Source organism: Rhizobium sp. Root1203 (genome assembly GCF_001424945.1).
GTDB lineage: Bacteria > Pseudomonadota > Alphaproteobacteria > Rhizobiales > Rhizobiaceae > Rhizobium.
On record NZ_LMCW01000012.1, the window covers coordinates 836,630 to 892,715 of the forward strand.

The window sequence follows — 56,086 nt, forward strand, 5'->3', positions numbered from 1 at the left end:
TTCGCCGCCGTCAACGAGCAGCCGCAGCGCCTGCTCCAGAACGGCGTTCTGGCGCGGCGAAAATTCGCTTGGCTCCAAATTTTCGACAGACACGACGTAAGCTCCCATAAGTACCGTACGGTACGGTTCGCGTGCTTTATGCTGCAAAGTCCATGACGCGTCAAGCACAATATCTGGAATTTTTCGGTGGTTGTCGCTCATCTCCGACGGCCGCCTCCAGCCGGCGTACCGCTCGATCGGCCGCAATCTTACCACTTTGTAAAATCCTGGAGACGTTCCGGACAGCTTTTAGCTCCAGTATCTGCACTCCGCGATATCGCATCCAAAAGGAGAAGCATGATGAAGGCCGTTATTTTCGCTGCTGCAACCGCCGCTTTGATCGCGGGCAGCGCCCTCGCTGCACAAACCACAGGCACGATTAAGAGCATCAGCAAAGCGCGGGACACCATCACACTCACCAACGGGGAGAGGTTTCACCTGCCCGAGGGAATCGAGGTCGAAAGCCTGAGCGTCGGCGAGCATGTCAAGATTTCGTATGCCACCGGGAAGGGAAATGGGCGTCAGGTCTCAGACCTGCGCCAAGTTCAGTGAAGCTGAAAAGCGAACAGTTATCTCCGGTCCCATCCGCCGGCTGGCGAACGGGGCCGGAGACGATCAGTGACGCGGAAAAATCATATGCACGCCGAGTCCCGGATTGTTGTCCTTCAGCAAGAGCTCGACCGAATGAAGGTCGGCGATAGCACGAACCAAGCTCAATCCAAGGCCGCTTCCCTGACTGGTCCGACTTTTCTCCAGGCGATAGAGGCGCTGGAATACCTTCTCGCGTTCCGTGAAAGGAATGCCGGGGCCGTTGTCGGATACAAAAACCTCCGCCGCGCCTGTCTCAAGGGCGAGTGAGACGCTGATCGACGTCCCCTTGGGGCTGTGCGTGATTGCGTTTTCGATCAGGTTCACAAACATCTGTATCAGAAGGTCCCTATCACCCGTCACGCTTACTGATGCGTCGTCTGGCGTCGAGAGCTGAAGCGTCTGCCCTGCATCTTCGGCGACGCCGCCGTAGATCTCCGCGATCGATGCGAGGAGATCCGTCAAATCGACCGGCCGAAAGCGCGTCTTTCGCGCACCGGCTTCTATTTGCGATATTCGCAGGAGCGCGTCGAAGGTCGCGTTGATCTGGTCGCTTTCGGACAGGGCGTCGGCGATGTGAGCGCCGATCGGTTGACCGCGATCGTTCCTGTCGGCCGCGCCCTCCAGGGTCATCCTAAGGCGGTTGAGGGGCGTCTTGAGTTCATGCGCAATATCTGAGCTGACCTGCCGCATGCTTTCGACGAGACCCGACAACCGACCAAGCGCATCATTGATGCGCGCGGAAACGACATCGATATCATCTCCGTTTCCTCTGAGCGGTATGCGTGTCTCCAGCCGGCCGTTCGACACGTCGATCATTGTCTGCGCGACGGCGTCAAGCCGGCTCTGAGCCCTTGCAGCCAGGAAGAAACCGCCGAGAACAGCAGTCAAGACGATAAAACCTGCCGCCCACCCAAGGCTGACCAGGAGAATGTCGGCAAGTTGCTCCGTTTCGGTAAAGCTTTGACCGACCACGAGGCGATTGTCGCCAACGATGCCGACCCGGATCCGATAGACGCCTTGACCAGCGAGGCCTAGCGCAGACGCCTCCCGAGTGGTCAGTCCCAATGCGAGCGCCGGGGCCGCAAAGTTGCCGGCAAGCCGGTTCCCGGCCGCGTTCTCCAGAGAGAAAATGCTGTGGTCGACCGAACGCAGACGCGCATAGGTATTTACCGCGGCAACCAGATCTTCCACGTCATTTTGTGCATAGGTGGAAGCCACGACCGAATAGGTTTCGTTGACGGCCTCATCGAGCTGCCGTGCCAGTCCTCTGTCCAGCATCTGATAGGTAATAAGACCAGCGAGAAAGAACGCGACAACAAATGCCAGCCCAAAGGTAAGGGCCAATCGGAAGGGCGTGCTGCGAAGAAGTTTAGCGTGGCGCATGCAGGCTGTAGCCAGTGTTTCGAACCGTGTGGAGCAACTGTGTTTCGAACGGCTTGTCGATCTTGGCCCGCAATCGGCTGATATGCGTTTCGACCACGCTGGTTTTGGGATCGAAATGAAAATCCCATACGCGCTCCAATAGCATTGTCCGCGTCAAGACGCGCCCGTCGCCTCGCATGAGCACTTCGAGCAGTGTAAATTCACGAGGCTGCAAATCAATCGGCTGTCCGGAACGCATGACCTGCCGGCGGAGCAGGTCGAGTTCCAGATCGGCAACGCGGAGGACCGTTTTCTGCTCCTGGACTGGCGGCCGACGGGCCAGTGCGTTCACCCGTGCCAGAAGCTCGGAGAATGCAAATGGCTTGACCAGATAGTCGTCCGCACCGGCTTCCAATCCATCCACGCGATCGTCAACGCCACCAATGGAAGTCAGGAACAACGCCGGGGTGTCGACGCGAGCAGCCCTAAGCGCCTTGACCAACGACAATCCGTCGAGGCCCGGAAGCATCCTGTCAACGATTGCAACATCGTAGGTTTCGCCGGTTGCCTGACATAGCCCATCGCGTCCGTCTGCGACCAAATCGCAAACGTGACCCGCCTCCTCAAGCCCTTTCGCGATGTAGGCGGCGGTTTTTCGGTCGTCCTCGATCAGCAGTATGCGCATGCGCGTCCCGGCTCCACTCGCGGCAATACCATGCGGGCCGGCGTTTGCAGCAGCGCTCGCGTCCGCAGGTTATCTGATTTCGCCGCGGACGCTACCGGCTCCGCGCAACCTTACCAAAGCGTATGGTTTGAGCAAAACGCTCGTATGCCTCTTCGTCTAGGGTCTGGCCACGTCACGAGACGAATACGCGATGCGTGGCATCATAACAAAGGACCTGACCATGAGAACCATTGCAGCCGCCGGAATCATCAACAGCCTTCTTGCGCTTGTATTCTTCGCCGCCCCCTTCCAGGCGCACGCGACAGTCCCCTGTGAAGATGCGCTGAAACAGATGCGCGCCGCGAAGGTTTCCGCGACTTTGAGCGATGCGGATATGAAAAAAGTGAACGAGCTGGAGGTAAAGGCAGTCGAGCGATGCAACGCCGACGACGACGCACGAGCCGACAAATTCCTCGGCGACGCCATGACGATCATGGGAAAGTAAGGGGAACAGATAGCCATGCCACGACGAAACGTCTCCCTCACAGATCGGTCGAACCGCGTTCCCGACGTAACGGTTGACTTCTGGCTTATCAAATTGATGGCCGTGACCATGGGCGAAACAGCCGCAGACTATCTCGCCGTAAATCTCGGCTTGGGCTTGACCGTCACATCCTTGATCATGGCCGCAATCCTCGCGCTCGCCCTCGCGCTCCAATTCTCGACGAAGCGCTACGTCCCGTGGATCTACTGGATGGCAGTTGTGCTGATCAGTGTTGTCGGCACCCTCTTTACGGACAACCTCGTCGATAATTTCGGTGTTCCGCTGGAGGTGACGACCGCCCTCTGCATCATCGCCCTTGTCGCCACGTTCGTGATCTGGCAGCAGCTTGAGCGGACGCTGTCCATACACACGATCTACACGGATCGCCGCGAGGCTTTCTATTGGTCTGCCATCCTGTTTACCTTCGCGCTCGGTACCGCGGCCGGCGACCTGATCGCCGAGAAACTCGGTTTGGGCTACTTCACGACGGCAATGCTTTTCGCCGGCGTGATTGGATTGATCGCCATGGCCTACTACGCCGGACGGATGAACGCCATTCTCGCTTTCTGGCTGGCCTACATTTTCACCCGCCCGCTGGGCGCGTCCCTGGGCGACCTCTTGTCCCAACCGGCGGAATACGGCGGCCTTGGCTTCGGCACCATCTACACCAGCAGCATCTTCCTGTGCGCGATCGTTGGAATTGTCGCTTACATGACGGCCACCAGCGCGACCAAGGAGGATGCAAGCGCCGCAACGGACTAACGGTCGGCGTGGATGCGAGCATCGCCTCCACGCAACCACCCTACTCCGCCGCGATAGTTTCGCGGATCGTATCTAGGTCGCGCAGCGGCGACAGGCCGTAGAGACGACCGTATTCGCGACTGAATTGAGACGGGCTCTGGTAGCCGACGCGAAATCCCGCGGTCCCGACGTCGAGTCGTTCGACAAGCATCAAGCGCCGCGCCTCGTGCAGCCGAAGCTGCTTCTGGTATTGCACCGGCGTCATCGCCGTCACCGACTTGAAGTGATGATGGAACGAGGACACGCTCATATTGACGCGCTCGGCGAGCTCTTCGATACGAAGCGGCCTCGAGAAATTCTCGCGAAGCCAGCCGACGGCCCGCGCGATCTTGTTTCCCTGGCTTTCCGCCATCGCGATATTGAGAAGCCGGGGACCGTCCGGGCCCGTCAGAATGCGGTAAAGAATCTCCTCCTCGATCAGCGGCGCCATCGCGGCAATGTCGTCGGGACGATCGAGCAGCCGCAGCAGCCTGACGGCAGCGTCAAGCAGCTCGGGCGGCGCGGTATTGACCGCCATGCCGCGAAGACCCGTCTTGTCGGTGGCCTGCCGTGGAACCTCGACCCGCCTGAGCAGCGCCGACAGCTTCTCGGCATCGATCGCAAGTGCCAGGCAGAGATGCGGCAATTGCTCGCTGGCCTCCGTAACCCTCGACGCTACCGGCAGATCGAGCGACGTCAGCAGATAGTCGCCCGTCCCGTAACTCAGTGTCTCGGTGCCGAGGCGCAGGCTCTTCGCCCCCTGCAGCACGAGCGCAAAACACGGCCTGTAGGCAGTGTGCAGCGGCTCCGTCGGCCGCGATCGGCGGCTTACGAACAGATTGTCGACGGCGGTGGCGAACTCCCCGTCGCCAGGTGCAAAGCGCTCTGCAATGGAGGCTATTTCCACATAGGGACTGAAAGGCAAAGTCATGCGCGAAAATCCGTGTGTTGATGCAATGGGAGACGCCTTTATCTAAGCGAAACGAAGGCACCTTCAAGCAGTCGATACCCTGACATTTGCAGGATTGTGCAAAAAGCTAGGAGGATCGCTCTACCGCCTATGGCCGCCTTTGGCCCATAAGTCTCAGCGTCCGAACCACCCCACCAAGATATATGGAGTTTTCCAATGGCTATCGCAAAAGGCTATGCTGCAACAGACGCATCGAAGCCGCTGACGCCGTTCACCTTCGAGCGTCGCGAGCCCAATCCGGACGATGTCGTCATAGACATCAAGTTTGCTGGCATCTGCCATTCCGACATCCATACCGTACGCAACGAATGGAAGAATGCGGTCTACCCGATCGTTCCCGGCCACGAGATCGCCGGCATCGTGTCCGCTGTCGGCTCTGCGGTCACGAAATTCAAGGTTGGCGACCGTGTCGGCGTCGGCTGCTTCGTCGATTCCTGTGTCGGATGCGCCAACCGCGACCTCGACAACGAGCAGTACATGCCGGGCCTGGTTCAGACCTACAACGGCGTCGAAGCCGACGGCAAGACGGCGACGCAAGGTGGCTATTCCGACTCGATCGTCGTCAGGGAAGGCTATGTCCTGTCGATTCCGGAAAACCTTCCGCTCGACGCGTCAGCGCCCCTGCTTTGCGCCGGCATCACGCTTTACTCGCCGTTGCGCCACTGGAATGCCGGCCCCGGCAAGAAGGTTGCGATCGTCGGCATGGGCGGCCTCGGTCACATGGGCGTCAAGCTCGGTGCTGCGATGGGCGCCGATATCACCGTCCTCTCGCAAACGCTGTCGAAGAAGGAAGATGGACTGAAGCTCGGCGCCAAGGAATACTACGCCACAAGCGACGCATCGACCTTCGAAAAACTTGCCGGCACCTTCGATCTGATCATCTGCACCGCAGGCGTTGCAATCGACTGGAACGCCTACCTCGGCCTTCTCAAGGTCAACGGCTCGATGGTCATCGTCGGCGCCCCGGAGCACGCCATTCCGGTCCACGCCTTTTCGCTGATCCCCGGCCGCAAGAGCCTGTCCGGCTCGATGATCGGTTCGATCAAGGAAACGCAGGAAATGCTCGACTTCTGCGGCAAGCACAACATCGTGTCGGAGATCGAGAAGATCAATATCCAGCAGGTCAACGAAGCCTACGAGCGCGTGCTGAAAAGCGACGTGCGCTACCGCTTCGTCATCGATATCGCCTCGCTGGCATAACACGTCGGGCGGCTCTCCGGAGCCGCCTAACTTTCGTCCCGCATGGTTTCCTTCTGCGTGATCAGACGTGCGCTATGCTGGCCGCTCAGATAGATCCACAGCCAGCTCCACGCGACGGCAAAGCGCGAGCGCGTGCCGATGAGGAAATAGATGTGGGCGATGCCCCATATCCACCAGGCAATTCCCCCCTTCAGCTTGATCCTGCCGAAGTCGACGATAGCGGCGCTCTGGCCTATCGTCGCCAGACTGCCCTGATGCCGGTAGCGGAACGGCGACGGTGCTGCCCTGCCCGCAAGCCGCGCCCGGATGACCTTTGCCACATAAGAGCCCTGCTGCTTCGCTGCCGGCGCGATGCCGGGTACAGGCGTACCGTTTTCCTGCACGACAGACGCCGTATCTCCGATCACGAAAACCTCGGGCAATCCGGGCGCTGTCAGATCCTTGCCGACAACGGCGCGCCCCGCCCGGTCGGCAGCACCCGCCAGCCACGTCGCCGCCGGCGACGCCTGGACGCCGGCCGCCCAGACGATAGTTCTGCTCGCGATGAACTGCTCGCCGATCTTCACGCCCTCGGCCGAGCAGTTCGTCACGGGCTGTCCGAGACGGACATCGACGCCCAGGTCTTCGAGCACTTTTTGCGCATAGGCCGAGAGTTCCGGCGCGAAACTCGGAAGCACCCGTGGGCCGGCCTCTACCAGGATCACCTTCGTCGTGCGGGTATCGATGTTGCGGAATTCCCGCGGCAGCGTCTTGTGCGCCAGGTCGGCGATGATACCGGCGAGTTCGACGCCTGTCGGCCCTGCCCCGACGATGGTGAAGGTCAGGAGGGCATCGCGCGCAGCGGGATCCTTCGACGTCTCCGCACGCTCGAAAGCAAGCAGCAGGCGCCGGCGGATCGTCGTCGCATCCTCGAGCGTCTTCAGGCCGGGCGCCACGGGCTCCCACTCGTCGCGCCCGAAGTAGGCATGCGTGGCACCGGTGGCGAGAACGAGGGTGTCGTACCGCAAGGTCGTTCCGTCGCGCAATGCAAGCTCTTTCGCGGCAGTGTCCACGCCGGAAACGTCGCCGAGGAGCGTCGTGACCTCGGGTCGATCGCTATAGAGCCGGCGAATGGGCCAGGCGATCTCCGAGGTCGCAAGGATGGTGGTGGCGACCTGGTATAGCAACGGCTGGAAGAGATGATGATTGCGCCGATCGACCAGCGTGATGCGGACACCTGCGCCTTTCAGATCGTTCACCACCTGAAGGCCGCCGAATCCACCGCCGACAACGACGACGTGATGATCGCTCATGATCTGCCCTTTCGCTATCTGGCACAACGGGACCATGTCATTGATGCCGCACCGCTTTCAACAGTCGTTTGGGCATAGCTAGCCTGCACTAGCTGCGCGCGTGTCGATTGCGCCGGTCCCCGCCGAGGGCGATCTGCCGCACGGCCTCAGACGGCGTAGCCGACCGGGATCGAGCTGCCGCCTTTCAGCAGTTCCATGGAAATGGACGCCGAAACGTCGAAGAGCTCGATTTTGCGAACGATCTGCTTGTAGATGACGTCATAGTGCTCGACACGTGGCAGCACGATCTTCAGCACATAATCCTGATTGCCCGTCAAACGATGGGCCTCCACGATCTCCGGAATATCGGCAATGACCCTGCGGAACTTGTCGATCCATTCATCCGAATGATGGGCTGTCTTGATCAGCGCGAAGACTGTCGTCGGAACGCCCATTTTCTCGCGATCGAGAACGACGATCCGCCGCGCGATGTGCCCGCTTTCCTCAAGTCGTTGAATACGGCGGGAGCATGCGGAAACCGAAAGCGCCACACGCGTTGCGAGATCCGTCACCGAAATGCCGGCATCCGCCTGTAGAAACTCCAGAATTCGCCTGTCGCGTTCATCCAGCATCGCATTTCCTGTCGAGTGCGCCTGTTTATTGCACGATAATCCAGGATTACGCAAATATCCACCGCATCGCCTGCAAAAATGACAAACAACGCGAACCGTTTGCGTCAAATTCCAAGCATCATTGGCAAATCGGATGACCCATTGAGGAGGAACACGGAAATGCAGACAATCGGCTTGATCGGCGGCATGAGCTTCGAGAGCTCCGCGGTCTACTATCGCTTGATCAACGAGATGGTGCGCGAGCGCCTCGGCGGCCTCTCCTCGGCCGAGCTGGTGATGCATTCCGTCAATTTCGAGGAAATCGTGGCCTTGCAGAAAGCCGGCAACTGGGATGGCGCGGCCGCGCGCCTCGGCGACGCCGCACTGCGCCTGCAGATCGCTGGCGCACGCAGCGTTCTCATCTGCACCAACACGATGCACCTGATCGCCGACCAGGTTGCCGCGCGGATCTCCGTGCCGCTCATCCACATCATCGACGAAACAGCGGCCTCGCTGAAGGCCGCCGGCCGCAGGCGTCCGCTGCTCCTAGCGACTCGCTACACCATGGAGCACGGTTTTTATGCCGACCGCATGAAGGGCCTCGGCGTCGACATCGTGGTGCCCGACCCCGCCGACCGAACGACCGTCCACGACATCATCTTCAATGAACTGTGCGCCGGGAAAGTCCTCGACAGCTCTCGCCAGAAGCTGCTGCAGATCATCGAACGCGAGCGGGCAAAGGGTGCCGACAGCATCATTCTCGGCTGCACCGAAATCTGCCTGATCCTCGATCCGAACCGCCTCTCCCTTCCCGGCTTCGATACCACGGAGATCCATGCAAAAGCTGCTGTCGATTTCGCCCTCGGTCACGGATCGATGGCCGAAACGGTCGCGGCATAACGAGATAATTTAGTTGACTCAGTCAACTGAATTAAGGACAAAGTCTCCCGAAAGGGAGATTTTTCCATGTCCGATTCCGCCCTCATCGAGGCCGCTCGCGATTTCAATCGCTTCTACACCAACTTCCTCGGGGTCCTGAACAGGGCCTATCTCGACACGCCCTTCACATTGACCGATGCGCGCGTTCTGTTCGAGATCGGCTCGCACGACGGTATTGGAGCGGTAACGCTTGCACGCGACCTCCAGCTCGACCCGGCCTATCTCAGCCGTATCCTAAAGCGCTTCCGCGCGGAGGCTCTGATCGAGGCGAAGCCAGACCCCTCCGACCTGCGGAGCCAGATCATTTCTGTCACCGACCAGGGACGCGCGCAATTTCAGGACCTTGGCAGACGCTCCAGCGCGCAGATCGCCGAACGATTTGAAGGCCTCGCGCTTGGCGAGCCGCATAGCATTGTTTCCGCCATGACGACGATCCGCACATTGCTCGATCCGAACGCGGCGTCGGCGCCTGCGATCATCCGCGCCCATCGCCCAGGCGACATCGGCTGGATCGTCCAAAGCCAGGCAAAGGCCTACACGGATGAATATGGGTGGGATATGCGCTTCGAGGGCCTGGTTGCCGATGTCGCAGGCAAATTCCTCAACAATTTCGATCCTCAGCTGGAGTATTGCTGGATCGCCGAGCGCAACGGCATCAACGTCGGCTCTGTATTGATAGCCAATGGCGGCGACGGCGTTGCCAAACTGCGGCTTCTCTATGTCGACAAGGCTGCACGCGGGCTTGGCCTCGGCAAGACGCTGGTGGATGAGTGCATCCGCTTCGCCAGCGCCAAGAAGTATCGCCAGATATCGCTGTGGACCAACGACATCCTGCATGCGGCTCGAAGCATCTACGTCAAGACAGGCTTCCGCCTCATCTCCGAGGAGAAACACTGCATGTTCGGCCCGCAGGAGAATTGCCAGACCTGGGTCCTCGATCTCTGATCCTTGTTGCGTGGCAAAAGTTTCACTTGATTTGGAAACGATCATTCCCTAATTGGTTCGTCATGATCTCAACGGCGGCAGACGAAAAGACAAAGGCCCGCGGACGACCGCGGGAGTTCGACATGGACGCGGCGCTCGACAAGGCGCTGCGCGTCTTCTCCGAGCGCGGATATCACGCCGCCTCCATAACCGAACTGACCGACGCCATGGAGCTTGCGTCGGGGAGCGTTTACAAGGCTTTCAAGGACAAGCGCGGCATCTTCCTCGCGGCCTTCGATCGCTACCGTAAGGTTCGTCGCGATCTGCTTGACGCGCGGATGGCCAAAGCCGGGACAGGCCGCGAAAAAATCCGCGCCGTCCTGACGTCCTATGCCATTTCGTCCTATGGAGAATCCGGCAAGCGCGGCTGCCTCGTCGTCGGCAGCGCCAACGAACTGGCGATCCTCGACGCGGAAGCCGCCGCCCGGGTGGCTGCGGCCTTCCATGCCAACGAGAGGCTCATTCTCGATCTTCTACGCCTCGGTCAAAGCGATGGCTCGATTTCCAGCAACATCGACGTCGAGACGACAGCCCGGGCGCTGCTCTGCCTGACGAAGGGCATGCGCATCGTCGGAAAGACTGGACGCACGGAGGAGGACATGGCCGCCGTCGCCGAGGCAGCCATGAAACTCCTCGACTGACCCCATCCACACAGGAAGCGGCTGGCCGCTCCTGCAGACTGCATTGATCGCCCGATCGTCCCACCGGAGCCCAGCATGAGCCTCTCTGCCGCAACGCAAGAAACCGTCGCCCCACCGTCGATTTCGCCCCTGATGACATTCTTTTTCGCCGCCGCCTGCGGGCTTGTGGCTGCCAATCTCTATTACGGCCAACCGCTGGCCGGGCCGATCAGCGCCTCGCTTGGATTCAGCCCCACCGCCACCGGCCTGATCGTGACGCTGACGCAGATCGGCTATGGCCTCGGCTTGCTGCTGATCGTCCCGCTCGGCGATCTCCTTGAAAACCGCAAGCTCGTGCTGACGCTGATCTCCACCTCCGCCGTCGCCCTGGTCGGCGCGGCCCTGTCGTCGACACCGACGATGTTCCTGATCGCCTCGCTCTGCATCGGCCTCTCATCCGTCGCGGTGCAGGTGCTCGTTCCCTTTGCCGCCAACATGGCGCCGGACGCCACGCGCGGTCGCGTTGTCGGCAATGTCATGAGCGGCCTGCTCTGCGGCATCATGCTCGCCCGTCCGTTCGCCAGCTTCCTCGCCGAAGCCACCTCCTGGCATACGGTTTATTTCGTGACAGCGGCGATCATGGTCCTCCTGGTCGTCATCCTGCGCGCAAACCTGCCGGTTCGCGTTCCGCACACCAAATTGAGCTACCGCGAACTGCTGGCCTCCATGGCGCATCTGGCGCTGCATTCGCGCGTGCTGCAGCGCCGGGCACTCTACCAGGCTGGGATGTTTGCCGCTTTCAGCCTGTTCTGGACGACGACGCCGCTGCTGCTTGCGGGTCAGGAATTCGGCCTGACGCAGAACGGAATCGCGCTCTTTGCACTGGCGGGCGCCGCCGGCGCCATCGCCTCGCCCATCGCCGGGCGCCTTGCCGACCGCGGCCTGACCAGGATCGCCTCTGCCCTCGCGATGCTGCTTGGAATGGCGGCATTCCTCATCGGCCACTTTGCAGCGGACGGATCGATAACCGCCCTGCTGCTACTGACCGCCGCCGCAATCCTTCTCGATTTCGGCGTGACGACCAATCTGGTCGTCGGACAGCGGGCGATCTACGCAATCAGCGCCGAACACCGCAGCCGTCTTAACGGCCTCTATATGGCGACGTTTTTCGCAGGCGGCGCTTTTGGTTCCGCGATCGGCGGCTGGGCCTTTGCCACGGGCGGCTGGGCGATGACGGCGTGGATCGGCCTCTGCTTCCCCGCCTGTGCCTTCCTGCTCTTCCTGACGGAAGGCCGACGCCGCTGATCTCAGATCGAGGTTTGATCGAAACGAGCACGTGCGGCGCGAACCGCATCATGGTTCGCCTCCGCCCAATTCAGCAGCAGAGCAAGCGTGCCGTAAAGCGAGCGTCCGAGTTCCGTCATTCGGTACTCGACGCTCGGCGGCTTTGTCGGAAACACCTCGCGCTCGACGTAACCGTCGCGCTGCAGATCCCGCAACGTCTGTGTCAGCATGCGTTGCGAGATATCGGGAATCGTCCGCCTCAATTCACCGAAGCGATAGGGACGCTGCGACAGCGCTTCGAGCATCAGCGTCGCCCACTTGCCGCCGATCTGCTGCATCATGTCCCTGACCGGGCAATTGCCGAAATCGAGACTGCCGAGATCGATCTCACGCCGAATTCCGGGTGCTGCCTTGCTCTTCAGGTTGACGATGGCGCCACGCATGCGTTGGTTCCCTTTTGGTAACGTAGAGCCTAAAAACTGCCTCCTTTACAGCACCCCGTCAATTCCTATTTTAGTGCTAGTCTCTTTTTGAGACCACAATCGAACCCCTCGAGGCAAAGACATGAGCGACACGATTCTCATCACCGGTGCGGCGGGCCAACTCGGCCAGCGCGTCATCCACCACCTGCTCGAAACCTACGAGGTTCCAGCGGCCAACGTCATCGCCGCCACACGCGACCCCGCCAAACTCGCAGGCTTAGCTGCCAGAGGCGTCGCAACCCGAAAGGTCGACTTTGACGACGCCGCGACGCTCGCTGCAGCATTTGAGGGTGTCGATCGCCTGCTGATCATCAGCACGGACGCGCTCGCCGTTCCCGGACAGCGCCTCAAGCAGCACACCGCCGCCGTCGAAGCCGCAGTCCGAGCAGGCGTCAGGCATGTTGCCTACACATCCATGCCCTCGCCCGACAAGTCGCTCGTCACCTTCGCGCCGGATCATCTCGGCACCGAAAATGCCGTTAAGGCAAGCGGCCTTCCATACACGATCCTGCGCAACGCCTGGTACATGGACAACTACCTCCACGGTATGCCGCACAATCTGCAGGCCGGCAGCTGGTACACGGCATCAGGCGACGGCAAGGTGGCCAATATCTCGCGTGAAGACTGCGCGCTGGCGATCGCCGCCGCCCTCGCATCGGGCACGAGCGACAGTGCGACCTACACGCTGACCGGAAGCGAATCGTTGACCGCAGACCAGATCGCCGCCGTCACAGCGGACGCCGTCGGCAAGCCGCTGGTCGCCGTGAAGGTGACCGATGAACAACTGGGCAAAGGCCTGCGCGGTGCCGGCCTGCCGGACTTTGTCGCCGACATGCTGGTGTCTGCCGACGCAAACATTCGCGCCGGCAATTTCGACCTTGTCACCGGCGACTTCACGACGCTCACCGGCAAACACCAGGAAAAGCTCAGGGATTTCTTCGTAGCGCACAAGGCGGCACTCACCGCCTGATCCCGCACGAGCCCGCTCCGCATTTCGCCGGGCGGGCTTCTCGACAAGCGAAAATGCCTAGACCTTCTGCCCGCAAGCACGGCAGAACCGGCGAACGGTTTCGGCCATGCCGTATTCCAGCGCATCCGCGGTCAGACCGTGCCCGATGGAGACTTCCGCAAGCTTTGGGATACGCTTCACGAGCGGCGGCAGGTTGGCAACGGTGAGATCGTGGCCTGCATTGATGCCCAACCCGAGCGCCAGCGCAGCGTCCGCCGTCTTACCGAGCGCTTCGAGGATCGGCGCGGCCTTCTCCGGCGCGTCATAGCAGCCGCCATAGGGACCCGTGTAAAGCTCGATCCGATCGGCGCCCACCGCCTTGGCGATCGCCACGGCTTCCGCATCGCCATCGCCATCGGCAAACAGCGAGACGCGGGTACCCGTTGCCTTCAGACGTGCAATCACGGCCGTCAGGAAATCCCGGTTCTTGCGAAAATCCCACCCGTGATCCGATGTAGCCTGGATCGGATCGTCGGGCACCAGCGTCACCTGCTCGGGGGCAGCGTGCGCACAGATGTCCAGAAACTCATCCGTCGGGTAACCCTCGATGTTGAACTCCGCATGCGGAAACTCGTCGTCGATCAGATTGCGTATGACTGGAAGATCGGAAAAGCGAATATGCCGCTGGTCGGGCCGCGGGTGAACGGTCAATCCGCTCGCCCCTGCGGCCAGCGCAATTCGTCCCAGTCCCTCGACGCTCGGCCAGGGCAAATCGCGGCGATTGCGGAGCATTGCGACAGCATTGAGATTTACGGAAAGCGTAGTCGGCATGGCGAACTTCCATTGCGGCAAAGGCTGCAATGCTTTTAAGCCAAGGACCCGCCCGGAGCCAACGAGATTCGTGCATGAACGCATCTGAATTTCTGATGGGCGGCACAACTTCCGCACGCAGGACGAAAATAAGTAATTTCGCTTCTATTTCGCCTGATGAAACGATTAGACCGCAGAATTCTGGCTATTTCCGACCAAATAAACCAGCACTGGCGGCGACATTGCTCTATTATTTAAAAGTGATTATTTTTAACACTAACAAATCAGTTAGTCGGCGCATAACCTAACCGCAATGCATCGCCACAGCGCATCGGCCGTTGCTACAGAAACCAAAGGACCACTAGAGGAAACCCCGTTCGACCGCGCCCACATCTCCGCACTGCGCAAGCTGCACGATCTGCACAACAGGAGGGTTCATGGCCGATAGATACAAGCAAACGCTTTCGACAGGCGTTTCCGCGCAGGCACCGCCGGCACACAGATTTCTACCGACAGCCGCCCTGCCGCCGGATCTGCCCCATGGTAAAGTGCCGATCGCCGACATGGCCAATGCGTTTGGGGTAACGCACAGGACATTGCATTTCTACGAGGAAAAGGGACTGATCGCATCGAGCCGGATCGGTCTCATGCGCGTCTACAACTCCACGGATGTCATGCGAATGGCGGTTATCAACGTCTGCCGCGAAGCGGGCATGGCAGTGGCCGTGATCCAGGAGCTGATGAACGATCTCTGCAGCGCCACGTCGCAGGAAGCCGCCGACGCCGTATTTCGCTCCGCATTGACATCCCGCAAGCGTGAGCTTTGCGCCGAGATGTCCACGCTCCACCGTCAGCTCCAGCAGGTCAGCGAGCTCCTGGAAAACGGGAATGACAAGGGCGATCTGCCGCTTAACGACAATCAGTCGGAACACGCCTTGACCGACCACGAGCGCCGGTGTCTGATCCTGATGGCCGAGGGACTGTCGACACACCGTCTAGCCCGTGCGCTCGGCCTGAAAGAGGACGAAGCAAAGTCAATTGAGACTGCAATCATCGCCAAGCTCCAGGCTCACAACCGCTTTCAGGCGATCGCAAAGGCCGTGCTGCTCGGTATCGTCCAGGTTTGAACCCGGTCTTTTCCGAAGCAGCTCAGCGCACGATCGTCAGCGTTTCCGCCGCGCGCGTGATTGCCGTGTAGAGCCAGCGCTCCCGGGTATCGCGAAACGCCCAGCTTTCATCGAACAGCACCACATTGTTCCACTGCGAACCCTGCGCCTTGTGCACGGTCAGTGCATAGCCGAAATCGAACTCGTCGTAGCGCTTACGGGTGTTCCAGGGAATTTCTCCCTCGACATCCTCGAACGCCTGCTTCAGGAGCTTGATCTTGGCTGCGCCGCGATCCATGTCGTCGTCCTCGGGACGGATCAGCAGGTTGATACCGGGTTTGGTCGTCTCCTTCGAAGACGTCATTACCTGCCAGAGCGAACCATTGAGCAGTCCCTTGGCCGGGTCGTTGCGCAGGCACACAAGCTTGTCGCCCGTCTGCGGATATTCGGTCGTAAAGCCCTTCAGCTCGCGTAGCCGCTGATTGTACCGCCGGCGCGTGCGATTGGTGCCGACAAGCACCTGATCGGCATCCAGCACGAGCGATTGGTTGACTTCGTTCTTCGAGATCACCCGGGCGGCGCCATAGTCGCCATGCATGATCTCGTTGCCTTCGCGCACCTGCATCGCCAGCTTGATGATCGGATTGTCGCGCGCCTGCCGATGGATATCGGTCAGCAGGTAGTCCGGCTCCTGATTGGTGAAGTAGCCGCCGCCTGAAACGGGAGGCAGCTGGCCGGGATCGCCAAGGACGAGAATCGGCGTGCCGAAGCTCATCAGATCCTTGCCCAGCGCCTCGTCCACCATCGAGCATTCGTCGACGATGATGAGAGCAGCTTTCGCAACCGGGCTCTGCCGGTTGATGGAGAACATCGGCGCGATCGACGTCTTGCCGGTCTCCTCGTCCTCGACTGCCTCCTCGCCGCGCGGGCGGTAGATCAACGAGTGAAGGGTCCTCGCATTGCTCGCCCCGCGCGAACGCAGCACCTGCGCCGCCTTGCCGGTGAAGGCCGCAAACAGCACATCGCCGTCGACGTGCTCCGCGAAGTGCCGGGCAAGCGTCGTCTTGCCCGTGCCGGCATAGCCGAACAGGCGAAAAATCGGGGTCCGTCCCTCTTTCAGCCATTTTGAAACGGCCTTCAGGGCTTCATCTTGTTGCGGAGCAAATTGCATGGTCAATCGACTTGGCAGGATTCGCACGGGATAGGCAACCGCAAAAAATCTTGCGCCGCATCGGGAATAAATCCGCCGTCTGCCGTGTCTCATGTCAGGCAACGCAAAAAGCGCGCCCAACCTGAGGAGAGAGCTGATGAAATCCGTGAAGTTCATGATCGCAATGGCCGTTGCGTCGGCCGCAGCAACATCCGCCTTTGCAGCACCCCCGATCAAAACGGTCGAATCGGCCAAGGGTAAGGTGCTCGCGGGCGAAAACGGCATGTCCCTCTATACTTTCAAGAAAGACAAGGCAGGCGTATCCAACTGCTATGACGATTGCGCCAAGGCCTGGCCGCCGCTGATGGCGGATGGCAACGCCAAGGCTGAGGGAGCATACTCGGTTATCGACCGCAAGGATGGCACGAAACAGTGGGCCAAGGACGGGATGCCGCTCTATTACTGGGTCAAGGACACGAAGATGGGCGATATTTCAGGCGACGGCTTCAAGGATGTCTGGGATGTTGCAAAGCCGTAGGCGGCAGATGGGACAGCAGGCATGAAGCCACCCGCACCCGAAACCTTCGAGGGCCAGATCCTGGCCCTCCTCCCGTCTCTGAGACGCTACTCGCGAAGCCTGACGCGCTCCGATGCCGACGGCGAGGACCTGCTTCAGGACTGCGTCGAAAAGGTACTTGCCCGCCGCATGCAATGGCGCGGCCTCAACCTGCGCGGTTGGGTGCTGACCGTCATGACAAACCTCTATCGCAACCAGCGTCGCAGTACCGTCCGCGGCGGCCTTGTCGACCTCGACGGTGCCGTCGACCTGGCCGCGCCCGAGACGCATGATGACCCGCTGGAACGCTCGCGGCTTGAGATTGCGTTGAACGGCCTGTCCGAAGACCATCGCGCCGTCCTGATGCTTGTTGTCATCGAGGGCTACACCTACCAGGAGGTCGCGAGTGCCCTCGACCTCCCTATCGGCACAGTGATGTCGCGCCTGTCGCGCGCGCGACGGCAGATCGCAGACCGCATGAAAGCCGACAACATTATTACGCTTCGGAGACCGAAATGAACGAGATCAACCCCACCGTGACCGAAGCGGATCTTCATGCCTACGCCGACGGGCATCTGCCGGAAGCGGATCGAGTGAGGATCGAAGAGTGGCTGAGCGAACACCCGGACGATGCCGCGCAAGTGGCCGGATGGCAGGCCCAGAACGCCGAGATCCGGTCGCTTTTTGCCGGCCACGAGAAGAGCAGGGATACCGATAGCGACCTCGTCAGTCGGCCGGCTGCCGCATTCGCATGGCCAAGGCGCTCGGCTGTTGCTGCGGCACTCGCCGCATTTTTTGCACTCGGGGCGGTGGCCGGGCACTATGGGCCGCAATTCTTTGAAAGACCCGAACTGCAGCTCGCCGCATCCGACACGTTTCCCAGGGAAGCGCAAAACGCCTTCCTGGTCTACGCCGGCGAGGTTCGTCATCCGGTCGAGGTTTTCGCAAACGAGGAGGCTCACCTTGCGACCTGGCTCGGCAAGCGGCTGGCCATCGCGAACCTCAAGGTTCCCGATCTGCAGACCCTCGGCTTCCAGCTGGTAGGGGGCCGCCTCCTGCCGGTCGACGGCAGGCCGGGTGCGATGTTCATGTACGAGAACCAGGGTGGTGAACGCCTGACGGTGCTGGTCGGCCGAAACGCCGACAACCGCACGACGAGCTTCCGCTTTGCAGCCGCCGACAAGGTTGAAACCTTCTACTGGATCGACGGCGAACTCGGCTACGCCGTGACCGGCGAGATATCGCGCGGCATGCTGAGAAAGGTCGCCGAGGAATGCTACAGACAGTTCCCGTCCTGACGATCAGCGTTGTGGATCGTTCGCCAGTTCGATCGGCTTGCCGTGCGGCGTTGCTTCTGCCGCCCGCTGCCAGCTTTTCTGCAGGGCCAGAATCACGTCCGCATCGGCAATGCCAAGACTGACCAGAAGTCCCGAAAGCGCGGCCACCCAGCAATCGAAATAGTCGCTGCCGTCTTTGGCGCGGCCGGGCTTGTGCAATTCCGTCGAAAGGCATTGCGCCCATTCAGCCCATGTGAACAGGCCTCGCTCGTGCAGATGCACGGTCATCGCAAAGGCCGCGGCTGCCCAAGGCTCCGGAAACACCGGCTCCCCGTCGTCCGATGTCGGCAGTTGTGGCGACAGCGCAAGGGGCGATCGGGTGTCACGCCGGCTCAAGATAACTCTCCCAGGCATCGATCGACACGGTGAGCGAGGGGTCCGCCCCCTCGCCCCAGATCTCATCGCCGTCGAAGGCGACGGTATAGACCCATTGCGGGTTCTCGCCCCTGCCATGCGCATTGTCGTCGGGGAAGACGAAGGAGCCCTGCACCGCCTCGACGACACCGACCTTGGCGCGCGCATAGCGCGGCAGTCGTGTGTGGGTGGTCGGATTGAAATTCTTCGTCCGCACGACATCGCCGGCGGCAAAGCGTGCCGGGGCATCGGCCGGACGATCGCAAGGGCCACCCTTTGCCAGCACCCCCGCGACCATATCGGCCTTGAGGACACGCTTGGGCTTTGTCCCCTCGGTCTGCTTGTGACCGGTGTCGATCTCGCCTCCGCTCACAAAACCATGCCTCTGCAGCAAGGCCTCGAGTGCCCGCATCCATATTTCGTAATAGGTCGCAGAGAGATAATCGGCAGGCGGAATGTTCTCGCGCGCATGCCGGCTTTCATCGATATTCCACGCGCCGAGCGCGCCGCCTGACAAGGTCAGGCCCAGCGCTCGCTTCTCCCACTCCGCATGAAAATATGGCTCGTCTTTCTCGGGTGCGACCGGTCCGAAGCCCATTTGTCCGCCGAGGTCGTGCGGGCCGTTCATGCGACCGCTCCCGGAACTGCGGCAATACCGGTGCCGATCATCGCATCGCGGCTGACGAGGTCTGCAAGCTGCTCCTCGCTCCACCCCTCGGTTGCCTCGGGCCGCTCTGGGACGACGAGATAACGCAGTTCCGCCGTCGAATCCCAGACGCGGATTTTCTTGCCCTCCGGCAAGGTCACGCCGAACTCGGCAAGTATGCCGCGTGGATCGATGACCGCCCGCGAACGATAGGCTGGCGCCTTGTACCATACCGGCGGAAGGCCGAGAACGGACCACGGATAACAGGAGCAGAGGGTGCAGACGACGAGATTGTGGGTATCGGCTGTATTGAAAACAGCGCGCATGTGCTCGCCCTGCCTGCCGGTATAGCCGAGGCTCGAAATCGCCTCGGTTGCGTCCCGCTTCAGCCACTCCGCGAATTCAGGATCGCTCCAGGCCCTGGCGACGACGCGCGCACCGTTTCGCGGACCGATCTTCGTTTCGTAGGTGTCGACGATGGCATCGATCGCCGCCGGATCGATCAGCCCTTTCTCCGTCAACACCGTTTCAAGCGCCTTCACCCGCGCCTGCATGTCGGAATAGTGGTTGTCGTGATGATGATCGTGATCGTCGTGCAAGAGAGAGCCCTCCGCGAATGCGATCCTACTATTAAGCACTAGAATATACCGCGCCAAGCCCTTCTATGCACATGCAACTTTTCGACTAAGCTCAGCGGCATGAACATCCTGATTCTCGGCGCCACGGGCTTCATCGGCTCAGCCATCGCCAATCGCATGCTGAGCGACGGTCACGCGGTTACCGGCCTTGGACGCAACCCCGGCCGCGCCCGGCTGAAGCAGCCGGGCATGCGTTGGATAGGCGCTGACCTCTCACGCATGACGTCGGCAGCGGACTGGATCGAAATCATCCTGGGCCAGGATGTGGTCATCAACTGCGCAGGCGCGTTGCAGGATGGCCTGTCCGACGACCTTGCGGCAACCCAGGCAAACTCGATGCTCGCCCTCTACGAAGCGGCAGGACGCTCGTCGCAACAACGCATTGTCCAGATATCTGCGCGCACCGCCGGTGCGGCGGGCAACCTGCCGTTTCTCGCCACCAAGCGCAAGGCGGACGAAGCGCTTGCCGCAAGCGGTCTGCCCCACGTCATCCTGCGTCCGGCGCTTGTGCTCGGCCGCAATGCGTATGGCGGCTCGGCACTGCTGCGCGCGCTCGCGTCCTTCCCCTTCTGTCTGCCGCTGGTCCATGCCGGAAGCGCTGCTCAGGCAGTTGCGCTCGACGATGTGGTGACCGCCGTCAGCGACGCGGCTTGCGGGCGGCTGACCTCCGGCACCGACCTCGATCTTGCAGCCGGCGAGACGATGACGCTTGGAGATCTGGTTCTGCTGCACCGGCAATGGCTTGGCCTTCCGCCGGCGCCCGTCATTGCCCTTCACGAGAGCGCCGCGAAGCCTGTCGCCTGGCTTGCCGATTTTGCCGGTCGCCTCGGATGGCGATCGCCGCTGCGCTCTACGGCAATGACCGTCATGTCCGAAGGCGTGCACACACGGACCACGAACGGCGGGACACGAGCGACGCGGCCGTTATCCGCGGCCTTGTTATCCACCCCTTCGGGCATCCAGGATCTCTGGTTCGCTCGGCTTTATCTCCTGAAACCCTTGATGATCGGCTGCCTGTCGCTCTTCTGGCTGCTCTCGGGCGTCATTCCGCTCTTTGGGCTCGAACGCGCCAGCGATCGCTTCCTGCCAATCATGCCACCCGGCGCAGCCGTCGCGCTGACCCTGCTGACCTGTTTCATCGACATGCTGCTGGGCGCGGCAGTCCTCGTCAGGCCGCTTTCCCGCTTCGCCCTTACCGGGATGCTTGCCGTCTCGCTCGCCTACCTCGCGGGCGCCTGCATTCTCGAACCTTCGCTCTGGCTCGATCCACTGGGACCGCTCGTCAAGGTGCTTCCATCGCTCCTGCTGACGCTCGCCTGCCTTGCCATTCTGGACGAACGCTGATGCTGGAACAGCTGCTCCTGCTCGCCCACGTGGTCGGCGCGACGGTGCTGTTCGGTACCGGCGCAGGCATCGCCTTTTTCATGGTGATGGCACACAGGACGCGTGATCCCCAGCTGATCGCGCATGTCGCTGGAACGGTCGTCATCGCCGACACTATTTTCACCGCGACCGCGGCAATTCTCCAGCCGGTGACAGGATTTTTCTTGGCGAGGCTCGTCGGCTGGCCGCTGAGCGAGGGCTGGATCGCCCTGTCGCTGCTACTCTACGTCGTCGTGGGGATTTTCTGGCTGCCGGTGGTCTGGATCCAGATCCGCCTTCGCAATCTAGCAAGGAGCGCGGCGTGCGCGCAAACGTCGCTGCCGACGGCCTATTTCCGCCTTTACCGCGTCTGGTTCGCCTTCGGCTACCCCGCCTTCTTTGCCGTTATCGGCATTCTCTGGCTGATGCTGACGAAGCCACCGATCGCACTATATTAGCATCGGCCAGAGGCTGAGGACGAGGAGAGCGGCCATTGTGATGTTGAACCATTTCAGCCGCACCGGATCCGACAGCCACTCGCGAAGCGCCGAGCCGAAACCGGCCCAGGTGGAAACGCTCGGCACGTTGACGGCAGCAAAGGCCAGGCCGACAATGAGCACGCTGACGAGATAGATGTCCTGGATCGTGTAGGTCGCCATCGCAGTCACGGCCATCACCCATGCCTTCGGATTGACCCACTGGAAGGCGGCCGCCGAAAGGAAAGACATCGGCTTCACAGCGCCCTTGCCTTCGCCGAGAGACCGCGAACTGGCGATCTTCCAGGCAATCCAGACAAGATAGGCGCCACCGGCGAACTTCAAGACGGTATAGACAACAGGCAGCGTATGCAGCAGCGCTCCAAGCCCCAGGCCGACGCCGAGCAACAGCGAAAAGAATCCGGCACCGATGCCGAGCATATGCGGGATCGTCCGCCGGAAGCCGAAATTCACCCCGGATGCAAACAGCATCATGTTGTTCGGGCCCGGTGTGATCGATGTCGTAAAGGCAAACAGGATGAGTGCCAGAAACGTGTCCAGTGGCATGGGACCTCCCGACCCGCTATTGACGAACGCGGATCTCGCTAGTTTAGGTCAGGATAGTTGACCTAAACCCGAGATTCCATGCCTGGATTGTGATGGTGACAGGATTACGGGGGGGCGTCCACGGTCTCGAGCCCGAGAAGCCTGCCGACATAGCTTCGGACTTCTTGAAGGAACTCTTCGACTTTGCGATCGTCGCCTTGCCGTTGCTGACGTCAAGGTTGACGACATCGCCGGCAGTGATACGCAGTTCCTCCATCACCGCTTTCGGCAGGCGCATGGCGATGCTGTTGCTCCACTTGGAAAGCGTGACTTTGGTCATATCTCACCCTTGATATCCAATGTATATCACTTGGCCGAAAGGCCTAACACGGGGAAAGAAGCGATGCAGGACGACCCTATCCCCACCATCCGGTTTCCTGACGGCACCGATGTGCGGGCGCTCGGCCAGGGCACATGGAACATGGGCGAAAATCCCTCCGACGCGAAACGCGAAGTCGAGAGTCTGAGAGCCGGCCTCGACCTTGGCATGACGCTGATCGACACGGCTGAGATGTATGCCGACGGTGGGGCGGAGAAAATCGTGGGAGATGCGATCCGTGGGAGGCGTGACGACGTCTTCCTCGTCAGCAAGGTCTATCCGTGGAATGCCAGCCGCAAGGGCACGATCGAAGCCTGCGAACGCAGCCTCTCGCGCATGGGCACCGACCGGCTCGATCTCTATCTCCTCCATTGGCGCGGCGATCATTCCCTCGGCGAGACCGTCGAGGCATTCGAGGCGCTGAAGGTTGCCGGCAAGATCGGCGCATGGGGCGTCTCCAACTTCGACACCGAAGACATGGAGGAACTGCTTGCGGTTCCATCGGGCGGAAACGTCGCCGCCAATCAGGTGCTCTATAATCTCTCGCGACGCGGCATCGAGTTCGATTTGCTGCCGTGGTGCCAGCAACGCAATATCCCCGTCATGGCCTATTCGCCGATCGAGCAGGGCCGCATCCTGCATAACCCCGAACTGATCCGCATCGGCAAAGCCAATCAGGCGACGCCGGCGCAGGTCGCTCTTGCCTTTCTTTTGGAACGCGACGGCGTGATTGTCATTCCGAAGACCGCGAATGCCGCGCGGGCCGCGGAAAACCGCGATGCCGTCTCCCTCGACATCACCGACGAGGACTGGGCGGCACTCGACGCCGCCTTCCCGCCGCCGGCACGAAAAAAGCCGCTGGCGATGCTCTGATCCCCAGCGGCTTCGTACGTCGGAATTGAACCCGTTACATGCCCTGCGGACCGCGGTTCATCGCTGCGATACCGGTGCGGCAGACTTCGATCAGGCCGAGCGGCTTCATGATCGCCACGAACTGGTCGATCTTGGAGGACTTGCCGGTCAGCTCGAGAATGAAGTGCCCGATGGCTGCATCGACCACCTTGGCATGAAAGGCATCGGCCAGACGCAACGTCTCGGCCCGGGTCTCGCCCTCGCCTACCACCTTGATCAAAGCCACTTCGCGTTCGATCGGCCGCTCCTGCCCCAGTTCCCGGGCACGGACCGTAAGATCGACGACGCGGTGAACCGGCACGATGCGATCGAGCTGCGCCTTGATCTGCTCGAGCACATGGGGCGTGCCGCGCGTCACGACAGTGATGCGCGATAAGTGCGCCTGATGCTCGGTTTCCGAGACTGTCAGGCTCTCGATGTTGTAACCCCGGCCTGAAAACAGGCCGATGACGCGGGCAAGGACGCCCGGTTCGTTGTCCACGAGAACCGAAAGCGTGTGGCTCTCGACGGTCGCAGTTTCGGGCGAAATGAAATAGGCAGAGCCCGTCGGCTGTAGGTGTGCATTCATGGTGTGGGTTCCTCTACCTTATGATCAAACGAGCGCGCGGCCCTTGGCATCGATCGCATTTGCGACCGCCTCATCCGTCGCTTCGTCGGGCAGCAGCATCTCGTTATGCGCCTTGCCCGACGGGATCATCGGGAAGCAGTTGGCGAGATTGGCAACGCGGCAATCGAAGATGACGGGCTTCCTGACATCGATCATTTCCTGAATGGTAGCATCGAGATCGGCCGGTTTTTCGCAACGCAGACCGACAGCTCCATAGGCTTCGGCCAGCTTGACGAAGTCGGGCATCGCTTCCGTGTAGGAATTCGACAGGCGGTTACCGTGCAGCAACTGCTGCCACTGGCGCACCATGCCCATGTACTGGTTGTTCATGATGAAGATCTTGATCGGCGCATCGTGCTGGATCGCTGCCGACATCTCCTGGATGCACATCTGGATAGAGGCATCGCCGGCAATGTCGATGACGAGGCTTTCCGGATGAGCGATTTGGACGCCGAGCGCTGCCGGCAGGCCATAGCCCATGGTACCGAGGCCCCCCGAGGTCATCCAGCGGTTCGGCTGCTCGAACTCGAAAAACTGGGCAGCCCACATCTGGTGCTGGCCGACTTCAGTCGTGATGTAGGTGTCGCGATCCTTGGTCAGAGCGAACAGGCGCTCCAGCGCGTATTGCGGCATGATGACGTCGTTGCTCTTGGTGTAGGCGAAGGAGTTGCGCGCACGCCAGCGGGCGATATCCGCCCACCAATCGGCGGTCTGGCTCTTCTCCGGCTTCTTCGGGAGAGCCCGCCACAGACGAACCATGTCTTCGAGAACATTGCCGACATCGCCGCGGATCGGGATATCGACGCGAACGTTCTTGTTGATCGAGGATGGATCGATGTCGATATGGATCTTCTTTGAGTTCGGCGAAAATGCGTTGAGTCGGCCTGTAATGCGGTCGTCAAAACGCGCGCCTATGCAGACCATGACATCGCAATCGTGCATCGCCATATTGGCTTCGTAGGATCCATGCATGCCGAGCATCTTCAACCAGTTCTTTCCGGATGCCGGATAGGCGCCGAGCCCCATCAACGTCGACGTGATCGGGAAGTCCGTCAGTTCGACCAGCTCTCGCAGCAGCTTGGAAGCCTCCGGACCGGAGTTGATGACGCCACCGCCGGAGTAGATGACCGGGCGGCGCGCGTTCGCCATCAGCTCGATAGCAGCGTGGATCTGGTTCAGGTCGCCCTGAATCTTCGGCTGGTAGCTCTTCTGGATCGCGTGCGCTGCGGGCGGCGTGTAGGTGCCGGTCGCAAACTGTATGTCCTTCGGAATGTCGACGACAACCGGCCCTGGACGACCCGACTGCGCGATACGGAACGCTTCGTGGATGACCGCTGCCAGCTCGTTGACGTCCTTGACGAGCCAGTTGTGCTTGGTGCACGGACGCGTGATGCCGACCGTATCGCACTCCTGGAAGGCGTCGGAGCCGATCAGCGAGGTCGGGACCTGGCCGGTCAGGCAGACGAGCGGGATCGAATCCATCAGCGCGTCCTGCAGCGGCGTGACGGCATTGGTAGCGCCCGGACCTGACGTGACGAGCATGACGCCAACCTTGCCGGTGGAGCGGGCATAGCCCTCAGCTGCGTGGCCGGCACCTTGCTCGTGGCGAACGAGAATGTGTTTGATGTCGTCCTGCTGGAAGATCTCGTCATAGATCGGCAGCACCGCACCACCGGGATAGCCGAAGAGGTGCTCGACACCATTGTCCTTCAGTGCACGGAGAACGATCTCCGCGCCCGTCATACGATTTTCGTCCGTCTGCTTGTCCGTGCCCGTCATGTTTTTGTTCCGTTTTGACTGCTGGATTTGAATTCTGTGTCCGGGAGCCCGAATTTCGGGCATAAAAAAAGGCCCCTTCGGGAGCCTGTTGTGTAGCGCATGGGTGGCTATCGCCGGATGGTTACACCATCCTGCCCATGCGCTGTCCCACCACGATAAGAGCTGCTGCTATCTTCATGGCCGGAAGTGATAGACAGAAACTTTCGTATCGTCAACGCTGAGAGCAATAAAAATCCGCCACTCGCCACGGCCAAACGAACCTGGGCGGCAAGGGATTGAAGGTTTTATTAAAGGTTCGCTTCTATCCTCCCTTGCTACTGGAGGGAGTAGCCCTTTGCTGAACAGCGACTCACAGACGACAGGTGAAGCAGGCGAGAATGACCGCCGCGACAGCCAGGTGCCGGGAAACAGGCTTCTCGGTCGCGTCGTCGCGTGCAGCGGTTCCAGGGCAACGATCGGCGCCACAGCCGAAGCCGGTGGTACCGATCTCACGGAACTCTGGTCCGTCGGCCGGCTGATTTCGATCAGCGTCGGCCGCAACCGCGTGGTGGCTCTGGTCTATTCCATGAACACCGGCAGCCATGCCTGGGGTGAAGGCGAAGACAATTATTTCAAGGTCGAGACGGAACTGCTCGGCGAAGTCCGGGTGGACGAGGACGGCACCGAGGAATTCTCGACCGGCATTTCCTGCTACCCCTACCTTGGAGCCGTGGCCCACCGCATCCGCTCCACCGACCTTATGCGAATCTACGATGCCGGCACAGGAACCACGGCTGTCATCGGCAAGCTGACCCAGGACGAAAGCATCGACGCATCGATCCACGTTCCCTCGATGCTGTCGAAGCATTTCGCCATTGTAGGCTCGACCGGCGTCGGCAAATCGACCGCCGTGTCGCTGCTGCTGCACAAGGCCATCGAGGCCGACCCAAAGCTCCGCGTCCTGATCCTCGACCCGCACAACGAATTCGCCGCCGCCTTTCCGAACCACTCGGTCGTCGTCGACACCGACACGCTCGACCTTCCCTTCTGGCTGATGCGGCTGGAGGAGTTTGCAGAGGTGGTCTTCCGCGGCAGGCCGCCGGTGCCGGAAGAGCTCGACATGCTCCGCGACATTCTGCCGGAGGCCAAGCGCGGTTTCCGCGGCAGCGACAACTCGCTCGTCCGGCGCACCACCGAAAAGAGCTCGATCACCGCCGACACGCCGGTTCCCTACCGGATGGCCGATCTGCTGGCCCTGATCGACGAGCGTATCGGGCGCCTGGAAGGCCGCAGCGAAAAGCCGTTCCTGCGCTCGCTGAAGATGCGCATTATCGCCGCGATCAATGATCCGCGCTACCACTTCATGTTCTCCAACAACACGATATCAGATACGATAATGGAGACGGTGGCCGAGATCTTCCGGGTTCCCGGCGACAACAAGCCCATCTGCACGTTCCAGCTCTCCGGCATCCCGTCCGAAGTCGTCAATTCGGTTGCATCGGTGCTTTGCCGCATGGCCTTCGAAATCGCGCTGTGGAGCGAAGGCGCCATTCACATGCTGGTCGTCTGCGAGGAGGCGCACCGCTACATTCCGTCAGATCCGAACCTCGGCTTCTTCCCGACAAGGCAGGCAATTGCCCGTATTGCCAAGGAAGGCCGCAAATACGGCGTTTCGCTCGGCATTATCACGCAGCGCCCGGGAGAGCTGGACCAGACGATCCTGTCCCAGTGCTCGACGCTTTTCGCCATGCGCCTTTCCAACGACCGCGACCAGGAGATCATCCGATCGGCGATCCCCAACTCGTCGATCTCGACGACGAGCTTCATTTCCTCCATCGGCAACGGCGAAGCGATCGCGTTCGGCGAGGCCATCAGCGTGCCGATGCGCATGCGTTTCTCACGTGTCTCCGAAGCGCTGATTCCGAAAGCCAACAGCGCCAGCGCGAACAACAAGGTCGTCGAGGAAGATCCCGATAATGTGGATCTGCGCAAGATCGTGACGCGCATGCGTGCCGTCAGCGGACCCGACATCTCTGCCTTCCAGCAGAGCTACCAGGCTGCCTCCATGCACGAAGAGGGTGACGACGGGTTTCCCCCAAATCTTGCTGACCAAACCTATCCTCCGATCATTCCGGTCCAGGCGACCACTCCGCCGCTTGCGCCGATCGAACCGTATCGCCAGGACATGCTGCCGCGAGCCCCCGCAGCGCGCGAACCGCCACCCTCGCGCGAGGGTTTCGGCCCCGGGCCCGACATGTCCATCGACAGCCGCCTTGAGGCCCTGCGTCGCGAGCTGCGGGCGGACCTAAGACCACCGCCAAGGCCGCCAGAGCCTCCGCCAGCACCGCCGAGCCTTCGCCGTGAGCCGGGCGTCTCCCTGCGCGAAAGCATCCTGAAAAAGCCGCTCAGCAGTCTCTACGACAAGGACTGAGGTCGGGTTCGTTACCCCCGTCGTTCCCAGCTCTCGTCCATCTGGTTGCGGAACCACGTCATCTGCCGTTTGGCATATTGGCGTGTCGCTGTAGCGCCCTTTGCCAGAACCTCGCTCCGAGACATCTCACCCTTGAGCATCGAAGCTATCTGGGAAACGCCGATAGCCTTCATGACCGGCATCTCGGGGGAAAGCGAAAGCGCCAGCAGCGCCTTGACCTCATCCTCGGCCCCCTGCTCCAGCATTCCTTCGAACCGGCCGTCAATCCGCGCATGCAGGATGGCGCGCTCGGGCAGCACGACGATCTTCTGCGCAGCCTTTGGTTCCACGATCGCCGGACCTGCCCGGCCTCGGAAGTCGGCGATCGACCGGCCCGTCGCTTCCAGCACCTCCAGTGCCCGGACGATCCGCTGCCCGTCCTGCGGGTTGAGCCCCGCAGCAACGGCCGGATCGCCCTCGACCAACTGCGAATGAAGGTGCTCGGCGCCCTGCTCCTGCAGGCGGCCACGCAGGCGGGTGCGGACCTCGTCCGGAATTGCCGGCATCTCCGACAGGCCGCCCGTCAGCGCCTTGAAGTAGAGGCCGGTGCCGCCGACGAAGACCGGCAGCCGACCTTCGGCCCTGAGACCGGGCAGCAATGCCTCCACGTCGCGTAGCCATGCGCCGGTCGAATAGGCGCTGCCGGCCGGGACATGGCCGTAGAAATAATGCGGCACGCCCTGCATTTCGCCGTCGGAGGGGCGTGCAGTCAGCACACGCAGCGTATCGTAGACCTGCATGCTGTCGGCGTTGACCACGACGCCGTCGTGACGTTTCGCCAATTCAACCGCCAGCGCGGACTTGCCGCTGGCGGTTGGCCCGGTTATCAGGATCGCGTCCATTGCGCTCAGAAGGTTTTCCATCATGGCCCTCGTTGCCACGCTTGTTGCCAATCCGTCAAATCCCGTTCTCACGCCCGCAATCGCCGAGAAGGCTGCCGAGGCGGTGAACGCGTCCGGTCTCTATTGGCTCGCCGATGGAATTGCCAGCGACATCGCCCTTCGTGACGGCATGGAGGCCGGGATTGCACGAGCCGGCATTCTGGCGGCGATCGCCGGCGCGCCGATCGATCTCGTCATCCAGGACGCGGAAACACGCCGCAAGAAGCTGCTGATCGCAGATATGGATTCGACCATGATCGGACAGGAATGTATCGACGAACTGGCGGCGGAAGTCGGCCTCAAGGACAAGGTCGCGGCGATCACCGCCCGGGCAATGAACGGCGAAATCGCCTTTGAGCCAGCGCTTCGCGAGCGCGTCGCCCTGCTGAAGGGGCTGCCGATCTCGGTGGTCGACGACGTCATTGCCAAGCGTATCACGCTCACGCCAGGTGGCCCGGAGCTGATCGCCACCATGAAATCGAAGGGGCATTACACTGCCCTTGTCTCAGGCGGCTTCACCGTCTTCACGCGCCGGATCGCTGCGACGCTCGGCTTCGACGAAAACCGCGCCAACATCCTGCTTGAGGACGGCGGCATGCTGACCGGTTTCGTCGCAGAGCCGATCCTCGGCAGGCAAGCCAAGGTCGACGCACTCAACGACATCTCGGTAAAGCTTGGAATCTCGCCGGAAGACGCGATGGCGGTGGGCGATGGGGCAAACGATCTCGGCATGCTGCACCTGGCGGGATCGGGCGTCGCGCTCCATGCCAAGCCGGCTGTGGCCGCGGAAGCCAAGATCGAGATCAATCACGGCGACCTCAGCGCCCTGCTTTACATCCAGGGCTACAGAAAGACGGATTTCGTCAAGGCTTGATGGAGCGGGCCCTGAGGCCCGGTCCGATACTCGCTGTCGAGCTGGCCAGAAAGCCCGCTCGCTCCGACACTCATTCCATTGGCACGGCGACGAAGCGCAGATCGCCATTCGCCGAGGCAATCATCATCTGGGCGTTGCGCCGGCCTTCCTGCTTCAGTGACTGCACCTTGGCAGCGACCGCCTCGGGCGAGCGCATGAACTCCTGCGCGACCTCGACGATCACGTCGCCGGCCTTCAATCCCTTTTCCGCCGCCAGCGATCCAGGCGCCACCTCGGCAACCAGAACGCCGTCCACGCTTTCGGCAATGCCGAAGGTCTTACGGGTTTCGGCGCTCAATGCCGAGAGCGAGAGACCGAGAACGCTCTTGGCCAAGGACGCATCCGGCGCCGGCTGAGCAGGCTTGCCCTTTCCATCGGGAACCGGCTGGGTCTGGTCGCTGTCCGGCTCGTCCATATCCTGGTTCTCACCCGGATCCGGATTGATGACGCCGTCCTGAGAATTATCAGAACCGGGGTCGTTGGACGCCGCCTGATCGCTGTCTTCCAGCCGGCCGAGCTTCACCTTGACGGTCTGCTCTTTTCCGTCGCGCAGCACCAGCACGTCGACTTCCTTGCCGACCGGGCTTTCCGCCACGACGCGCGGAAGGTCGCGCATTTCGTTGACGGCCTTGCCGTCGAACTTCAGGATGACATCGCCGGCCTTGATCGAACCGTCGTCGACCGGCCCACCCTTGATGACGCCTGCGACCAGCGCGCCCTTGGCGCTCGATAGGCCCAGGCTGTCGGCGATATCGTCGGTCACCGGCTGAATGCGCACACCGAGCCAGCCGCGACGCGTCTCGCCGAACTCGCGCAACTGCTCAACGACACCTGCCGCGAGCTCCGACGGAACGGAGAAGCCGATGCCGATCGAGCCGCCGCTCGGTGAAATGATGGCTGTGTTGATGCCGATCACCTCGCCCTTCATGTTGAAGAGAGGTCCGCCGGAGTTGCCCTTGTTGATCGCCGCATCGGTCTGGATGAAGTTGTCGTAAGGGCCGGCATTGATGTTGCGGCCGCGTCCGGAAATGATCCCCACCGTGACCGATCCGCCGAAGCCGAACGGATTGCCGATGGCCATCACCCAGTCACCGATGCGCATGCCACTGGAATCGCCGAACTTCACGAACTTCAGCGGCGCTTTCGGCTCGACTTTCAGCACGGAAAGGTCCGTCTTCGTATCGGTGCCGATCAGCTTGGCCTTGAGCTTGCTTCCGTCCGCGAAATTCACCTCGATGTCGTCGGCGCCCTCGATCACGTGGTTGTTGGTGACGATGTAGCCCTGGGGATCGATGACGAAACCCGATCCGAGCGAATTGACGTTGTGGTTGCCGCCCGGCTTGCCCTTCTGCTTGTTGAAGAAGTCGTTGAAGAACTCCTGGAACGGAGAGCCGTCGGGCGCGCGCGGCGCCGGACCTGCCCCTTCGTCGTCCTTCACGTTCTGCGACGTGGAAATGTTCACCACGGCATCGAGAAGTCCCTCGGCAAGATCGGCAACGGACGCCGGTCCGTTCGTCGGGGGTGTGCCCTGCGCATGGACTACCCCGGTGAAACCGACATTAGCCAGAAGTGCAGCGCCGGCCAGAAGAGCGAGCGATCGTCTGTAGGTCGGGCGTATCGTGGGGGCCATCAAGCATCCTCGTATAGGTCAAAAGCGCACTCTGACCACGAGCATAAGGCGGAATGATGGAGGGTGAAATCACCTTTTCGCGAAATCCCGTGCAATCTGCGTGGGATGCTCGGCAAGCGCCGGGACGTCCACCTCGAACGCCTGAAATGCGTGGGGCCGGCAAGATGCCGGCCCCTCGTTCACAAAGCTCGATTGCGCGATCAGTTCGCGGATGCTGCCGGCGGCGTTGGAGCCGCAGACGGCGTCGGAGGCACCGGCGGAACGCCCCCCGGGAAACCCGAGGCGCTGTTGAAATAGCGGAAGAACTCCGAGTTCGGCGACAGCACAAGGGTCGTATCTTGCGAGGACATGGCCGTGGTGTAGGCCGCCATCGAACGGTAGAACTCGAAGAAGTTCGGGTTCTTGTTGAAGGCGTCGGCGAACAGACGGTTGCGTTCCGCATCGCCCTGACCGCGCAGGATTTCCGAGTCGCGCTGCGCCTCGGCGGTGATCTCCACCACCTGCCTGTCGGCGATGGCACGGCGACGCTGGCCTTCTTCGCCACCCTGAGCGCGCAGCAGTTCGGCTTCCGCCAAACGTTCGGCGCGCATGCGGTCGTAGGTCTTCGGCGCAACTTCGCGCGTCAGGTCGGTACGACGGATACGGACATCCTGGATGTTGAGGCCCAGTGCCTCGGCATCCCGGTGCAGGTCGTCGCGAACCTCGAGCATCATCGCGACACGCTCTTCGGAAAGAGCGGCGTCGAAATCGCGCAGACCGTAGACGCGGCGCAGCGATGAATCGAGCTGTGTGCGAAGCCGGGCTTCGGCCGACTCGCGGTCACCCGACACCGTTTCGCGGAAGCGGCGAACGTCCTTGATATCGTAGATGACGAAGGCATCGACGTCGAAGGTCGCGCCGCCGCGCACCTGGACGCGGATGTTGTCGAGATCAAAGCGCAGTGCCTGCTTTTCGACGATCTGGACGCGATCCGCATCCATGAAGGTGAAGGGCAGCTTGAAGTAGATGCCTGGCTCTGTCTTGACAGACTGGATCTGGCCGAAGCGGACGACGATCGCCTGCTCGCGGGCGTTGACCACGAAGACCGACGAATAGATGGCGAGCAAAACCACCGCAAGGACGATGAGAATGATGGGGAGCTTGTTCGAAGTCATGGTTCAACCTCCCTGCTGTGCGGGTTTGCCGATCTCGTTGAGCGGCAGATAGGGTACGACCCCCTGCTTCTCGTCGATCACGACCTTCTTGGAGTTCTTCAGCACCTGTTCCATCGTTTCGAGGAACAGCCGCTTGCGCGTCACTTCGGGGGCCTTGGTATACTCGTCGTTGATGGAGTTGAAGCGCTGCGCCTCACCTTCCGCTTCCTTGACGACGCGATCCTTGTATGCGGCAGCCGCTTCTCGGATCTGCGCCGCGTCACCGCGGGCTTGGCCGAGCTTCTGGTTGGCGTACTGGTTCGCCTCTTCGACGAGACGCTGCTTGTCCTGGTCGGCGCGCTGCACTTCTTCGAAGGCATCGGCCACCTCACGTGGCGGCGCGACGTCCTGAATGGTGATCGCATTGATCGAGATGCCGCTGCGGTATCGGTCCATCGTGCCCTGAACGATCGCCGCAACTTCGGCCTCGATCGGCTGACGATTGTCGCGGAAGGTATCCTGCGCGGGGCGACGGCCGACGACTTCGCGCATGGCGCTTTCGGCGACCTGCTGCAGCGTTTCCGCCGGATTCTCGACGTTGAAGAGATAGGCCTTCGGATCCGTCACGGTGAAGAAGACCGAGAACTGGACGTTCAGGATGTTCTGGTCGCCCGACAGCATCAGCCCGGTTGCCGACGAAGACGTCGTCCCGCCGATGTTTTGCTGTTGCACCGTCACCTTGACGATTTCGACTGTTTCCATCGGCCACAGATGGAAGTGCAGGCCGGGCATCGAAATTTCCGACTTCGGGTTGCCGAAGCGCAATTCCACGCCGCGCTCGTCGGGCTGCACGATATAGATGCACTGGAAAAGCCAGAACGCTGCGACCAGAGCCGCAACGATCAACAGGACGCCGGTATTGAACCCGCCGGGCACGATGCCGCGAAGCTGGTCCTGACCGCGCCGGATAATATCCTCGAGATCGGGCGGACCGCCCTTCCCGCCACCACCGCCGCGTGGGCGGTTCGGCCCCTGCCCCCATGGTCCCTGATTGTTACCGCCGCCGCCGCCCCAAGGGCCGCCGCCGCCATTCTGATTGCTCCAGGGCATCAAAACCTCGTTGTTCGTTAAAACTTGCGATCGCCGAACCCACGGGGGCGGCGGATATCTGCGATCGTGACCGTTATAGGTATCGCCGCATCGGCTTTCAACGCGACATGAGGAACTTGTCGATATTTATTGGAAAATAGTTGGTTTTCCGCGTTCAACGTCTGTCGTAGACGACGAAACGGGTCGGGTAGCTGTCTTTTTCGCCGACCGGCACGTCGATGGTTTCCCCAACGTTCCAAAGAGCCGGATCGATAGCCGGGAAAGATGTGTCGCCCTCCACGGCAGTCTGCACGTGAGTGACATAGAGGCGATCGGCCAGGCCGACGGCCTGCCCGTAGATCTGCCCGCCGCCGATGATGCAGATTTCGTCGACGCCCTGCTTCCGCGCCAGATCTTCGGCAAGGGCCATTGCTTCGGGCAACGAGTCGACCGTTCTCACCTCGGGATGTTCGATCACCGAGGTCCGGGAAATGACGACATTGGCGCGGCCCGGCAGCGGCTTGCCGATCGACTCGTAGGTCTTGCGGCCCATGACCACCGGCTTGCCAAGCGTCAGTGCCTTGAACCGCTTCAGATCGGTCGACAGCCTCCACGGCATGTCGCCGTCGCGGCCGATGATGCCGTTCTCGGCGACGGCAACCAGAATCGTCTTGCGAATATCGGACATGAATTTCCCCGGTCAGACGGCGATCGGCGCCCTTATGCTGGCGTCGGCCTGATAGCCGATCAATTCGAAATCCTCGAACGTGAAGCCAAAGATATCCTCCACATCGGGATTGATCCGCATGAAGGGCAAAGGCTTCGGCTCGCGCGTCAACTGCAGCTTCGCCTGCTCGAAGTGGTTGTGATAGAGATGCGCATCGCCGAGCGTGTGAACGAAATCGCCGGGCTTAAGCCCGGTCACCTGAGCCACCATCATCGTCAGCAGGGCGTAGGAGGCGATGTTGAAGGGCACGCCGAGGAATATGTCGGCGGATCGCTGATAAAGCTGGCAGGAAAGCTTGCCGTCGGCGACATAGAACTGGAACAGGCAGTGGCACGGCGGCAGCGCCATGCTGTCCACCTCCGCCGGATTCCAGGCGGAAACGATATGGCGGCGCGAATTCGGGTTCTTGACGATGCCCGCAACGAGATTTGCGATCTGGTCGATATGGCCGCCGTCCGGCGCCGGCCAGGACCGCCATTGCGCCCCGTAGACGGGGCCCAGATCGCCGTTCTCGTCGGCCCACTCGTCCCAGATGGAGACACCGTTCTCCTTGAGATAGCCGATGTTGGTCTCGCCCTTCAGGAACCACAAAAGCTCATGAATGATCGAGCGCAGATGCAGCTTCTTGGTCGTCAGAACCGGAAAGCCTTCAGCCAGGTCGAAGCGCATCTGATAGCCGAACACGGATCGCGTCCCGGTACCGGTACGGTCGCCGCGATCGGTTCCGCCTTGCATCACATGGTTCAAGAGATCGAGATACTGCTTCATCGCCCGCCGCCGATTCCGTTTCGCTTGTATTTAAGCGCCTCGGGGCCCGAAACCAATCGCCAAGTCCGCCTGTCCAAACAATTCTTGGTTCACACGCAACGCTTTTATGACGACGGCTCTTCCCATGTGCGGCGGAAAACACTATATCACCCTTGCCAGTCTTCGGATTGACTATGGCGATAAATGAGCGGTGTAATAAGCCTATTGGACCCGGGGGCGGTACCCGGCGCCTCCACCAAAAACCGGCGGCCTGACAGAGGGATGGCCGGCTTTTGATGGGGGCGAAACAGGATCGACAAGGGTGTAAAGATCGTCTTTTTGCTCGGCATTGTACCGCCGTTATCGGGCTAAAATTGTAGTTGCAAATGACAACTATGCGGAAGCTCGTCTCGCTGCTTAATCGCAGTGTGACACTTCAAATCAAGTCCTGAAGGTTCGCACCTAAAGGCGGGGTCCGGAGGCACCTGGCAACAGAAGCCTTCACCTTCTCCCTGACGCGCAAATCATGTATGGTTTGACAAAGTATGACTCGGCTCCGGCCTTTTCCAAGGCGCCCGGGCGTGGCATATAGCCTTGGGAAAGACGTACGGACCAACGAAAGACAGGAAAGCATGGGGCAGGATCACATCCGCTACGACATTCTGGCGCAGGACGCGCTGCGCGGCGTCATTCGCAAGGTTTTGTCCGAAGTCGCAGCAACCGGCCGCCTGCCGGGCGAACATCACTTCTTTATTACGTTTCTCACAGGTGCCCCCGGTGTGCGCATCTCGCAGCTTTTGAAGTCGAAGTATCCCGAGCAGATGACCATCGTCATCCAGCACCAGTTCTGGGAGATGAAGGTGACCGATTCGAGCTTCGAGATCGGCCTTTCGTTCTCCGATATTCCTGAAAAGCTGTTCGTCCCGTTCAACGCCATTCGCGGATTTTACGATCCCTCGGTCAATTTCGAGCTGGAATTCGACGTGCCGCTTGCCGACGGTGAGGAGCTGCCCGACGCCGAGATCACGGCCTATCCCGTCGCGTCGGAAAAGACCGAGGAAGCGCCGACGGCAAAGCCCGCCGACGGAGACGAGAAGAAACCCGGATCGGTCGTTTCGCTCGACGCCTTCCGCAAGAAACAATAGGGACAAAAGGGAAGCAGCCGCTTCCCTTTTTCATGTCGGAGATCGTCCGTGAGCGCCGAAATTCTCAACCTTCGCCAGTTCAGGAAAAAGCAGGCCCGTTCCGACAAAGAAAAGCAGGCCGAGCAGAACCGTATCTCTTTCGGCCGGACCAAGGTCGAAAAGCAATTGACGAAGGCGCTGAACGAGAAAGCCGCGCAGGCCCACGAGCAAGGCCGCATCGACAGGAACGGCGACGGCGAATAAGCCCGGCGACTGCCGAAACGAATTGCCGGTCAATCACTTGGCCGCGCATTCGGAATCATTTTATCAACACGTTGAATCGAAATCTGAACCGACGCGATGATCCGGAAGCATTCGACCACCCTGCATGGACATCGCACCAGCTTCTCGCTGGAAGACGAGTTCTGGAGCGAGTTGACGGCCATTGCCGCGACCCGCGCCGTCCCCCTCGCCGCACTCATTTCCGAAATCGACGACCAGCGAGACGCCGACAGCAACCTGTCTTCGGCGCTCCGGGTCTATGTTCTTTCCTCGCTGAAATCTGGCGCTGGGACTGATCCGGCAGGTGATCCCAATGGAGGAACGGCCGATGGCCGAACGGGTTGAGCTCGTGGGCTACGACGAAGCGTGGCCAGGCCACTTTCTGGCAATCGCCCGCACCCTGCGGACCCTGCTCGAGGGACGACGCGTCGTCGCCGTCGAACACATCGGCAGCACGTCAATCCCAGGCATTTCGGCCAAGCCGCTGATCGACATCGATGTGATCCTGCGCAATTCCCGCGAAGTCGAAAAGGCAAACTCGGTATTGGAGGCCGCCGGATATGAACCTCGCGGCAATCGCTACGACAGGCAGGTCTTCGCCTTCATGAAGCGATCGACCGCGCCCAAGCAGCGTGTCTATTTGTGCCCCGAGGGCAACGACACGCATCGACGCAGGATCCTCTTCCGCGATTATCTGAGAGCGCACCCGCAAACGGCGGCAGCCTACGAGGTGCTCAAGCTGACGCTCTGCAAGGAATTCGAATATGACGGCGACGGATACACGGCCGCAAAGGCTGCATTCGTAAGCGGCGTTGTCGACCGGGCGCGGCTGGCTGAGACCTAGCGCCAGGGCATTCTGCGCCCCGCGACCGGTTGCGCCGCCTGTCCCTATTGCGGCACCTGGACACCCGGCAGCCCGGGCATCGTCTTGAAATTGAGAGAATTCTCGGGCGGCAAGGAAAGCTCTTCCTGCGCACGGCGTGCGGCATCTGCCGCAGCCTTGGCATCGGCGTCCGCTTTCTCCTTGGCACGCGCCTCGGCCTCTGCCTTGGCCCGCGCCTCGGCATCCGCCTTGTCGCGTTCGGCCTGCTGTGCGGCAAGTGTCCTCAGCCGCTCTTCCTCGGCGCGCCGCTGCGACTCGATGGCGGCGGCCTTCGCGCGCTCGGCGTCGTTGAACTTGTAGAGCGACACCTCACGCCGCAGGCGCTGCTTCTCCAGCACATTCGACTGCAACCGCTCGACACGCCGACGCTCGCGCTCGAAGGCGCGCAGCGAAAGGTAGCCGGTGATATCGGTCACGTCCATCACCCGACCGGGCGAGCCGAGCACACCGGAAAAATCGAGGCGCACGGCAGGTTCCGCGCCCGGAAGCGCCTCGCCGCCGGGATTGAGGTTGATGTTGAGCGAGGCCGTGATGCGCTCCTGCGGCAGGTCGATCTGGGCATTGCCGGTCACCTTGGCCTGATCGGTCGCGACGGTGACGTTCTGAACGCGCAGGACGCCGTCCGTCACGTTGAACGGTATCGCCGTGGGTGGCAGCTTTGCCTCGCCGTTGTTGAGCAACGTCTCGACGATCGGATGAACCTTGCCGGCATTCAACTGGTCCTGCATCGGATCGGTTGCCGCAAGCAGCGGCGCCAGCATTCCGAGATTGAGGCCGCGGACGCTGGTATCGCCGAGGCGGAGTTCGCCCGAACCATTGAGGGAGCTTGCAATCTCCTTCATCGACTTGCCGGATGCCTCCATCGACAGGGACATGCCGAACTTGCCGTTGGCAACCGGAGCCCCGTCGCGCGGCCAGACGACCCCGCCCAGATCCGCATCGGCGAGCGCCAGCTTGGTCTGGAAGAAACCGGTACCGCCGGCATTGGTAAACCGCGCATTGCCATCCACCGTGCCGCCGTCCCAGCCGCCCTTGATGGCATTCAGTTGCAGTTCGTCGCCTTTATACGCGACGGCAGACGTGAAGTCCGTGATCGGGCTCGACCAGCCGGGCCAGAATTGCTTGGCCGAAAGCGTCACGTTGACGTCCATATCCTTGAAAACAGGCAGGCCGAGAGGTGCCGCGGACAGGTTGCCGGTCGCTGCGTCCGTCATCGGCCCGTATACTGCCTCGCCCAGCCAGACGGCATCGGCCTTGGAAAGCGCAAGGTCGCCCGTTGCCGTCGTCTTCTCCGCCTTGCGGTCGAGCGACAACGCCCCGCTGAACTCATTGTCCGCGGCATGTCCCGCGATGTTGGCGAATGCGATCTTGTCGCCGTCGACAGTCGCCGTCGTCGTCAACTTGAAAGGCAGGCCGGTCCCCATCTGAGGCACCCCGACGCCGTTCATGACGAGGTACGGGTCGAGATCGGCACTCTCCAGCGAAACCGCCATCTGTCCGTTCATGAACGTCTGCGGACGAACATCGACCTTCCCGCTCGCGGTAAACGAGGTCCGGTCTGTCGCGAAGGTCAGCGCGGCGTCGGCCGGATCTGTTCCCTCGGCTTGAACCTTCAGCGTCAGGCGGCCGTTCGCATCGGCATCCACCGGCAGCGGGTCGAGCCCGGCCTGGCCGAACAGGATGGAGGTCACATTGTTTTCCAGCGTCGCTTCAAGGCTGGTGGTACCCTTGCCCGTCAGTGCCAGCAGATCGGACATGCGATAGTCGAGGTTCACGCGGCTGCCATTGGCGACACCCGCCAGCGTGACGGCAAGACCGTCTCCCTGGTCGCCGCCCAGCGTGACCGCGCCGCGCAGCGCCGTATTGGTATACCATGCAGCATTGCGCACAAGCCGATCCATGACCGGATGCTGCGGCAGATGCTGCTTGAGCATCGTGAAGAATGAACCGGGATCGGCGGATTTGAAGGTGATCTCGCCCGATCCCTTGTAGTCGAGCAGCGACCCTTCCGCCCGGCCCGTCGCAGTCAGTTCTGCGCCTGCCAGGTTCTTCACCAAGAGCTTGTCGACTGCCAGCGCGCCGTCGGCGATGGTGAAGCTCGTCTCGACGTCGCCGGCCTCGATACCAAAGGCTGTGAACGTGTCGGCTTTCAATTGGGCTCTGATCTTGTGGTCAAGGACGTTGTCGCCGGCGTCCTGACCGGTGAAAAGCCCGGTCAATGCCCGCAGGGCATCGAGATCGAGCGCATCGCCGGCAAGCGCCACGTCCAGCGTCGGCACCTGATTGGCGACCGCCTGTCTGTCGAGCTTCCCCTTCAGGGTGGCCGGCCCGATGGCGATTTCCAGATTGTCGAACAGCTGCCGCTCGTGGGTCAGGCTGACTTTTGCGGAAAAGCCCGCCTGTCGTAACTGACGGATGGCCGGATCGACGGAACCTGCAAGCCATGAAGCGAGGCCGCTAGGCTGGTTCGATGCCACGGTGATCTCGCCGTCGAAAGACGGTTGTCCCTGCAGGTTGAGCCGTCCGCGGCCTTCGACCTGCGTGCGTCCGGGCAGCGTGCCGACCGCATTGTCGATCGTCCAGCCGGTGCCGGCCGGTTCGAGATCGAGCTGCACGTCCCTGATCGTCGTGTCGCCGGCCACGATCGCCGGCAGCCGGACGCTCGCCTTGCCTGGCACCTGGGGCACCGGCACCTGCGAGACGATCTGGATCAGCGTGTTCAACCGCTGGCGAGCCGAAAGACCGGGGTCGCGTGCCGTCTTTCCGCCCGCACCCTGGTTTCCGATGCGGTTAACGTCGATCTGCTGGCCATCGGCCGTCAGAAGGAATTGCGGGTTGCCGCCGGTATCGAGCGTCGCCTCGCCGGTGATGACGTACGGATCCTGTTGCGAGCCGATTTCCAGACGGTATTCGGGAATGTGGATGCTCTCGTTGGTAAGCTCGAATTTCCCTTTGAGGCGCGGAGGAAGAGATGATTTGTCTGCCGCCTTGGCAGTGCGCGCACTCTCGATAGCCGCCGAAATCGTCCCCTGATAGTTGGGTCTGCTGTCGACCAGCTTCAGTTCGCCATCCAGATCGACGCTCACGGGATGCTTGTCGGGCTGCAGGCGGGTTCGCATGCGCAGCACGCCGTTGTCGTCCGGCTGGTTGCTGGAGATGGAGAAACTGCCATGTTCGCCGTCAAGCGCGGCATCGCCGTCGATGCGCCAGGGACCAGCCAGCGACTTTGCCGACATCTCGGCATTCAGCCCGGTCACATGTCGCGTCCGTCCCGACTGATCGTCGATGAACTGGACGTCACCGCCGCTGACGTGGACGTTCTCGAGGACAACGGTCCTGGCCGGAATCTCAGGCTGGCTGCCGCGCGTCCAATCAAGCGTGCCATCCTTGAGAAGCCTCAGCTTCACCTTCGGATTGACGATTCGCATGTCGAAAATAAGCGCCTCGCCCGACAGGAACGGCGCAAGCTCGGCATCCATCGAGAACTGCTCGACCTGAACGATCGGCGAACCGTCCATCTCCTGGCCGACCCGCACGTCGTGCAGGGTCACCGACGGAAAAGGCAACAACCGCGCATCGACAGAACCATGTACGACGACCTTCTTGCCGATGATGCGGCTTGCCTGATCCTCGAAATTTTTCCTGAAGTCGGTCCAGTCGATGAATAGCGGCGCGAGCAGCGCCACAAACAGCGCCACGACAATCAGCCCACCCAGTACGACGAGGAACCGGCCCACCAAGTCAGTCATTCTCCATTCGGGAAACCATCGCGGACACTAGACCATGAAATCGAAAGGTGTGAAGCGGCATTCAGGCAACATCCTGCTCTATTTCCCGGGTTTGGAGACGTGGTCTGGACGATTCGACATACGATCCCTCGTCTCTAGTGGCATTCATGCCGCAAGCAAGCCAAGACGAATAGAATGTTGATTTTCAGGCATATTGGAAAATCTTGCCGGGATTGAAGATATTATCCGGATCGAGCGCCTGCTTGACCTGGCGCATCAGATCGACGGCGCCGCCGAGCTCCTGTTCCAGGAAGGCCATCTTGCCCTGCCCGATGCCGTGCTCGCCGGTGCAGGTTCCGTCCATCTCGAGCGCTCGCGCATTGAGCCGGCCCACGAACTCTTCGGCAACGGCGATTCCTTCTGCCGTCTTGTCGTCGAACAGCAGCAGAACATGGAAGTTGCCGTCGCCCGCATGCCCGACGATCATCGCCAGCAGCCCGTGCTCCTCGATGTCGGCCTGCGTTTCGCCGATGCAATCCGCAAGCCTTGAGATTGGCACGCAAACGTCCGTCGACAGGGCCGCCATCTCCGGTGCAAGCGCACGCGACGCCCAATAGGCGTCGTGTCGCGCCTTCCACAGCTTGTTCCGCTCCTCGGCATTCACGGTCCAGTGAAATTCTCCGCCGCCGCACTCGGCGGCGATCTCCGCGAACTGTTCCGATTGCAGCGCAACGGTTTCGTCCGTGCCGTGAAACTCCAGAAACAGCGTCGGCTTCTCGTCGTAGTTCAATTTCGAGTAGGCGTTGCAGGCCTTGATCTGCAATGCGTCCAGAATTTCGATGCGAGCCACCGGAATGCCCATCTGGATCGTCATGATGACGGCGTCGCAGGCAGCCCGCACGCTCGGAAACGCGCAAACGCCGCCGCCGATCTTCTGCGGGATGCCCTGCAGCCTGAGCGTCACCGACGTCAGGATTCCAAGCGTGCCCTCGGCACCGACGAACAGCCGCGTGAGATCGTAGCCGGCTGACGACTTGCGAGCCCGGCGCGCGGTCCGGATTTCCTCCCCGTTCGCCGTCACTGCCGTTACCGCCAGGACATTGTCCTTCATCGTGCCGTAGCGGACGGCATTCGTTCCCGAGGCGCGCGTCGACGTCATTCCGCCGATCGAGGCGTTGGCACCCGGATCGATCGGAAAGAACAGGCCGGTATCGCGCAGATAGGTGTTGAGCTGCTCGCGGGTGACGCCTGGCTCGACGGTGCAGTCCAGGTCTTCGCTATTCACCTCAAGAATACGATTCATGCGGCTGAAATCGATGGAAATCCCGCCGTTCGGCGCATTCACCTGCCCTTCAAGCGACGAACCGGTCCCGAAACCGATCACCGGCACCTTGTGCTCGGCGCAGATCTTGACGGCTGCCGTCACATCGTCGGCGCTCTCGGCAAAAAGCACCCCGTCGGGGAGCTGCGCGGGGATATAGGTCGTCGTATGGGCATGCTGGGCGCGAAAGGCCTCGCCGGTCTGGAAGCGCTCGCCGAAGCTCTGTTTCAGAATGCCGAGAGCAGCTGCGATGCCCGCTTCGTTTCGTTTGCCGGCCTTTGCGTCTTTGAGCGCCATCGCGTTGATCTCCCTTACCCAATCTGCCTGGAGGCAGGTTGGGTATGAGACATGACACAGCGCCTGTCTAGTGCAAGAATCGGCGTAGATGGCCTGCGCGGGCTGCCTCAGACAAGAGGCGGATTGAGCCGGGCAAAACCCTCCTGTCGCTGGTACGGGAAGTAGGGATACGGCGCGGCAGCGGCGCTCGCCTTGTCCAGCGTTTCCAGCTGCTCCTTCGACAACGACCAGCCGACTGCGCCGAGGTTCTGCCGCAGTTGCTCCTCGTTGCGTGCGCCGATGACGACGCTTGCGACCGTCGGGCGGCCGATCAACCAATTGAGCGCGATCTGCGGAACGGTCTTGCCTGTCTCCTGCGCAACCTGATCGAGCGCGTCGACGATGTCGTAAAGCTTTTCGTCGTCGACCGGCGGCCCGTACTCCGAAGTCTGATGCAGGCGGCTTCCCTCGGGCAACGGCTGGCCCCGGCGAATCTTGCCTGTGAGACGTCCCCAGGCAAGCGGGCTCCAGACCAGCGCCCCGACACCCTGGTCGGCGCCGAGCGGCATCAGTTCCCATTCGTAGTCGCGACCAGCCAGCGAATAGTAGACCTGGTGCGCGACGTAGCGCGGATAGCCGTGGCGTTCGGAAACGCCGAGCGACTTCATCAGCTGCCATCCGGCAAAATTCGACACGCCGATGTAGCGGATCTTTCCGGCAGTGATCAGCCCATCCAGCGTCGCCAGCACCTCTTCGACCGGGGTTGTTGCATCGAAGGCGTGAAGCTGCAGCAGATCGATGTAGTCCGTTCCGAGCCGCTTGAGCGCCTCGTCGGTCGAGCGGATCAGACGCGCCCGAGACGTGCCCCAGTCGGCCGGGCCATCGCCCATCGGCAACGCCATCTTGGTCGAAATCAGCACGGCATCGCGCCGCCCCTTGATCGCGTGCCCGAGAACCGTCTCGGAGGCACCGGCAGAGTAGACGTCTGCCGTGTCGAAGAGGTTGACGCCGGCTTCCAGGGTGATGTCGACCATGCGCCGTGCCTCTGCGGCGTCCGTATTGCCCCAGGCGCCGAACAGCGGCCCCGAGCCGCCGAAGGTTCCTGCGCCGAAACTCAAGACCGGCACTCTGAGGCCTGAGGAACCGAGATTTCTGTATTCCATGGTCTGTCTCCTGTTGTTTAGAGATAGATAGACACTGTACCTACGGGGATATAGATTGCCACCAAGAACACCATTGATGAATTGAATTCAACATGAGCCGCCAGGACGTCAACCGGTCGGGAGAGATGGAGGTCTTCGTTCGTGCGGTCGAACTCGGTGGCTTCTCGGCCGCCGCTCGAGCCTGCCGCATGACGCCCTCGGCCGTCAGCAAGCTTGTTGGGCGGCTTGAAACCCGTCTCGGCGCTCGCCTCGTCCATCGCTCGACCCGCAAGCTGCAGCTGACGCCGGAAGGCTGCGCCTTCTACGAGCGCAGCGTCTCGATCCTCGCCGATATCGCCGAGGCCGAGCGCTACGCCTCGGCCGGCGAGCGCGCGGCCGGCCCCATCCGCATCAACACCAGCGGATCGTTCGGCAATCACGTCCTGGCACCGCTCGTCCCGAATTTCCTCGCACTCCATCCAGCCGTTACGCTCGACGTCTCGCACACCGACAGGGTTATCGACCTTCTGGACGATCGAGCCGATGTCGCCATCCGTGCCGGGCCGTTGAGGAGTTCCACCCTGATTGCCCGCAAGCTCGGCGCCGCCCGCAAGATCATCGTCGCGTCGCCGGACTATCTGCAGCGCCACGGCACACCGGGGTCCGCCTCCGAGTTGCAAGGCCACTGCCGCATCGGCTTTTCCTATGCACGGAGTGTCGAGGGCTGGCCCGTCAGACAGGACGGCGAAACCGTGACGCTGCCGGTCACGCCGGGCGTTCAGGTCGGGGACGGCGAGGCAATGCGATACATGGCGTTGTCGGGTGCCGGTCTTGCACGGCTGACCGCCTTCGCCGTCCGCGCAGACGTCGACGCCGGGCGGCTGGTCCCGGTGCTCGAGGAGATCAATCCCGGCGAAACCGAGGAATTCCATGCCGTCTACATCGGCCAGGGCGGTCCGCTGCCCGCGCGCGTTCGCGCCTTGCTTGATTTTCTGGCAGAACATGTCCGGCTCTGAAGACGTTCGCAGGCAGATTTTCGCAATTGACCCCCGGTATCGCCCCAGCCTATACCGCCTCGATCCATTCGGCGTCTCCAGCCGGTTTTTCGCTCAGCCAGTTGCGGTCCCCCTGCTCCGCGTCGCATCGACCGGGGTATCCGCCGGCAGGACAGTAACGGGATGATACCGTTGAAAGACGTCGACAGCCTGCTTCGAAAGCTCAGCCCGCCGCGCTGGGCGCTGCTGCTGTTCATGTCGACGGTTCTCGTTGTCGGCCTCGAAATGCTAGGCTTGCCTGCCTCCCTGCTTATCGGACCAATGGTCGCCGCGATCGTCCTTGCGCTGTCCGTCGGCCAGGGTTCGCTTCGTATCCCACGCTGGCCGTTGCTGTTCGGCCAGGCGCTCGTCGGCATGCTCATGGCGCGAGCCATCACGGTGGACATCCTGCAGACGATGGCGACGGACGCACCGCTTTTCCTATCGATGATTTTCTCCGTCATCGTCATTGCTGCCCTGCTCGGCTGGGTGCTGACGCGCTGGCAGGTTCTGCCGGGAACGACGGCCGTTTGGGGGTCGTCTCCCGGCGCGGCATCGGCGATGGTCATCATGTCCGAGGCCTATGGAGCCGATGCGCGCCTTGTCGCCTTCATGCAGTACCTGCGCGTCGTCTTCGTTGCAGTCGCTGCCTCCGTCGTCTCCCGCCTCTGGGTCGCGGCCGACGGCGGCGAACCGCCGGCGCTGATCCTCTTTCCGCCGGTCGACTGGCCAGCCCTTGCAGCAACGATCGCGCTGACATGTCTGGCCGCCTACGCCGCCGTTCGCTTTCGCATTGCGGGGGGCACCATCATCGTTCCGCTGGCGCTGGGCTCGCTGCTGCAGGGCCTCGGCCTTCTTAGGATCGAACTGCCGATGTGGCTGCTGGCGATCAGCTACGCGCTGATCGGCTGGAGCATCGGCCTGCGCTTCACGCGCGGCATCATCATGCACGCAGCCCGTGCCCTGCCCCGCGTGGCAGGCTCCATCGTGCTTCTGATGTCGCTGTGCGGCTGCATGGCCTTTGCCCTGCACAGGTTCGCAGGCGTCGATCCCCTGACGGCCTACCTCGCCACCAGCCCCGGCGGCGCCGATTCCGTCGCCATCATCGCGGCATCCAGCGACGTCGACGTGCCTTTCGTCATGGCCATGCAGACGGGCCGTTTTCTGGTGATCCTGTTTACCGGACCGATGCTCGCCCGTTTTATTGCCCGACGCTCGGGTCTGGCGGAAAATCCCGCCTGAGGCCCGCCCATTGGCCGGGCGTCATGCCGTAGGCCTTCTTGAAGTGGCGGTTGAGATGACTCTGGTCGGCAAAGCCTGTGGCGGCCGCCACCTCTGCCAGTCCGTCTCCCGAACCGATCATCGCGCGCGCCCGCTGCAGGCGACGCATCAGGAGATAGCGATGCGGGCTGGTGGCGAAGGCTGCACGAAAGTGCCGCGCCAGCGCAAAGCGGTCGAGGCCCGTCACCGCCTCGAGTTCGCCGGAACGAACCGTCCTTGTGGCATGTGCCTCAAGGTATTCCCGCGCCAGTCGCGCTCTGCGCCACGCCACGTTGCCGAGCGGCCGCTCCGGCGTGTGGGCATGCCTCGCGAGGCCTCCCGCCACCCTCGTTAAAATCGTCGACAAACAGTTCATCGAGTTCACGGTCCAGTTCGCCAAGCGCTGCCAGCAGCGTGCCTGCCAACAGCCGGTCCCCGATGACCGGCTCATCGACAAAAGGCAGTCCGATCCCCTGTGCCTCGAGACAGTCGACGACGAGCGAGGGCTCAAGATAGAGCATTCGATATTGCAGCCCGTCATTGGTTCCGGCACCGCCGTCATGCTCTTCGTCGGGATGCAGGACGATCACCTGCCCCGGCAGGCTGAACCGCCGCTCGCCACGATAGGAAAAAGCCTGCACGCCCTTGATCGTCACCCCGAGCGCGTAGGTGTCGTGTCGGTGCGGCTCGAACGCGTTGCCGGCGAATTGCGCTTCGATGCGCTCGATGCCGGGGAAGGCAGGCGCAGTCGTGATGCCGTCCGCGCTGCGCTCGGTGCACAAACGTTCAAGACCCTCGAAGACGTGACTGTTTAGATCCTGGCTCAACGCGACTTTCGAACCCGCATGAAAGAGACTGGGCTATGTTTGATACCAAAATTGCGATCGTCCTGCGAAACAATCTTCAATCCTGGCAGAAGCTGAATGTCACCGCCTTCCTGATGAGCGGCATTGCCGGTCAGAACCCGGAGATACTGGGCGAAGCCTACAAGGATCGCACCGGCAATCTCTACAATCCGCTGTCGATCCAGCCAATCATCGTCCTCTCGGCGGGAGACGAGACGATGTCGACGATCCACCGCCGTTCGCTGGAGCGAGGCATCATCTCATCCTTGTTCATCGAAGAGATGTTCGCGACCGGCCACGACGTCGCCAACCGGGCTGTGTTTGCCGAGTATGGACCGCAGGACGCCAAGGTCGTGGGCATCGCCATGAGGGCGGAAAAGAAGATCGTCGACAAGATCACCAAGGGTGCGACGATGCATCAGTAATGAAAAACGGCCGGCGACTGCCGGCCGTTTGTCTCTGGATGCGCCTCTGATCAGCTCTGGGTGACCGGAGCGATCTGGATTTCGACGCGTCGGTTCTGTGCGCGGCCGGCTTCCGTCGCGTTGGAAGCAACCGGCTGCGACGGGCCGAAGCCGACGGCCGAAACGCGGCGCGCGTCGACACCCTGCGTGCCGAGATAATCGGCGACCGACATGGCTCGGCGCTGCGACAGATCCTGATTGTGCTGCAGGCTGCCCGTGGAATCGGTGTGCCCGTTGACGTCGATCAGCGTGCGGTTGAATTTGCGCAGGACGATCGCGACCGAGTTCAGCGTCGGATAGAAACCGGACTTCACGGCATCCTGATCGACGTCGAAGGTAATGTTCGACGGCATGTTGAGGATGATGTTGTCGCCATTTCGGGTGACCGAAATACCGGTGCCCTGAAGCTGCGCACGCAGTTCGGATTCCTGCTGGTCCATGTAGTTGCCGATCGCGCCGCCTGCGAGCGCGCCGACGCCCGCGCCGATCAGCGCCGCGTTGCGCCGTCCGACCGGCGAGCCGCCGACGGCAAGGCCGGCCAGCGCGCCAACCCCGGCGCCGAGCAGCGCGCCGCCCGAGGTGCTCGACATCTTCTGCTGGCCCGTATAGGGGTCGGTCGTGGTGCATGCGCTGAGGTAGGTCGCGGCAATGGCCAAAAGTATGAATTTCTTGATCATGGACAGGCAAATCTCCAGTTCGAATGGTGATGCGAGCAGTATTAAGGAATGCGGCAACAAAATGAAGCAGTTGCCTTCGATACTGGAAATTCGGTGAATTGCACAGACGCCGAGGTTGGTCATCGCAATTATGTTACACACGGCGCGAAGCAACGCCGCCCGCCGGCAATGGCGGACGGCGTTCGAAAACGAACGGGCTTCAGAGGTTCTGGAAAAGCTGTCGGACGGTGTCGTAGGTGGCGTTGGCGATGTTGAGTGACTGCAGGGCGAGCTGCTGCTGGGTCTGCAGCGCCGTCAGGCGGCTCGACCGTTCCTCCATGTCAGCATCGATCAACCGGCTGATGCCGCGCGAATAGGAGTCGTCGAGAGATTGAGCGAAATCGTTCTGCAGCGTGATGCGCTTCTCGAGCGCCCCGAAGGACGCGCCGACGGTGGTCATCTGACCGAGCATCTTGTCGACGACGGCAATCATTTCGTTGACTTGGCTCGACGTCGTGCTTGCGGACACGCCGATCTCGACCTGCCCGGTCGTATTGCCCGCGCTCTTCAACATGACGTAATTCTGGGAGGCGCCCGCTTCCGTCGAGAAATACTGCGATGTGAGGACACCGTATTCTCCCGTTCCGGTCGTGCGATCGTCGATAAGGTATCGCGCGTCCTTTGAGGACGTCAAACCCACGGGAGCAAGATCGACATCGTAGCTCAGCGTTCCGACCGAAACGGTTCCATCGGCATAGCGAGTGAAGGATGCCGGAATCTCCCTGGGTTTTGACGGATCGTCCGCATCGTCGATCGCCACCCAATTGTCCGAATTGAATGTCGCCGATTGGGAAACCGAGCGCAGCTGCGCCTTCAGCTGGGTGATATCGTCGTTGACCTTGTCCTTGTCGACGCCGGATTCGGTTGCGGCAACGAGCTTGGCCTTGATCTGGCTGACGAGATCGATGGAGCTGTCGATCGCGGCGTTGGCGGTGTCCATTGTCGCCGCAGCCAGGCCGAGGGCATCGCGGATCGCCGATTGAGCTGCCTGGTCGGACTTCAGTATGGAACTGATCGCCCAATAGGCGCCGTTGTCGGACGCCTTCTCGACCCTGAGGCCAGTCGTAACCTGCCTTTGGGTCTCTGTCATACTACGACCGATGTCACGCAATACATAAAGCGCGGCATCCACTGAGGTGCGCCGATAAATACTCACGGATACTGAACTCCGAACACAACAATACGCAACTGATACAAATGAACCGGTACCGCGGACATTCATGTCCGGGAGCGCCAAACAACGGCGCCAGCGGTCCTCCTACACGCTGGAGGATCCTTTCGGTTTCTACGGCTTATGATTACCGCGCATGCTTAAAAAACAACTAAGGGTGAGGGATTATTTATCGTGTTTGCCAACCTGCCATAAACCATAGGCACTCCTCCCGCAGTCTGCAGCCCTCATTCAGCAGCTTCCAGCCGCCCCGATTTCGTCACGGCACGCGGCCGCGACGCATGGGCCATCTCCTCGTGCAGGCGCGCCTCTTCGTGGGCGTGAGGCTTGGCGAAGCGGGCAACCAGCAGATAGGCAACGGGGGTGATGAAGAGCGTAACCAGCGTTGCAAAACCAAGTCCGCCGACGATCACCCATCCAAGCGCAATGCGGGCCTCGGCGCCGGCACCCTGTGCGAAGACCAGCGGAACGCCCCCAAGAATGGTTGCAATCATCGTCATCATCACGGGGCGCAGGCGCAGCTCGCAGGCTCTCTCGATGGATGTGCGCACGTCCACGCCGCGGTCGCGCAGCTGATTGGCGAACTCGACGATGAGGATTCCGTTCTTCGCCATGACGCCGACGAGGAGCACGAGCCCGATCTGGCTGTAGATGTTGAGACTGGATCCCGTGATGACAAGCGCGAAAACGGCGCAGGCAAGACCGAGCGGCACCGTCGACATGATGATGACCGAGGAGAGCACGCTTTCGAACTGGGCCGCCAGCACCAGGAAGATGATGACGATCGCGAAGCCGAAGGTGAGTGCCATACCGCTCGAGTTCTCTTCCAGCGTTGCGGCCTCGGCGAGCGGCAGCAGGCGTGCACCGGGCGGCATGAGCGGCTGCGCGAGTTCCGTCACCTCTTTCACGGCATTGCCGAGCGACATTCCGTTCTTGAGACCTGCGGCTATTGCCACCGATGCGAGCTGGTGTTCCCGATTGAGTTCCGGCGCGACGGAACTCTCGACCAGCGAAGCGATCACCGACATCGGCACGATCTTGCCGTCGCCCGTCTTCAGGAAGACGTTCTCGAGATCGGTCGGATCGTCCAGCGGGCGGGTGCTGGACGTCAGGAGAACGGGATAAGCGTCGCCCTTCACGAACACATCGACGACGGAACGGCCTTCAAGCAGCGACTGCATGGCCATGGAAAGGCCTGTTATGTCGATGCCGAGATCGGAAGCACGCTCGCGATCGATCGTCACCGACACCTGAGCCTGTGACGGCTCGTTCGTCAGCCGCGGTGTGTCGTAGTGCCCGGTGGCATCGAGCACCTGCACCAACTGCACTGCAGCTGCCGTGAGGGCTTCGTGATTGTTGCCGATCAACGCCATCTGCACGCCGTTGCCGGCACCCCGGATGCGAAGGCTGTTTGACTGTATCGCATTGCCGCGAAGCGCCGGCACCTTGCTGGCGGCACGATTGATGTCGGAAACGATCTCGGACTGCGTGCGGTGACGATCGCCCCACGGGGCAAGCGTCAGGACCATGAAGCCGCTATTGGCCTGCCCACCCTGACCCGAGATCGAGAAGATGTTGCGGATATCTCCGCTGTCCACCAGGGGCTGCAGGTATTCCTCGACCAATTGCAACTTGTCGCGGGTATACTCGAGGCTCGATCCCTGCGGCGTCGTCAGCCGCATCATCACCATCGCCCGGTCCTCCGCTGGTGTCAGCTCGCTCTTCACCGTCGAAAACACCAGCACGGCGGCGGCGGCAAACATCACCGAAAACACGACGACGACGAACGGCGCATTCAGGCAGGCACGCAAACCCGCCTTGTAGGCTCGGGCAAAGAGGTCGCCGAACCGGCCGAGAAGCCCGTGATCTTCAAGCATCTCCTTTGTCAGCATGCGCGACGCCAGCATCGGACAGAGCGTCAGCGCCACGATCGAGGAAAGACCGACCGAAAAGGCGAGAACGAAGCCGAACTCGCGGAACAAGCCACCCACCTGCCCCGGCAGGAACGACAGCGGAATGAACACTGCGGCAAGCGTCGCAGTGGTGGCAACGACCGCAAAGAAGACTTCGCGCGTACCGAGCACGGCGGCTGCACGCGGCCCCATGCCCTCGCTGCGGCGGCGAACGATGTTCTCCAGAACGACGATTGCATCGTCCACGACCAGGCCCGTCGCCAGCACGATGGCCAGCAGTGTCAGGATGTTGATCGAAAATCCGACCATGTAGATCGCCGCCAGCGTACCGATCAGCGCCACGGGCATGCTGACTGCCGGAATGATCGTGGCGCGCCAGTCCCGCAGAAACAGGTAGATGACCGCCGTGACGATGACCGCGGCGAGGATGAGCGCCAGCACGACCTCGTGGATCGCCCCCTGGATGAAAACGGCGTCATCGCTGGTGATGGCGATCCGCGTGCCTTCCGGCAGCGTTTTGGAAAGCTGCGCGACGGCATCCTTGATGCCGTTGGAGATGTTCAGCGTGTTCGATTGCGCCTGGCGGATGATACCAAGTCCGATGCCCGGAACACCGTTGGAGCGTAGCGCCGTCTGCCCGTCGCGCGGTCCGAGCGTGACGTTGGCCACATCGCCAAGCCGTACCCGGTTCTGCAGGATGACGTTGGCGAAATCCTCGGGCGTTTGAAGGCTCGCCATGGCGCGGACGACGATCGTCTGCGTCGGGCTCTTCAGCGATCCGGCCGGCACGTCGAGGGCGGCACTCGAGAGCGCTTTGGTGAGATCGCCGACCGTCAGGCCACGGCTCGCAAGTTCGCTCTGGTTGACGTCGACGCGGAAAACCTTCTCCTGGTCGCCGTAGCTTTCGACGTCGGCAACGCCCTCGACGGACGCCAGCCGGTCGACCACTTCGTTCTCCACCAGGAGGGTGAGATCGTCCATGTTGAGTTTGGTGGAGGTGACGGCGAGACGCATGATCGGTTGGGAATCAGAATCCGCCTTGACGATCTGCGGCGCGTCGGCGTCCTCGGGCAACCTGTCCGTGATCCGGCCGATCGCATCGCGCACGTCATTTGCGGCGACGGCGAGATCGATGGAATCCGAAAACTCCAGAGTAACCCTGCTCTGGCCGAACTGTGAGCTCGACGAGATAGACTTCAGGCCGCTCACCCGCGCGACCGCGCCCTCGATCACCTTCGTCAGCTCCTGGTCGATCGTCTGCGGCGACGCCCCATCGAAGGTCGTTCGAACAGTTACGACGGGCCGGTCGACGTCCGGCAGCTCGCGAACCTCGATACCGACATAGGCGGCAAGTCCGGCGACGATCATCAACGTGTTGAAGACAAGGGCCAGAATTGGCCGGCGTACGAAGAGGGCGGTGAAGCTTTGCTTGCCCGAGACCGGCTTCTCGTCCATGTCGCCCACGTTCATTGGGTCAGCTCCCCGCTGGAAGCAACCTGATCGGCGACGCGCACCTGTCCACCCTCGCGGACCCGCTGCAGCCCCTCGGTGACGATCGCGTCGCCGTCCTTGAGATCTGCCGTGACGAGAATGAAGTCCGGGTTGCGCTGAACGATGCTGACGCGCACCTTTTTCGACCGACCGTCGTCGACGCGCCAGACAAAGGCGCCTTCCGAATCCCACTGGACCGAAAGCGGATAGACCGCGGGATACCGGTCGCCGGCAAATTTCATACCGACGTTGAAGGACATGCCGGCGCGCAGTTCGTCCGAAGCGTTGTCGATGCGTGCACGCACGCGCAGCGTTCGGCTCGCCGCATCGATGCGATTGTCGATCGCTTCGACAGCGCCGGAAAATACCCGCCCGGGCAGCGCCACCGACGTTGCCTCGACCGGTTGCCCAACGGAAATCGTGTTGGCAAACCGCTCGGGCACCCAATAGTCGACAAGGATCTCCGTGCGGTCATCGAGCGTTGCGATGGGTGTGGTGATCGCGACGTTGTCGCCGATGTTCACCGGGATGATCCCGACGATGCCATCGATCGGGGCAACGATATTGCGGCGTTCGAGATTGAGTTCGGCAGCCTGCAGCTGCAGCCTCGCCCCTTGCTCGGCTATTTCCGCATCGAATACGTCCATACGCGAAACGCTGGACTTGATGTTGTGATAAAGGCTGGATTTCTCGACGGCGCTTTTCAGCGTCACCTCCGCCTGTCCCTTGGCGATCACCTGCTCTTCGCTGTCGAGCTTCGCAAGCACCTGCCCCTTGGTGATCTTGTCGCCGGACTTGATCAGGATTTCCCGCACGGTTCCGCTCGCCTGCGGTGTGACGGCGACGGACCGGATGGCGTCGCCCGTGCCGATGGCACTCAGCTGGTCGTTGACGGTGCCGCGCACGACGGCTTGCGTTGCGATCAGAACGGCCCCGTTGCCCCCGCGGCGTTGCCCGGTTCCCTGATCGGCTGACCCGGAGGCCTTTTCGGCTGGCGCGACGGTTGGGAGAAGACGGCTCGGAACGCCGGCGCTGCGCAGTGTATCGCCGGCACCGGGCACAAAGAAGACCCATCCGGCGAAGCCGGCCACGGCGAGGGCAAGGCAAAGAGCAAACTGCTTCCAAAAAGGCATTAACGTCTCCGGAGGGACACGAGGTTGTCCAGGGTCGATCGAAAGAGGCGTATGCGAGGCAAATTGCCGCGCAACTGCGACAATATTGTCGCTTTGCGGGCCACCGGCAAGCGAATTGGCCTCCTATTACAGAATTGTAATATCAATCCTGAGTGACCGGTCCGTACCTGCCGAATGGCATCCGGCCTGTTGTCTGGAGAATTTCGCGACCTACGTCAAATAACGCTTTTGTTTCCTGTCATTACCATGTTCTCTGCCGCTGCTAGAACCGCGTCGAGCACTGCCGAAACGGCTGCCATTCATCAACACGGAAGGATGATACCCATGCCGAAGATAACGACCAAGGACGGAACGAAGATTTTCTACACGGATTGGGGCACCGGCCAGCCGATCCTCTTTTCTCATGGCTGGCCGCTCGCGGGCGACGCCTGGGAAGCACAGATGCTGTTCTTCGGCCAGAACGGCTATCGCGTCATCGCCCACGACCGCCGCAGCCACGGCAAGTCCTCCCAGACCTGGGAAGGCAATCATATGGATCAGTACGCCGACGATCTGGCGGAGCTGATCGAAAAGCTCGACCTCAAGGACCTGATCCTGATCGGTCACTCCACCGGCGGCGGCGAAGTGGCGCACTATCTCGGCCGCCATGGCACAAAGCGTGTCGCCAAGGTCGTGCTGGTTGGCGCCGTCCCGCCGCTGATGCTGAAAACTGCAGCAAATCCCGAGGGCCTGCCGCTCGACGTCTTCGACGGCATCCGCAAGGGCACAGCGCTCGACCGTTCGCAGTTTTTCCGTGATCTGACGATGCCCTTCTACGGCTTCAACCGGGAAGGCGCCAAGATCAACGAAGGCTTGCGCGAGAGCTTCTGGCTGATGGGCATGGCCGGCGGCATCAAGGGCGAATACGATTGCATCCGTGAATTTTCCGAGGTCGACTACACCGAGGACCTGAAGAAGATCGACAAACCGACCCTCTTCATCCACGGCTCCGACGATCAGATCGTGCCGATCGTCGCCGCGGCGCACAAGAGTTCGAAGATCGTCAAGGGCGCCATCCTGAAGGTCTACGAAGGCAGCAGCCACGGCCTCGCCCAGGTGGAGCCGGAACGCTTCAACGCCGACGTTCTGACCTTTATCAAAAGCTGACATCGAGCCGAAGGCCCGGCCAACGGCCGGGTCTTCCACGCAGGACGACACCGATCATGCTCGATCTCGCCGCGTTGCGTGCATGCCAGCACTTTCGGCGCCCGAATCGAAAACTGCCTGAGGACAGTCGGCTTCCGAGAATGAAACCAGAACATCTTTTCTGGTCTTTCCATCCCGAATCACTACATTACGCGCCATGAGCAATAGTTTCGACGATATTCCCTTCTTCGATGAAGAGCCGGGCGAAGCGCCGCGCAAGCAGCAAGCCCCCGCAGCTCCCGCCACAGGAGGGCTCGCCGCCCGCGCCATGGCAGCCCGCAGCGGCGGCAGCCGGCCGGACTACCTCTCCGGTCTGAACCCTGAACAGACCGAAGCCGTCGAAACGCTGGAAGGCCCCGTCCTCGTGCTCGCGGGCGCGGGCACCGGCAAGACGCGGGTGCTGACCACCCGCATCGCGCATATCCTCAACACCAACCGCGCCTATCCCTCGCAGATCCTCGCGGTGACCTTCACCAACAAGGCCGCCCGCGAGATGAAGGAGCGCATCGCCGTGCTCGTCGGCGGCGCGGTCGAAGGCATGCCGTGGCTCGGCACGTTTCACTCGATCGGCGTCAAGCTGCTGCGCCGCCACGCCGAACTG

56 protein-coding genes, 1 other RNA gene and 1 pseudogene (2 of these 58 cut by a window edge) are annotated in these 56,086 nt (G+C 61.6%); 28 read left to right on the plus strand and 30 right to left on the minus strand.

From position 1 onward, the window contains the following. A protein-coding gene (locus ASC97_RS14810) for a TetR/AcrR family transcriptional regulator (RefSeq protein WP_057469050.1) crosses the window boundary here: on the minus strand, positions 1-108 show its 5' end (the start). It extends 558 nt beyond the left edge of the window; the window shows 108 of its 666 coding nt (coding positions 1-108); it begins with the start codon at positions 106-108; the stop codon falls past the left edge of the window. A 228-nt stretch (positions 109-336) separates the two neighbouring features. Here ASC97_RS14810 and ASC97_RS14815 point away from each other — a divergent pair, with 228 nt between their 5' ends. After that, the gene (locus ASC97_RS14815) at positions 337-591 is read left to right on the plus strand and encodes a DUF1344 domain-containing protein (RefSeq protein ID WP_057469051.1); all 255 of its coding nucleotides are present in this window, start codon (positions 337-339) and stop codon (positions 589-591) included. 63 nt (positions 592-654) lie between these two features. Here ASC97_RS14815 and ASC97_RS14820 read toward each other — a convergent pair whose 3' ends face one another. Both ASC97_RS14820 and ASC97_RS14825 read right to left on the minus strand, forming a co-directional pair. Beyond that, the gene (locus tag ASC97_RS14820; RefSeq protein ID WP_057469052.1) at positions 655-2,013 is read right to left on the minus strand and encodes a sensor histidine kinase; all 1,359 of its coding nucleotides are present in this window, start codon (positions 2,011-2,013) and stop codon (positions 655-657) included. After that, entirely contained in the window at positions 2,000-2,677 is a 678-nt protein-coding gene (locus tag ASC97_RS14825) for a winged helix-turn-helix domain-containing protein (RefSeq protein WP_057469053.1), read from the minus strand. The genes ASC97_RS14820 and ASC97_RS14825 overlap by 14 nt, the downstream gene beginning before the upstream one ends. A gap of 220 nt (positions 2,678-2,897) precedes the next feature. On the opposite strand from ASC97_RS14825, the gene ASC97_RS14830 reads away from it, so the two are divergent. After that, positions 2,898-3,161, plus strand: a complete 264-nt coding sequence (locus tag ASC97_RS14830) for a hypothetical protein (protein ID WP_057469378.1) — start codon at positions 2,898-2,900, stop codon at positions 3,159-3,161. Between the two features lie 15 nt (positions 3,162-3,176). Further along, complete coding sequence (locus ASC97_RS14835) at positions 3,177-3,962, plus strand: COG4705 family protein (RefSeq protein ID WP_057469054.1); 786 nt, start codon at positions 3,177-3,179, stop codon at positions 3,960-3,962. A gap of 40 nt (positions 3,963-4,002) precedes the next feature. On the opposite strand, the gene ASC97_RS14840 is transcribed toward ASC97_RS14835, so the two are convergent. After that, positions 4,003-4,911 carry an AraC family transcriptional regulator gene (locus ASC97_RS14840; RefSeq protein ID WP_057469055.1) on the minus strand — a complete coding sequence of 303 codons (909 nt, stop codon included), beginning with the start codon at positions 4,909-4,911 and terminating at the stop codon, positions 4,003-4,005. Between the two features lie 195 nt (positions 4,912-5,106). Here ASC97_RS14840 and ASC97_RS14845 point away from each other — a divergent pair, with 195 nt between their 5' ends. Then, on the plus strand, positions 5,107-6,150 hold the full coding sequence (locus tag ASC97_RS14845; RefSeq protein WP_057469056.1) for an NAD(P)-dependent alcohol dehydrogenase: 1,044 nt from the start codon (positions 5,107-5,109) through the stop codon (positions 6,148-6,150). A gap of 26 nt (positions 6,151-6,176) precedes the next feature. On the opposite strand, the gene ASC97_RS14850 is transcribed toward ASC97_RS14845, so the two are convergent. Together ASC97_RS14850 and ASC97_RS14855 are read right to left on the minus strand one after the other, a co-directional pair. Then, positions 6,177-7,442: an NAD(P)/FAD-dependent oxidoreductase gene (locus ASC97_RS14850; RefSeq protein ID WP_057469057.1), complete on the minus strand. Its 1,266-nt coding sequence runs from the start codon at positions 7,440-7,442 to the stop codon at positions 6,177-6,179. 146 nt (positions 7,443-7,588) lie between these two features. Further along, entirely contained in the window at positions 7,589-8,053 is a 465-nt protein-coding gene (locus ASC97_RS14855; RefSeq protein ID WP_057469058.1) for an Lrp/AsnC family transcriptional regulator, read from the minus strand. A gap of 159 nt (positions 8,054-8,212) precedes the next feature. Between ASC97_RS14855 and ASC97_RS14860 the strand changes: the two genes are divergently transcribed. The 4 genes from ASC97_RS14860 (at position 8,213) to ASC97_RS14875 (ending at position 11,880) form a co-directional block, all read left to right on the plus strand. After that, positions 8,213-8,932, plus strand: coding sequence for an aspartate/glutamate racemase family protein (locus tag ASC97_RS14860; protein WP_057469059.1), 720 nt, complete (start codon positions 8,213-8,215; stop codon positions 8,930-8,932). Positions 8,933-8,998: 66 nt separating this feature from the next. Continuing rightward, positions 8,999-9,916: a bifunctional helix-turn-helix transcriptional regulator/GNAT family N-acetyltransferase gene (locus tag ASC97_RS14865; protein WP_057469060.1), complete on the plus strand. Its 918-nt coding sequence runs from the start codon at positions 8,999-9,001 to the stop codon at positions 9,914-9,916. A gap of 62 nt (positions 9,917-9,978) precedes the next feature. Then, positions 9,979-10,596 (plus strand): TetR/AcrR family transcriptional regulator, encoded by a 618-nt coding sequence (locus ASC97_RS14870; RefSeq protein ID WP_057469061.1) that lies wholly within the window; start codon positions 9,979-9,981, stop codon positions 10,594-10,596. A gap of 75 nt (positions 10,597-10,671) precedes the next feature. Beyond that, a complete protein-coding gene (locus tag ASC97_RS14875) occupies positions 10,672-11,880 on the plus strand; it encodes an MFS transporter (protein ID WP_057469062.1) in 1,209 nt (402 codons plus the stop codon). Positions 11,881-11,882: 2 nt separating this feature from the next. Here ASC97_RS14875 and ASC97_RS14880 read toward each other — a convergent pair whose 3' ends face one another. After that, positions 11,883-12,302: a winged helix-turn-helix transcriptional regulator gene (locus ASC97_RS14880; protein WP_057469063.1), complete on the minus strand. Its 420-nt coding sequence runs from the start codon at positions 12,300-12,302 to the stop codon at positions 11,883-11,885. A gap of 121 nt (positions 12,303-12,423) precedes the next feature. On the opposite strand from ASC97_RS14880, the gene ASC97_RS14885 reads away from it, so the two are divergent. Next, positions 12,424-13,311 carry an SDR family oxidoreductase gene (locus ASC97_RS14885; RefSeq protein WP_057469064.1) on the plus strand — a complete coding sequence of 296 codons (888 nt, stop codon included), beginning with the start codon at positions 12,424-12,426 and terminating at the stop codon, positions 13,309-13,311. Positions 13,312-13,368: 57 nt separating this feature from the next. Here ASC97_RS14885 and ASC97_RS14890 read toward each other — a convergent pair whose 3' ends face one another. Next, positions 13,369-14,121, minus strand: coding sequence for a pyridoxine 5'-phosphate synthase (locus ASC97_RS14890; protein WP_057469065.1), 753 nt, complete (start codon positions 14,119-14,121; stop codon positions 13,369-13,371). Positions 14,122-14,537: 416 nt separating this feature from the next. On the opposite strand from ASC97_RS14890, the gene ASC97_RS14895 reads away from it, so the two are divergent. Then, positions 14,538-15,227 (plus strand): MerR family transcriptional regulator, encoded by a 690-nt coding sequence (locus ASC97_RS14895; protein ID WP_057469066.1) that lies wholly within the window; start codon positions 14,538-14,540, stop codon positions 15,225-15,227. 22 nt (positions 15,228-15,249) lie between these two features. Here the strand turns inward: ASC97_RS14895 and ASC97_RS14900 are convergent, their stop codons facing one another. Next, positions 15,250-16,377: an ATP-dependent DNA helicase gene (locus ASC97_RS14900; protein ID WP_057469067.1), complete on the minus strand. Its 1,128-nt coding sequence runs from the start codon at positions 16,375-16,377 to the stop codon at positions 15,250-15,252. Between the two features lie 136 nt (positions 16,378-16,513). On the opposite strand from ASC97_RS14900, the gene ASC97_RS14905 reads away from it, so the two are divergent. The 3 genes from ASC97_RS14905 to ASC97_RS14915 are packed head-to-tail and all read left to right on the plus strand — an operon-like array spanning position 16,514 to position 18,210. Continuing rightward, the gene (locus ASC97_RS14905; RefSeq protein ID WP_057469068.1) at positions 16,514-16,894 is read left to right on the plus strand and encodes a COG4315 family predicted lipoprotein; all 381 of its coding nucleotides are present in this window, start codon (positions 16,514-16,516) and stop codon (positions 16,892-16,894) included. Positions 16,895-16,915: 21 nt separating this feature from the next. Further along, on the plus strand, positions 16,916-17,431 hold the full coding sequence (locus tag ASC97_RS14910; RefSeq protein WP_057469069.1) for an RNA polymerase sigma factor: 516 nt from the start codon (positions 16,916-16,918) through the stop codon (positions 17,429-17,431). Continuing rightward, entirely contained in the window at positions 17,428-18,210 is a 783-nt protein-coding gene (locus ASC97_RS14915) for an anti-sigma factor family protein (RefSeq protein WP_057469070.1), read from the plus strand. Before ASC97_RS14910 ends, ASC97_RS14915 begins: the two co-directional genes overlap by 4 nt. Positions 18,211-18,213: 3 nt before the next feature. Here the strand turns inward: ASC97_RS14915 and ASC97_RS14920 are convergent, their stop codons facing one another. From ASC97_RS14920 to nthA, 3 genes are read right to left on the minus strand one after another with little or no spacing between them, the layout of a single operon-like run. Continuing rightward, entirely contained in the window at positions 18,214-18,585 is a 372-nt protein-coding gene (locus ASC97_RS14920) for a nitrile hydratase accessory protein (RefSeq protein ID WP_057469071.1), read from the minus strand. Beyond that, complete coding sequence (nthB, locus tag ASC97_RS14925; protein WP_057469072.1) at positions 18,572-19,231, minus strand: nitrile hydratase subunit beta; 660 nt, start codon at positions 19,229-19,231, stop codon at positions 18,572-18,574. Before nthB ends, ASC97_RS14920 begins: the two co-directional genes overlap by 14 nt. After that, entirely contained in the window at positions 19,228-19,803 is a 576-nt protein-coding gene (nthA, locus tag ASC97_RS14930) for a nitrile hydratase subunit alpha (RefSeq protein ID WP_057469379.1), read from the minus strand. Before nthA ends, nthB begins: the two co-directional genes overlap by 4 nt. Positions 19,804-19,947: 144 nt before the next feature. Here nthA and ASC97_RS14935 point away from each other — a divergent pair, with 144 nt between their 5' ends. After that, a complete protein-coding gene (locus tag ASC97_RS14935; RefSeq protein ID WP_057469073.1) occupies positions 19,948-21,231 on the plus strand; it encodes an SDR family oxidoreductase in 1,284 nt (427 codons plus the stop codon). Further along, positions 21,231-21,707 (plus strand): DUF2269 family protein, encoded by a 477-nt coding sequence (locus ASC97_RS14940; protein ID WP_057469074.1) that lies wholly within the window; start codon positions 21,231-21,233, stop codon positions 21,705-21,707. Before ASC97_RS14935 ends, ASC97_RS14940 begins: the two co-directional genes overlap by 1 nt. Here the strand turns inward: ASC97_RS14940 and ASC97_RS14945 are convergent. Both ASC97_RS14945 and ASC97_RS14950 read right to left on the minus strand, forming a co-directional pair. Further along, positions 21,699-22,292: a LysE family translocator gene (locus ASC97_RS14945; protein WP_057469075.1), complete on the minus strand. Its 594-nt coding sequence runs from the start codon at positions 22,290-22,292 to the stop codon at positions 21,699-21,701. The genes ASC97_RS14940 and ASC97_RS14945 overlap by 9 nt on opposite strands. A 43-nt stretch (positions 22,293-22,335) precedes the next feature. After that, on the minus strand, positions 22,336-22,611 hold the full coding sequence (locus ASC97_RS14950) for an AbrB/MazE/SpoVT family DNA-binding domain-containing protein (RefSeq protein ID WP_057469076.1): 276 nt from the start codon (positions 22,609-22,611) through the stop codon (positions 22,336-22,338). 63 nt (positions 22,612-22,674) lie between these two features. On the opposite strand from ASC97_RS14950, the gene ASC97_RS14955 reads away from it, so the two are divergent. Then, positions 22,675-23,523 (plus strand): aldo/keto reductase, encoded by an 849-nt coding sequence (locus tag ASC97_RS14955; protein ID WP_057469077.1) that lies wholly within the window; start codon positions 22,675-22,677, stop codon positions 23,521-23,523. 34 nt (positions 23,524-23,557) lie between these two features. Here ASC97_RS14955 and ilvN read toward each other — a convergent pair whose 3' ends face one another. After that, entirely contained in the window at positions 23,558-24,130 is a 573-nt protein-coding gene (ilvN, locus tag ASC97_RS14960; RefSeq protein WP_057469078.1) for an acetolactate synthase small subunit, read from the minus strand. 24 nt (positions 24,131-24,154) lie between these two features. After that, complete coding sequence (locus tag ASC97_RS14965; protein WP_057469079.1) at positions 24,155-25,948, minus strand: acetolactate synthase 3 large subunit; 1,794 nt, start codon at positions 25,946-25,948, stop codon at positions 24,155-24,157. 334 nt (positions 25,949-26,282) lie between these two features. On the opposite strand from ASC97_RS14965, the gene ASC97_RS14970 reads away from it, so the two are divergent. Further along, entirely contained in the window at positions 26,283-28,358 is a 2,076-nt protein-coding gene (locus ASC97_RS14970; RefSeq protein ID WP_057469080.1) for an ATP-binding protein, read from the plus strand. Positions 28,359-28,369: 11 nt separating this feature from the next. Here the strand turns inward: ASC97_RS14970 and miaA are convergent, their stop codons facing one another. Then, positions 28,370-29,263 (minus strand): tRNA (adenosine(37)-N6)-dimethylallyltransferase MiaA, encoded by an 894-nt coding sequence (gene miaA / locus ASC97_RS14975; protein WP_057469081.1) that lies wholly within the window; start codon positions 29,261-29,263, stop codon positions 28,370-28,372. Between miaA and serB the strand changes: the two genes are divergently transcribed. Further along, positions 29,262-30,152 (plus strand): phosphoserine phosphatase SerB, encoded by an 891-nt coding sequence (gene serB, locus ASC97_RS14980; protein ID WP_057469082.1) that lies wholly within the window; start codon positions 29,262-29,264, stop codon positions 30,150-30,152. The two genes, miaA and serB, sit on opposite strands and share 2 nt — an antisense overlap. Positions 30,153-30,222: 70 nt before the next feature. On the opposite strand, the gene ASC97_RS14985 is transcribed toward serB, so the two are convergent. The 5 genes from ASC97_RS14985 to ASC97_RS15005 form a co-directional block, all read right to left on the minus strand. Then, positions 30,223-31,821 carry a DegQ family serine endoprotease gene (locus ASC97_RS14985; RefSeq protein ID WP_057469083.1) on the minus strand — a complete coding sequence of 533 codons (1,599 nt, stop codon included), beginning with the start codon at positions 31,819-31,821 and terminating at the stop codon, positions 30,223-30,225. Between the two features lie 200 nt (positions 31,822-32,021). Beyond that, positions 32,022-32,975, minus strand: coding sequence for a protease modulator HflC (gene hflC / locus ASC97_RS14990; protein ID WP_057469084.1), 954 nt, complete (start codon positions 32,973-32,975; stop codon positions 32,022-32,024). A gap of 3 nt (positions 32,976-32,978) precedes the next feature. Continuing rightward, a complete protein-coding gene (gene hflK, locus ASC97_RS14995; RefSeq protein WP_057469085.1) occupies positions 32,979-34,064 on the minus strand; it encodes an FtsH protease activity modulator HflK in 1,086 nt (361 codons plus the stop codon). 154 nt (positions 34,065-34,218) lie between these two features. Then, a complete protein-coding gene (locus ASC97_RS15000) occupies positions 34,219-34,731 on the minus strand; it encodes a dihydrofolate reductase (protein WP_057469086.1) in 513 nt (170 codons plus the stop codon). Positions 34,732-34,743: 12 nt separating this feature from the next. After that, the gene (locus ASC97_RS15005; protein ID WP_057469087.1) at positions 34,744-35,538 is read right to left on the minus strand and encodes a thymidylate synthase; all 795 of its coding nucleotides are present in this window, start codon (positions 35,536-35,538) and stop codon (positions 34,744-34,746) included. A gap of 115 nt (positions 35,539-35,653) precedes the next feature. Here ASC97_RS15005 and ssrA point away from each other — a divergent pair. The 5 genes from ssrA to ASC97_RS15025 all read left to right on the plus strand — a co-directional run bounded on the left by ssrA (position 35,654) and on the right by ASC97_RS15025 (position 37,767). Then, positions 35,654-36,023: a transfer-messenger RNA gene (gene ssrA / locus ASC97_RS32995) on the plus strand. A gap of 126 nt (positions 36,024-36,149) precedes the next feature. Next, entirely contained in the window at positions 36,150-36,662 is a 513-nt protein-coding gene (locus tag ASC97_RS15010) for an SspB family protein (protein ID WP_057469088.1), read from the plus strand. 48 nt (positions 36,663-36,710) lie between these two features. Then, positions 36,711-36,905, plus strand: a complete 195-nt coding sequence (locus ASC97_RS15015; RefSeq protein ID WP_057469089.1) for a DUF4169 family protein — start codon at positions 36,711-36,713, stop codon at positions 36,903-36,905. Between the two features lie 96 nt (positions 36,906-37,001). Next, entirely contained in the window at positions 37,002-37,268 is a 267-nt protein-coding gene (locus ASC97_RS15020; protein WP_057469090.1) for a ribbon-helix-helix domain-containing protein, read from the plus strand. Next, positions 37,252-37,767 (plus strand): GrpB family protein, encoded by a 516-nt coding sequence (locus tag ASC97_RS15025; RefSeq protein WP_057469091.1) that lies wholly within the window; start codon positions 37,252-37,254, stop codon positions 37,765-37,767. Before ASC97_RS15020 ends, ASC97_RS15025 begins: the two co-directional genes overlap by 17 nt. Positions 37,768-37,811: 44 nt before the next feature. Here ASC97_RS15025 and ASC97_RS15030 read toward each other — a convergent pair whose 3' ends face one another. The 3 genes from ASC97_RS15030 to ASC97_RS15040 form a co-directional block, all read right to left on the minus strand. Further along, a complete protein-coding gene (locus tag ASC97_RS15030; RefSeq protein ID WP_057469092.1) occupies positions 37,812-41,546 on the minus strand; it encodes an AsmA family protein in 3,735 nt (1,244 codons plus the stop codon). A gap of 193 nt (positions 41,547-41,739) precedes the next feature. Continuing rightward, entirely contained in the window at positions 41,740-43,152 is a 1,413-nt protein-coding gene (locus tag ASC97_RS15035; protein WP_057469093.1) for an FAD-binding oxidoreductase, read from the minus strand. A 107-nt stretch (positions 43,153-43,259) separates the two neighbouring features. After that, positions 43,260-44,294, minus strand: coding sequence for an aldo/keto reductase (locus ASC97_RS15040; RefSeq protein ID WP_057469094.1), 1,035 nt, complete (start codon positions 44,292-44,294; stop codon positions 43,260-43,262). Between the two features lie 92 nt (positions 44,295-44,386). Here ASC97_RS15040 and ASC97_RS15045 point away from each other — a divergent pair, with 92 nt between their 5' ends. Then, positions 44,387-45,289, plus strand: a complete 903-nt coding sequence (locus ASC97_RS15045; RefSeq protein WP_057469095.1) for a LysR family transcriptional regulator — start codon at positions 44,387-44,389, stop codon at positions 45,287-45,289. A 162-nt stretch (positions 45,290-45,451) separates the two neighbouring features. After that, positions 45,452-46,549: an AbrB family transcriptional regulator gene (locus ASC97_RS15050; RefSeq protein ID WP_057469096.1), complete on the plus strand. Its 1,098-nt coding sequence runs from the start codon at positions 45,452-45,454 to the stop codon at positions 46,547-46,549. On the opposite strand, the pseudogene ASC97_RS15055 reads toward ASC97_RS15050, so the two are convergent. Then, a pseudogene (locus ASC97_RS15055) lies at positions 46,509-47,394 on the minus strand (AraC family transcriptional regulator). The gene ASC97_RS15050 and the pseudogene ASC97_RS15055 overlap by 41 nt on opposite strands. A gap of 35 nt (positions 47,395-47,429) precedes the next feature. Between ASC97_RS15055 and ASC97_RS15060 the strand changes: the two are divergent. Next, complete coding sequence (locus ASC97_RS15060; RefSeq protein ID WP_057469097.1) at positions 47,430-47,837, plus strand: DUF2000 family protein; 408 nt, start codon at positions 47,430-47,432, stop codon at positions 47,835-47,837. 50 nt (positions 47,838-47,887) lie between these two features. Here the strand turns inward: ASC97_RS15060 and ASC97_RS15065 are convergent, their stop codons facing one another. The 4 genes from ASC97_RS15065 to ASC97_RS15080 all read right to left on the minus strand — a co-directional run bounded on the left by ASC97_RS15065 (position 47,888) and on the right by ASC97_RS15080 (position 54,300). Then, positions 47,888-48,553, minus strand: coding sequence for an OmpA family protein (locus ASC97_RS15065; RefSeq protein WP_057469098.1), 666 nt, complete (start codon positions 48,551-48,553; stop codon positions 47,888-47,890). 199 nt (positions 48,554-48,752) lie between these two features. After that, positions 48,753-49,748, minus strand: coding sequence for a flagellin N-terminal helical domain-containing protein (locus tag ASC97_RS15070; protein ID WP_057469099.1), 996 nt, complete (start codon positions 49,746-49,748; stop codon positions 48,753-48,755). Positions 49,749-49,990: 242 nt separating this feature from the next. Further along, the gene (locus tag ASC97_RS15075) at positions 49,991-53,146 is read right to left on the minus strand and encodes an efflux RND transporter permease subunit (RefSeq protein WP_057469100.1); all 3,156 of its coding nucleotides are present in this window, start codon (positions 53,144-53,146) and stop codon (positions 49,991-49,993) included. Beyond that, complete coding sequence (locus tag ASC97_RS15080) at positions 53,143-54,300, minus strand: efflux RND transporter periplasmic adaptor subunit (RefSeq protein ID WP_057469101.1); 1,158 nt, start codon at positions 54,298-54,300, stop codon at positions 53,143-53,145. Before ASC97_RS15080 ends, ASC97_RS15075 begins: the two co-directional genes overlap by 4 nt. A gap of 324 nt (positions 54,301-54,624) precedes the next feature. On the opposite strand from ASC97_RS15080, the gene ASC97_RS15085 reads away from it, so the two are divergent. Next, positions 54,625-55,446 carry an alpha/beta fold hydrolase gene (locus tag ASC97_RS15085; protein ID WP_057469102.1) on the plus strand — a complete coding sequence of 274 codons (822 nt, stop codon included), beginning with the start codon at positions 54,625-54,627 and terminating at the stop codon, positions 55,444-55,446. A gap of 196 nt (positions 55,447-55,642) precedes the next feature. Then, positions 55,643-56,086: the start of an ATP-dependent helicase gene (locus ASC97_RS15090; protein WP_057469103.1), read on the plus strand. It continues 2,037 nt past the right edge of the window; only the first 444 of its 2,481 coding nucleotides appear in the window; its start codon is at positions 55,643-55,645; its stop codon lies beyond the right edge, outside the window.

Coding starts and splice junctions, on each gene's coding strand:
- ASC97_RS14815 (WP_057469051.1), top strand. CDS start 337: ATGATGAAGGCCGTTATTTTCGCTGCTGCAACCGCCGCTTTGATCGCG.
- ASC97_RS14820 (WP_057469052.1), bottom strand. CDS start 2,013: ATGCGCCACGCTAAACTTCTTCGCAGCACGCCCTTCCGATTGGCCCTT.
- ASC97_RS14825 (WP_057469053.1), bottom strand. CDS start 2,677: ATGCGCATACTGCTGATCGAGGACGACCGAAAAACCGCCGCCTACATC.
- ASC97_RS14830 (WP_057469378.1), top strand. CDS start 2,898: ATGAGAACCATTGCAGCCGCCGGAATCATCAACAGCCTTCTTGCGCTT.
- ASC97_RS14835 (WP_057469054.1), top strand. CDS start 3,177: ATGCCACGACGAAACGTCTCCCTCACAGATCGGTCGAACCGCGTTCCC.
- ASC97_RS14840 (WP_057469055.1), bottom strand. CDS start 4,911: ATGACTTTGCCTTTCAGTCCCTATGTGGAAATAGCCTCCATTGCAGAG.
- ASC97_RS14845 (WP_057469056.1), top strand. CDS start 5,107: ATGGCTATCGCAAAAGGCTATGCTGCAACAGACGCATCGAAGCCGCTG.
- ASC97_RS14850 (WP_057469057.1), bottom strand. CDS start 7,442: ATGAGCGATCATCACGTCGTCGTTGTCGGCGGTGGATTCGGCGGCCTT.
- ASC97_RS14855 (WP_057469058.1), bottom strand. CDS start 8,053: ATGCTGGATGAACGCGACAGGCGAATTCTGGAGTTTCTACAGGCGGAT.
- ASC97_RS14860 (WP_057469059.1), top strand. CDS start 8,213: ATGCAGACAATCGGCTTGATCGGCGGCATGAGCTTCGAGAGCTCCGCG.
- ASC97_RS14865 (WP_057469060.1), top strand. CDS start 8,999: ATGTCCGATTCCGCCCTCATCGAGGCCGCTCGCGATTTCAATCGCTTC.
- ASC97_RS14870 (WP_057469061.1), top strand. CDS start 9,979: ATGATCTCAACGGCGGCAGACGAAAAGACAAAGGCCCGCGGACGACCG.
- ASC97_RS14875 (WP_057469062.1), top strand. CDS start 10,672: ATGAGCCTCTCTGCCGCAACGCAAGAAACCGTCGCCCCACCGTCGATT.
- ASC97_RS14880 (WP_057469063.1), bottom strand. CDS start 12,302: ATGCGTGGCGCCATCGTCAACCTGAAGAGCAAGGCAGCACCCGGAATT.
- ASC97_RS14885 (WP_057469064.1), top strand. CDS start 12,424: ATGAGCGACACGATTCTCATCACCGGTGCGGCGGGCCAACTCGGCCAG.
- ASC97_RS14890 (WP_057469065.1), bottom strand. CDS start 14,121: ATGCCGACTACGCTTTCCGTAAATCTCAATGCTGTCGCAATGCTCCGC.
- ASC97_RS14895 (WP_057469066.1), top strand. CDS start 14,538: ATGGCCGATAGATACAAGCAAACGCTTTCGACAGGCGTTTCCGCGCAG.
- ASC97_RS14900 (WP_057469067.1), bottom strand. CDS start 16,377: ATGCAATTTGCTCCGCAACAAGATGAAGCCCTGAAGGCCGTTTCAAAA.
- ASC97_RS14905 (WP_057469068.1), top strand. CDS start 16,514: ATGAAATCCGTGAAGTTCATGATCGCAATGGCCGTTGCGTCGGCCGCA.
- ASC97_RS14910 (WP_057469069.1), top strand. CDS start 16,916: ATGAAGCCACCCGCACCCGAAACCTTCGAGGGCCAGATCCTGGCCCTC.
- ASC97_RS14915 (WP_057469070.1), top strand. CDS start 17,428: ATGAACGAGATCAACCCCACCGTGACCGAAGCGGATCTTCATGCCTAC.
- nthB (WP_057469072.1), bottom strand. CDS start 19,231: ATGAACGGCCCGCACGACCTCGGCGGACAAATGGGCTTCGGACCGGTC.
- nthA (WP_057469379.1), bottom strand. CDS start 19,803: ATGCAGGCGCGGGTGAAGGCGCTTGAAACGGTGTTGACGGAGAAAGGG.
- ASC97_RS14935 (WP_057469073.1), top strand. CDS start 19,948: ATGAACATCCTGATTCTCGGCGCCACGGGCTTCATCGGCTCAGCCATC.
- ASC97_RS14940 (WP_057469074.1), top strand. CDS start 21,231: ATGCTGGAACAGCTGCTCCTGCTCGCCCACGTGGTCGGCGCGACGGTG.
- ASC97_RS14945 (WP_057469075.1), bottom strand. CDS start 22,292: ATGCCACTGGACACGTTTCTGGCACTCATCCTGTTTGCCTTTACGACA.
- ASC97_RS14950 (WP_057469076.1), bottom strand. CDS start 22,611: ATGACCAAAGTCACGCTTTCCAAGTGGAGCAACAGCATCGCCATGCGC.
- ASC97_RS14955 (WP_057469077.1), top strand. CDS start 22,675: ATGCAGGACGACCCTATCCCCACCATCCGGTTTCCTGACGGCACCGAT.
- ilvN (WP_057469078.1), bottom strand. CDS start 24,130: ATGAATGCACACCTACAGCCGACGGGCTCTGCCTATTTCATTTCGCCC.
- ASC97_RS14965 (WP_057469079.1), bottom strand. CDS start 25,948: ATGACGGGCACGGACAAGCAGACGGACGAAAATCGTATGACGGGCGCG.
- serB (WP_057469082.1), top strand. CDS start 29,262: ATGGCCCTCGTTGCCACGCTTGTTGCCAATCCGTCAAATCCCGTTCTC.
- miaA (WP_057469081.1), bottom strand. CDS start 29,263: ATGATGGAAAACCTTCTGAGCGCAATGGACGCGATCCTGATAACCGGG.
- ASC97_RS14985 (WP_057469083.1), bottom strand. CDS start 31,821: ATGGCCCCCACGATACGCCCGACCTACAGACGATCGCTCGCTCTTCTG.
- hflC (WP_057469084.1), bottom strand. CDS start 32,975: ATGACTTCGAACAAGCTCCCCATCATTCTCATCGTCCTTGCGGTGGTT.
- hflK (WP_057469085.1), bottom strand. CDS start 34,064: ATGCCCTGGAGCAATCAGAATGGCGGCGGCGGCCCTTGGGGCGGCGGC.
- ASC97_RS15000 (WP_057469086.1), bottom strand. CDS start 34,731: ATGTCCGATATTCGCAAGACGATTCTGGTTGCCGTCGCCGAGAACGGC.
- ASC97_RS15005 (WP_057469087.1), bottom strand. CDS start 35,538: ATGAAGCAGTATCTCGATCTCTTGAACCATGTGATGCAAGGCGGAACC.
- ASC97_RS15010 (WP_057469088.1), top strand. CDS start 36,150: ATGGGGCAGGATCACATCCGCTACGACATTCTGGCGCAGGACGCGCTG.
- ASC97_RS15020 (WP_057469090.1), top strand. CDS start 37,002: ATGATCCGGAAGCATTCGACCACCCTGCATGGACATCGCACCAGCTTC.
- ASC97_RS15025 (WP_057469091.1), top strand. CDS start 37,252: ATGGCCGAACGGGTTGAGCTCGTGGGCTACGACGAAGCGTGGCCAGGC.
- ASC97_RS15035 (WP_057469093.1), bottom strand. CDS start 43,152: ATGGCGCTCAAAGACGCAAAGGCCGGCAAACGAAACGAAGCGGGCATC.
- ASC97_RS15040 (WP_057469094.1), bottom strand. CDS start 44,294: ATGGAATACAGAAATCTCGGTTCCTCAGGCCTCAGAGTGCCGGTCTTG.
- ASC97_RS15045 (WP_057469095.1), top strand. CDS start 44,387: ATGAGCCGCCAGGACGTCAACCGGTCGGGAGAGATGGAGGTCTTCGTT.
- ASC97_RS15050 (WP_057469096.1), top strand. CDS start 45,452: ATGATACCGTTGAAAGACGTCGACAGCCTGCTTCGAAAGCTCAGCCCG.
- ASC97_RS15060 (WP_057469097.1), top strand. CDS start 47,430: ATGTTTGATACCAAAATTGCGATCGTCCTGCGAAACAATCTTCAATCC.
- ASC97_RS15065 (WP_057469098.1), bottom strand. CDS start 48,553: ATGATCAAGAAATTCATACTTTTGGCCATTGCCGCGACCTACCTCAGC.
- ASC97_RS15075 (WP_057469100.1), bottom strand. CDS start 53,146: ATGAACGTGGGCGACATGGACGAGAAGCCGGTCTCGGGCAAGCAAAGC.
- ASC97_RS15080 (WP_057469101.1), bottom strand. CDS start 54,300: ATGCCTTTTTGGAAGCAGTTTGCTCTTTGCCTTGCCCTCGCCGTGGCC.
- ASC97_RS15085 (WP_057469102.1), top strand. CDS start 54,625: ATGCCGAAGATAACGACCAAGGACGGAACGAAGATTTTCTACACGGAT.